Source organism: Shewanella benthica KT99 (assembly GCF_000172075.1).
Classification (GTDB): Bacteria; Pseudomonadota; Gammaproteobacteria; order Enterobacterales; family Shewanellaceae; genus Shewanella; species Shewanella benthica_A.
In genome coordinates this window covers 115,343-158,715 of sequence record NZ_ABIC01000004.1, presented here as the reverse complement: position 1 = coordinate 158,715, position 43,373 = coordinate 115,343, and the positions used below count along the sequence as shown (strand labels likewise).

38 protein-coding genes, 3 tRNA genes and 5 pseudogenes (1 of these 46 cut by a window edge) are annotated in these 43,373 nt (G+C 45.3%); 25 read left to right on the top strand and 21 right to left on the bottom strand.

Features of this window, described 5'->3' with window-relative positions; genetic code table 11:
• The coding region (locus tag KT99_RS02910; RefSeq protein ID WP_005496834.1) for an META domain-containing protein at positions 1–430 on the top strand (430 nt) is incomplete at its 5' end.
• Positions 431–531: 101 nt separating this feature from the next.
• Here KT99_RS02910 and KT99_RS02905 read toward each other — a convergent pair.
• Positions 532–3,753 carry an efflux RND transporter permease subunit gene (locus tag KT99_RS02905; protein WP_005496833.1) on the bottom strand — a complete coding sequence of 1,074 codons (3,222 nt, stop codon included), beginning with the start codon at positions 3,751–3,753 and terminating at the stop codon, positions 532–534.
• 3 nt (positions 3,754–3,756) lie between these two features.
• The gene (locus tag KT99_RS02900; protein ID WP_005496832.1) at positions 3,757–4,950 is read right to left on the bottom strand and encodes an efflux RND transporter periplasmic adaptor subunit; all 1,194 of its coding nucleotides are present in this window, start codon (positions 4,948–4,950) and stop codon (positions 3,757–3,759) included.
• 436 nt (positions 4,951–5,386) lie between these two features.
• Between KT99_RS02900 and KT99_RS02895 the strand changes: the two genes are divergently transcribed.
• Both KT99_RS02895 and KT99_RS02890 read left to right on the top strand, forming a co-directional pair.
• Positions 5,387–5,761: a hypothetical protein gene (locus KT99_RS02895; RefSeq protein WP_005496831.1), complete on the top strand. Its 375-nt coding sequence runs from the start codon at positions 5,387–5,389 to the stop codon at positions 5,759–5,761.
• Positions 5,762–6,281: 520 nt separating this feature from the next.
• A complete protein-coding gene (locus tag KT99_RS02890; protein WP_005496829.1) occupies positions 6,282–6,581 on the top strand; it encodes an antibiotic biosynthesis monooxygenase family protein in 300 nt (99 codons plus the stop codon).
• 161 nt (positions 6,582–6,742) lie between these two features.
• On the opposite strand, the gene KT99_RS23480 is transcribed toward KT99_RS02890, so the two are convergent.
• The 3 genes and pseudogenes from KT99_RS23480 to KT99_RS02875 form a co-directional block, all read right to left on the bottom strand.
• On the bottom strand, positions 6,743–7,027 hold the full coding sequence (locus KT99_RS23480) for a DUF4113 domain-containing protein (protein WP_005496827.1): 285 nt from the start codon (positions 7,025–7,027) through the stop codon (positions 6,743–6,745).
• Positions 7,028–7,041: 14 nt separating this feature from the next.
• A pseudogene (locus KT99_RS23475) lies at positions 7,042–7,302 on the bottom strand (Y-family DNA polymerase); the annotation flags it as partial.
• A 66-nt stretch (positions 7,303–7,368) separates the two neighbouring features.
• Complete coding sequence (locus KT99_RS02875) at positions 7,369–7,803, bottom strand: LexA family protein (protein ID WP_198401987.1); 435 nt, start codon at positions 7,801–7,803, stop codon at positions 7,369–7,371.
• A gap of 172 nt (positions 7,804–7,975) precedes the next feature.
• On the opposite strand from KT99_RS02875, the gene KT99_RS02870 reads away from it, so the two are divergent.
• Positions 7,976–8,896 carry a manganese-dependent inorganic pyrophosphatase gene (locus KT99_RS02870; protein WP_005496813.1) on the top strand — a complete coding sequence of 307 codons (921 nt, stop codon included), beginning with the start codon at positions 7,976–7,978 and terminating at the stop codon, positions 8,894–8,896.
• A gap of 265 nt (positions 8,897–9,161) precedes the next feature.
• Here the strand turns inward: KT99_RS02870 and KT99_RS02865 are convergent, their stop codons facing one another.
• The 4 genes and pseudogenes from KT99_RS02865 to KT99_RS23465 form a co-directional block, all read right to left on the bottom strand.
• Positions 9,162–11,576, bottom strand: coding sequence for a Lon protease family protein (locus KT99_RS02865; RefSeq protein WP_005496812.1), 2,415 nt, complete (start codon positions 11,574–11,576; stop codon positions 9,162–9,164).
• Between the two features lie 158 nt (positions 11,577–11,734).
• Positions 11,735–13,413: pseudogene (locus KT99_RS02860) on the bottom strand (efflux RND transporter permease subunit); the annotation flags it as partial.
• A 4-nt stretch (positions 13,414–13,417) separates the two neighbouring features.
• Entirely contained in the window at positions 13,418–13,828 is a 411-nt protein-coding gene (locus KT99_RS23470; protein ID WP_005496800.1) for an ISAs1 family transposase, read from the bottom strand.
• Between the two features lie 128 nt (positions 13,829–13,956).
• Positions 13,957–14,187, bottom strand: a pseudogene (locus tag KT99_RS23465) (transposase family protein); the annotation flags it as partial.
• Positions 14,188–14,274: 87 nt separating this feature from the next.
• Between KT99_RS23465 and KT99_RS02845 the strand changes: the two are divergent.
• Positions 14,275–14,628: a GGDEF domain-containing protein gene (locus KT99_RS02845; protein ID WP_005496798.1), complete on the top strand. Its 354-nt coding sequence runs from the start codon at positions 14,275–14,277 to the stop codon at positions 14,626–14,628.
• Between the two features lie 535 nt (positions 14,629–15,163).
• Here KT99_RS02845 and KT99_RS02840 read toward each other — a convergent pair.
• Genes KT99_RS02840 through parS form a run of 3 tightly spaced genes read right to left on the bottom strand, consistent with a single transcriptional unit; the run spans position 15,164 to position 17,141 of the window.
• Positions 15,164–16,189, bottom strand: a complete 1,026-nt coding sequence (locus tag KT99_RS02840) for a substrate-binding domain-containing protein (protein WP_040571523.1) — start codon at positions 16,187–16,189, stop codon at positions 15,164–15,166.
• Between the two features lie 50 nt (positions 16,190–16,239).
• Positions 16,240–16,692 carry an RES family NAD+ phosphorylase gene (locus KT99_RS02835; RefSeq protein ID WP_005496794.1) on the bottom strand — a complete coding sequence of 151 codons (453 nt, stop codon included), beginning with the start codon at positions 16,690–16,692 and terminating at the stop codon, positions 16,240–16,242.
• Positions 16,689–17,141, bottom strand: coding sequence for a type II RES/Xre toxin-antitoxin system antitoxin (gene parS, locus KT99_RS02830; RefSeq protein WP_005496792.1), 453 nt, complete (start codon positions 17,139–17,141; stop codon positions 16,689–16,691). The genes KT99_RS02835 and parS overlap by 4 nt, the downstream gene beginning before the upstream one ends.
• Positions 17,142–17,351: 210 nt before the next feature.
• Here parS and KT99_RS02825 point away from each other — a divergent pair, with 210 nt between their 5' ends.
• The 4 genes from KT99_RS02825 to KT99_RS02810 all read left to right on the top strand — a co-directional run bounded on the left by KT99_RS02825 (position 17,352) and on the right by KT99_RS02810 (position 21,066).
• The gene (locus KT99_RS02825; RefSeq protein WP_005496790.1) at positions 17,352–18,023 is read left to right on the top strand and encodes a hypothetical protein; all 672 of its coding nucleotides are present in this window, start codon (positions 17,352–17,354) and stop codon (positions 18,021–18,023) included.
• Between the two features lie 457 nt (positions 18,024–18,480).
• A complete protein-coding gene (gene rho, locus KT99_RS02820; protein WP_005496786.1) occupies positions 18,481–19,434 on the top strand; it encodes a transcription termination factor Rho in 954 nt (317 codons plus the stop codon).
• A 33-nt stretch (positions 19,435–19,467) separates the two neighbouring features.
• Complete coding sequence (locus tag KT99_RS02815) at positions 19,468–19,887, top strand: VOC family protein (RefSeq protein ID WP_005496784.1); 420 nt, start codon at positions 19,468–19,470, stop codon at positions 19,885–19,887.
• A gap of 468 nt (positions 19,888–20,355) precedes the next feature.
• Positions 20,356–21,066, top strand: a complete 711-nt coding sequence (locus KT99_RS02810; protein ID WP_005496781.1) for a LysE family translocator — start codon at positions 20,356–20,358, stop codon at positions 21,064–21,066.
• A gap of 1,320 nt (positions 21,067–22,386) precedes the next feature.
• On the opposite strand, the gene KT99_RS02805 is transcribed toward KT99_RS02810, so the two are convergent.
• Positions 22,387–23,679, bottom strand: a complete 1,293-nt coding sequence (locus KT99_RS02805; RefSeq protein WP_005496779.1) for a tyrosine-type recombinase/integrase — start codon at positions 23,677–23,679, stop codon at positions 22,387–22,389.
• Between the two features lie 260 nt (positions 23,680–23,939).
• On the opposite strand from KT99_RS02805, the gene KT99_RS21900 reads away from it, so the two are divergent.
• Together KT99_RS21900 and KT99_RS02800 are read left to right on the top strand one after the other, a co-directional pair.
• Positions 23,940–24,101, top strand: coding sequence for a hypothetical protein (locus KT99_RS21900; RefSeq protein ID WP_157752175.1), 162 nt, complete (start codon positions 23,940–23,942; stop codon positions 24,099–24,101).
• Positions 24,102–24,383: 282 nt separating this feature from the next.
• Positions 24,384–25,318, top strand: a pseudogene (locus tag KT99_RS02800) (DUF3369 domain-containing protein); the annotation flags it as partial.
• Positions 25,319–25,329: 11 nt separating this feature from the next.
• Here KT99_RS02800 and KT99_RS02795 read toward each other — a convergent pair.
• The gene (locus KT99_RS02795) at positions 25,330–25,806 is read right to left on the bottom strand and encodes a hypothetical protein (protein WP_005496770.1); all 477 of its coding nucleotides are present in this window, start codon (positions 25,804–25,806) and stop codon (positions 25,330–25,332) included.
• A gap of 261 nt (positions 25,807–26,067) precedes the next feature.
• Here KT99_RS02795 and ccoN point away from each other — a divergent pair, with 261 nt between their 5' ends.
• The 11 genes from ccoN to ttcA all read left to right on the top strand — a co-directional run bounded on the left by ccoN (position 26,068) and on the right by ttcA (position 36,240).
• The gene (gene ccoN / locus KT99_RS02790; RefSeq protein ID WP_005496769.1) at positions 26,068–27,492 is read left to right on the top strand and encodes a cytochrome-c oxidase, cbb3-type subunit I; all 1,425 of its coding nucleotides are present in this window, start codon (positions 26,068–26,070) and stop codon (positions 27,490–27,492) included.
• 12 nt (positions 27,493–27,504) lie between these two features.
• Positions 27,505–28,131 (top strand): cytochrome-c oxidase, cbb3-type subunit II, encoded by a 627-nt coding sequence (gene ccoO / locus KT99_RS02785; RefSeq protein WP_005496768.1) that lies wholly within the window; start codon positions 27,505–27,507, stop codon positions 28,129–28,131.
• Between the two features lie 13 nt (positions 28,132–28,144).
• On the top strand, positions 28,145–28,309 hold the full coding sequence (locus KT99_RS02780) for a cbb3-type cytochrome oxidase subunit 3 (RefSeq protein ID WP_005496767.1): 165 nt from the start codon (positions 28,145–28,147) through the stop codon (positions 28,307–28,309).
• A complete protein-coding gene (gene ccoP, locus KT99_RS02775) occupies positions 28,309–29,277 on the top strand; it encodes a cytochrome-c oxidase, cbb3-type subunit III (protein WP_005496766.1) in 969 nt (322 codons plus the stop codon). Before KT99_RS02780 ends, ccoP begins: the two co-directional genes overlap by 1 nt.
• A 110-nt stretch (positions 29,278–29,387) precedes the next feature.
• Complete coding sequence (locus KT99_RS02770; protein ID WP_005496765.1) at positions 29,388–29,867, top strand: FixH family protein; 480 nt, start codon at positions 29,388–29,390, stop codon at positions 29,865–29,867.
• A gap of 145 nt (positions 29,868–30,012) precedes the next feature.
• The gene (locus tag KT99_RS02765) at positions 30,013–32,400 is read left to right on the top strand and encodes a heavy metal translocating P-type ATPase (protein WP_040571534.1); all 2,388 of its coding nucleotides are present in this window, start codon (positions 30,013–30,015) and stop codon (positions 32,398–32,400) included.
• Positions 32,397–32,591, top strand: coding sequence for a cbb3-type cytochrome oxidase assembly protein CcoS (gene ccoS, locus KT99_RS02760; RefSeq protein ID WP_005496763.1), 195 nt, complete (start codon positions 32,397–32,399; stop codon positions 32,589–32,591). Before KT99_RS02765 ends, ccoS begins: the two co-directional genes overlap by 4 nt.
• Positions 32,588–33,280 carry a sulfite exporter TauE/SafE family protein gene (locus tag KT99_RS02755; RefSeq protein ID WP_005496762.1) on the top strand — a complete coding sequence of 231 codons (693 nt, stop codon included), beginning with the start codon at positions 32,588–32,590 and terminating at the stop codon, positions 33,278–33,280. Before ccoS ends, KT99_RS02755 begins: the two co-directional genes overlap by 4 nt.
• 55 nt (positions 33,281–33,335) lie before the next feature.
• Complete coding sequence (gene etrA / locus KT99_RS02750; RefSeq protein ID WP_040571522.1) at positions 33,336–34,085, top strand: electron transport transcriptional regulator EtrA; 750 nt, start codon at positions 33,336–33,338, stop codon at positions 34,083–34,085.
• A gap of 162 nt (positions 34,086–34,247) precedes the next feature.
• Positions 34,248–35,183, top strand: a complete 936-nt coding sequence (gene uspE / locus KT99_RS02745) for a universal stress protein UspE (protein ID WP_005496760.1) — start codon at positions 34,248–34,250, stop codon at positions 35,181–35,183.
• 106 nt (positions 35,184–35,289) lie between these two features.
• Entirely contained in the window at positions 35,290–36,240 is a 951-nt protein-coding gene (ttcA, locus tag KT99_RS02740) for a tRNA 2-thiocytidine(32) synthetase TtcA (protein WP_005496759.1), read from the top strand.
• Between the two features lie 63 nt (positions 36,241–36,303).
• Here the strand turns inward: ttcA and KT99_RS02735 are convergent, their stop codons facing one another.
• Positions 36,304–36,930: a DUF2987 domain-containing protein gene (locus KT99_RS02735; RefSeq protein WP_005496758.1), complete on the bottom strand. Its 627-nt coding sequence runs from the start codon at positions 36,928–36,930 to the stop codon at positions 36,304–36,306.
• Positions 36,908–37,735: a glucosaminidase domain-containing protein gene (locus KT99_RS02730; RefSeq protein ID WP_005496755.1), complete on the bottom strand. Its 828-nt coding sequence runs from the start codon at positions 37,733–37,735 to the stop codon at positions 36,908–36,910. Before KT99_RS02730 ends, KT99_RS02735 begins: the two co-directional genes overlap by 23 nt.
• Positions 37,736–37,873: 138 nt before the next feature.
• Between KT99_RS02730 and KT99_RS20365 the strand changes: the two are divergent.
• A pseudogene (locus KT99_RS20365) lies at positions 37,874–38,029 on the top strand (2-phospho-L-lactate transferase CofD family protein); the annotation flags it as partial.
• Between the two features lie 258 nt (positions 38,030–38,287).
• Here KT99_RS20365 and KT99_RS02725 read toward each other — a convergent pair.
• From KT99_RS02725 to KT99_RS02705, 5 genes are all read right to left on the bottom strand, one after another.
• A complete protein-coding gene (locus KT99_RS02725) occupies positions 38,288–39,481 on the bottom strand; it encodes an amino acid aminotransferase (protein ID WP_005496746.1) in 1,194 nt (397 codons plus the stop codon).
• 454 nt (positions 39,482–39,935) lie between these two features.
• Positions 39,936–40,021, bottom strand: a tRNA-Leu gene (locus KT99_RS02720).
• Positions 40,022–40,125: 104 nt separating this feature from the next.
• Positions 40,126–40,199 (bottom strand) — tRNA-Cys (locus tag KT99_RS02715).
• Positions 40,200–40,266: 67 nt separating this feature from the next.
• A tRNA-Gly gene (locus KT99_RS02710) sits at positions 40,267–40,342 on the bottom strand.
• Positions 40,343–40,616: 274 nt separating this feature from the next.
• The gene (locus tag KT99_RS02705; protein WP_005496744.1) at positions 40,617–42,053 is read right to left on the bottom strand and encodes a glyceraldehyde-3-phosphate dehydrogenase; all 1,437 of its coding nucleotides are present in this window, start codon (positions 42,051–42,053) and stop codon (positions 40,617–40,619) included.
• Positions 42,054–42,256: 203 nt separating this feature from the next.
• Here KT99_RS02705 and KT99_RS02700 point away from each other — a divergent pair, with 203 nt between their 5' ends.
• Both KT99_RS02700 and gap read left to right on the top strand, forming a co-directional pair.
• Positions 42,257–43,102: a DUF2989 domain-containing protein gene (locus KT99_RS02700; RefSeq protein ID WP_005496743.1), complete on the top strand. Its 846-nt coding sequence runs from the start codon at positions 42,257–42,259 to the stop codon at positions 43,100–43,102.
• 243 nt (positions 43,103–43,345) lie between these two features.
• A protein-coding gene (gene gap / locus KT99_RS02695) for a type I glyceraldehyde-3-phosphate dehydrogenase (protein WP_005496741.1) crosses the window boundary here: on the top strand, positions 43,346–43,373 show its start. 983 nt of this gene lie beyond the right edge of the window; 28 of the gene's 1,011 nt are visible here — the first part of the coding sequence; the start codon lies at positions 43,346–43,348; its stop codon lies off the right edge, out of view.

Below are 43,373 nucleotides of genomic sequence, written 5' to 3'. Positions count from 1 at the left end.
AGGCCAAACTAAGCCTATCGAGATTAAGGTGGACCGAGTCGCTCGTGCGAAGACCGCCGAGTCTGATAAAAAAGCCAATGCCGAGTTTACCAATACTTATTGGAAACTGATGAGCCTGGGTGAGAAGCCTGCAAAATTAGGCGCTGGCGAGAAAGAACTCTTTATCCAATTCATCGCTGAGAAAAATGTTATCAAAGGTTTCTCTGGTTGTAATCACTTCACCGGCGCTTTCGAGGCGAACCAAGGTAAGTTAACCATGGGGGCGGTAGCGGGTACACGTAAGATGTGTATGCAAGGTATGGATCAGGAACAAGCATTCCTTATATCTATCGGCGAGTTTGCCTGCTACAGCATTAATGGTGAAGCACTGACAGTGAAGAGCGATAAGGGCGTTCTAATCGCGACTTTCGAGTCTCGTTACATGAACTAGTCTTTACTGACAAATAATAGGTCTGTGAAACCAGCAATATAAACATAAAAATACCGCTCGAAATGTCGAGCGGCATTTTATTTAGCGAATCAATCTAAGACCTATTTGATAAGCTCAGGCTCCATGGCGTGGTCATCGTCATGATGGGCACGTGACTTGCTGCCGACTAGCTTTTTGATATCTTCGATAGCGAGATACAAGCATGGGATCAGCATCAGAGTGACCACAGTGGCAAACAGGACACCGAAGGCGAGGGAGGTCGCCATAGGGATCACCATCTTAGCTTGCATGCTGGTTTCTGTCATGATGGGCATCAAGCCGATGAAGGTGGTCAGCGAGGTCAGCATGATGGCCCTGAAACGTCTGCAACCCGCCTCAAGTACCGCAGTCTTCATCGCAATTCCCGCCTCACGGGATTTATTGATGTAATCAACCATCACCAAGGAGTCATTCACTACGACACCCGCAGCGGCTATGATGCCGAATAGGGAAAGGGCGCTTAAGTCGATTCCCATGATCATATGACCGAGCACTGAGCCTATGACGCCGAAGGGGATGACGGCCATGATCATGATAGGCTGCGAATATGACTTCAGGGGGATGGCCAACAGGCTATAGATGATCAACATGGAGATGATGAAGTCTCTTAGCTGAGTCTTAGCGCTGTCCATCTGCTCCTGGATATTTCCCGACACTTCACTCTGTACTCGCGGATATTTCTTTAGCAACTGGGGCATAAAGTTATCACGAATGTCCTGAGCCAGCTTGAATGGCTCGGCTTGATCGGCATCCACAGAGGCCCAGACATTGATGGTACGGTTACCGTTCTCACGACGTATACCATTGACCCCTTGAGTCACTGTGATACTGACCACTTCCGATAGTGGCACTTCGGCGCCTTGTGGGGTGACAATCAATACTTCGCTGACCTGAGCAATAGAATTACGCTCCCTCTCGGGATAGCGCAGCATCACTTTTATCTCAGAGCCATGTCTCAATATACGCTGGGCTTCCAAGCCATAGAAGCTGTTACTCACCTGAGAGGCTATATCGGCTAAGGTGAGACCCAGACCATAGGCTTGAGGCTTGAGTTTAAACTGCACCTCTTTAGCGCTGGATTGACGACTATCGTTGACATCTCCGACACCTTTGAGGGAGTTAAGCTTAGCCTTGAGTTCATTCGAAGCGGCAATCAATTGTTGCTCATCTTTTCCTTTCAGGCGGAAACTGATGTCACCATCGTCACGACCACCACCGAACAAGTTATCCTGAATTTCGAATGACTTCATTCCCGGTATGAGGGGCATGGCTTGACGCCATAGCTCAGCAAGCTCGAAGGTATCTAAGGGCCTAAGCTCGGGATCCACCAGCTTGGTCATGACTTCTGCCGAAGTCCGTCCCTTAAGATCGACCTGCATATCTGAGATCATGCCTTGACCATATTGCTCTTCCAGTTGCTTATCTACGTCATAGATGGCTTTTTCGATGGCCAGTGCTGCAGATAAGGTCGCTTTCTCAGAGGAGGCCACGTTCATCTCGAAGGTGATCCGAGGAAAGTCATGGGGGATCTTGGGCTGTCCGATGTAGCGGATCATGCCACCGGCGTATAGCCCTGCACAGATCAGTATGAAACTGATAAACAGCATGATAACCGTATAGCGATACTTAACTGCACTGGTGAGCGCCGGGCGGTATATATTCTGAATAAAATACTGCAGACCCTTATCGACCTTGCCTTGAATAAAGTTCACCCCATTACGTAACCAATCCAAAGGATTTTTAGAGCCTGGTTTAACCTTAGTTCTAGGTTTCATTCTGGCCAAATGCGATGGCAAGATGAGCTTAGACTCGACCAGTGAAAATATCAGACACAAGATCACGATATAGCCTATGGCTTTACCGAAAGCAGAGGAGGGACCGTCACCAAGAGTCAGAGGTAAAAATGCCGCTATGGTGGTCAGTACACCGAATGTTGCTGGCATAGCGACACGCTTTACACCACGGATGACATTTTCCAGACTCTGGCCATTTTGCTCACACTCATCATGGGCGCTCTCACCCATGACGATGGCATCATCCACCACGATACCCAGAACCAGGATGAAGGCGAACAGGCTGATCACGTTTACCGTGACATCGAGCATCGGCATTGGCATGAAGAGTAGGGTGCCGAGGAAACAAACCGGCAGACCCATCATGACCCAAAATGCCAGACGCACTCGCAGGAACAAGGCTAACATAAGGAAAACCAGCACAGCACCGGTTTTCATGCTATCTAACATGAGGTCTAATCGGCCTTCCAGATAATAGGTCATGTCTACCCAGGTCTCTAGCTTAAGCCCGTCCGGTAGCACTTGCTGTTTCTTAGCCACATAGGCTTTAACCACATCGGCCACATCTGTTATGCTTTGATCGTTTGCGGCCCCAATGAAGAAGGTGACCGAGTTCTTACCGTTAAACTTCGAATATTGAATGCCTTCTTCGAAACCGTCAATGACGGTGGCGATATCACCCAAGAGCACATTGGTACCGTCTGGCAAGGTAATTAAGGGCAGGTTCTCGAACTCGTAACCTACGTAGGCCTGGTTTTGGATCCTAAGGTTGATGTAACCGTTCTCGGCGCGGATCTGACCCGCCGACATGTTACGGGAGAAGCCGCGAACGGCTGCGGCTACATCATTGAACGTGAGCCCAAATTCCCGCAATCTGTCTCTACTCACTTCGATGGCTATTTCATAATCCAGACCGCCGTAGAAGTCGGTGATGTTTACCAAGGGAAGTTGCATCAACTCATCATGAATTTTTTCACCTAGTACCTTGAGTTGTCTCGGCGTCATATCACCGTACAGGCTCATATAGAGCACTTCCTGACGCAATTTAATGCGCTCGACCTTAGGCCTTTCCATGCCATCGGGGAAACTGGATATGGAATCGATGGCAGATTTTATCTCGTCGAGTACGATTTGTGGATTGTAAGAATCTTCTATTCGAAAATAACCTGTGGCCGAGTTTCGGTTAGAATAGGTGATCACACGTTTGAGCCCCTGAACACTCTCCAGCGCCTCTTCAACTTTCATGGTGATGCCTTCCTCTACTTCTTGAGGCGCAGCGCCGGGATAGAAGGCATTAAACTCGACCCAGTTGATCTCAATCTGAGGGAAAAACTGCTTACGTATGGTGTCGGCGGTCAAGAGACCCCCTAAGATGATAATGAGCATCAAAAGGTTAGCCGCGACACTGTTGTGGGCAAACCAGGCTATGATGCCAGTTTGTATTTCTTGCTTGCCAGGTGAAGGCGCAGATGTTTGATTAGTATCTGACATGGATTATTCCTTCTCTTCCATGGCGAGTTGCGTCTCAGACCCTTCGGAGTCATCGTCTTGTTGCTGCAGTTTTTCTTGAGGCAGAGCAAGCTGCATGCCTTCGACCGGGTAATCGAGCGCGGAGGTGATCACATTCATCCCTTGTTCGAGACCTGCGGATATCACTACTTCCGCACCGAATTGACGGATGATGTTGACGGTTTTATAGGTGAGCTTATTATCATCATCGAGTACGGCAATTTGTCCGTTGACGACTAAGTGTCTCGGCAGTACGGTGACATTTCCGGCATGAGTGCCTGCAATGTTGGCGGTAACATAGCTACCAAACCTGAGCTGGCTATTGTTCGACTCGATACCATAAGGGTCTATGACTTCGGCGACAAGATAGGTCATGCGGCTAAGCTTATCGACCACCCCTTCGCTACGCACTATGGTGCCGCTCCACTCTTGCTGCTTGCCACCCAGATCGGCAACGAGAGTCACTTGTGCATGTTTACCTTTATTGATTAGGTATTGGATGTCTTTATCTGCCAAAGGCAAACGAATCTCGGCCTTATGGGTACTTAACACTTTGCCAAGGGGAGTGCCTATGCTGACATAGGAACCTAATCCTATGGTTCGACTCTCTATGAGGGCATCATAGGGCGCCTTGATCACAGTACGTTCGACGTTGCGTAGAGCACGTTTAAGGCCTGCTTCGGTGGATTTAAGCTTGGCTATTTCTTGGGCGAGTTGCGGCTTACGTAAGCTTAACTCCGAGGGGACCCCATCCTTAATGCGTTTCCATTCTTCTTCGGCAACCTTACTGAAGGCTTTTTCCTGCACTAAACTTGCTCTTGCCGAGGCAAGGTTGGCTTCTGCATCAATGAGATCGGCATCGTAATCACTGGGATCTATTTTCGCGAGAATGTCGCCTTTCTTCACGAATCCTCCACGAACGAAGCTTTCTGACAGGTAAATGATCTCGCCGTTAACTTGAGAAACCAATTCAGTTTCATACTTGGCGTTGACCACGCCGTAGGAGCTGACGGTAAAGATCATAGGGTTGAATTCAACCTGTTTAACGGTAACTAAAGGCGTATTGTCTACCGCTTCCTTCTCTGCCGGAGGCTGCTTCAGTGCCGACATAGCAAGGAAACCACCGATACCGAGGGATAATACGATAATAGGCAAAATAATCTGTTTTTTTGTAGCCACGAACACTTCCTCTTGTTGAAACTTAGATTTTTATATTCTTTGTAAAACAGCCTTATATGGCTAGTTCAAATTAATACATAGGCGAAAGACTTTTTTTAGCTTATATATGTTAAATCATCCGCGTTGATGTTACATGGCTATTGTGTAAATTTGTATGTCGTAATGAGAGGCGGTTACACAGCCCATTAAGCACCTGCTTAACCCATGTAAATACAGACGTTTCTCTATTTTCGCGCTTTATTTTTATTCACATAAAGTGTGCAAATGGTTAACTTGTCGACGAATGGCCCATTTATCGACCATAATTTGATCGACATCACTATCTCTTCATACCTGAGTGTTAATCTGAACGGGTGAACTGCACACAGCTATCTAGTGAATACACAGAGTTTTATTACAATATCAATGCTGTTTATATTGAAATCGAGGGAAGGTTATGACTGATTTAGACCATAGGTTTGGCGTAAAAGAAGCTAATTTAGTCGTCAGGTATTTAAAGCTTGAGGGGATCACAGCAGAGAACAGAGACAAGCTAGTCTCTAGCATAGATCAGATTATCGGTATCGACAGTGTTTCATATGATGAGTCAGCAGCGACATTAAAGATGGCCTACGATGCTAGTCATTGTGACCTAGACCTGTTTGAAAGGTTAATTCAAGCGCAGGGAGCCGATCTCTCGCCGGGGATATGGACTCGGGTTAAAGAGGGGTTTTATAAGTATGTCGATCAGAATGTGAAAGATAACGCAGAGCACGACCCATATTGTAATAACGCTTTACCTAAAGCCTTACCTGGAAGCAGGAAGAGATAAGGCAATATTTTTGATACAAGCTAAGCATCACGACAAAGACTATTATCTATATTTTTCCTTGTCAGCTTAAATACTTCTACGACATGGCAGAGAGCCTGATTTTAGAACCTCGACGAACTCGGTTTTACCCTAGGACGGTCAAGCGTAGACCTCAGAAATATGCCAGAAATAAAAAATGCCAGTAAGCTTAACTTACCGGCATTACAGGCAAGGGGCGGCTAATTGTCATAAATGGCTAGACAGCACCTAGTATATATTCGTTAAGATGCCTTAGTGAAAGAGTATAAACCCAGCCGAATCTCCGTTCGGTATTTTGCGTTTTCCTGATTTTATTATTCCATCTGATTCTAGTTCTTCTCGACAGTTTCTAATGAGTTATGCATTAAGAGAGTCTATTTATCATGTTTGCTAATTGATGATATAGATAAGTCGTGGCACACTGGGTTCTACGGTAGTTTCACATGTTTCTAGTGGTTGTTTTTTATTGAAATAATTTTGGATGTCTTTATTAGGAGGGGTTATGTATATTGTCGCGAACCGTATTCCGGTGGCTGTGGATTGGCAAGATGAGTTTGAGAACCGATTTCGTCAGCGTGTGGGGCAAATCGACCTGCAAGCTGGTTTCGTCTCGATGCAGATCTTGAAACCTGTGAGTGAAGGGGCGCCTTATGTCGTTTTCACCACCTGGCAAGATGAAGCGGCTTTTGAGGCGTGGATCCACAGTGAAGATTTTAAGTTATCTCATCAAAATCCCTTACCCAAGGAAGCCTTTACTGGCAGACCTATGATTGAAAAGCATCAGGTGGTGATATCGACTTAAGTTGTGAGTGCTAAATGAAGTCATTTGCTCTATTTGTCTAGTCAGTGCATTTTACAAGCGCTCTTATGGAGAGAATATTCCGCCAGGAAATAAGTGCTGTTTAGGGCGGAGATTCTCTCACCTCTTTGCCTATACATTTGCAGGTGATGTAAGGATATTGATTAGCAGTTGATCTTAGGGATATCTTGCCAGCTGGTGGTGTACTGAGGCGTGAGATATTCTCGTTTCATGTGCCATTTGGCGGTGAACCCTTGTGCCGCCATAAATATAGAGTCGGAGCCGTATTTGTGATTGAGTGCGTCATAGACCTTTATTAATGCCGGATTTTTCGGTGATGCAAACAGATCCAGCTGGTTATGTGACTCACTGATAAGATCGATGAGGCCGACTCCGACTTTGTAATAACGAACCCTTGCTCTAAATTGTTGCTTGGCTATCTGAGTCACTATTTGGGTTATTTCACCTTCATCATGTTGGCGGACAGTGAGCCATAGAGTTCATAGTTTGAACTTAAGGCGATAATACCTAAGCGATCACACAGGGCCTTAACTTTGAAGTAAGGCTCAAATTTGGGGACCCCTGCATCGATAGCCTGACGGTTAGCGGCGACGATACAGCCGTCGTTATTTGACAGGACCACAATAGGGCGGCCACGCCATTCGGGGCGAAATACCTGTTCGGCGCTACAATAAAATGAATTAGCATCGACGAGAGCGAACATTGTACTCCCTGTGAGTTGTTCTAGCCGACTCGTTAACTTGAATATCAACATTGGAATCAATAAAATTCATCGGTTAAAAACTGATTCGACGGCAGCGTTATTCATCAGCAGAGGACTCGGCCGATGACAGCGTATTGAACGCACCACAATACCTTCGACACTGAACTGATCGTACTCGTGTATGGCCACTGGTTGATGTTCATCGTTAGCCGAGAGTAGCATTCTTCTTTTGGTATCAATAATTTTGCAGACAAAGTTGCCGTTGTAATTTGCCACTATCACGTCTTGATCTTGTACCTTGACGTGCCTGTCGACGATGAGAATATCGCCATCGAATATCCCGACATTTTGCATCGGACATCCGCTCGCTTGGCCGATGAAGGTGGCACTGGGGTGCTCAACGAGCAGTTCATCTAAGCTTAGGGGCAATTGTTTGTAATCGGCTGCTGGGCTTTCGAAGCCGGTTATTCCCGCACTGGCTGAGATTGGGATCACTTTCATCATGGTCATTCTACCCTGCACTGTATATTTATACAGTTGTAAGTCTAGCAGTAATCTAACTACTGGCAATCTTTTTCGATGTTCAGGTTCACATCTTGAGGTTATTGTCAGTTAATGTTTTTCAAACGGAATGAATTTGGTAGAATAAACGGTAATTAAAGGAGAGTTATCAATGTCAGTTTATGTAGTGGGCCATAAGATCCCAGATTCAGATTCAATTTGTGGTGCAATTGCACTCGCTAACCTGAAAAATGCAATCGACGAGCCAGCTATTGCTGCTCGTTTAGGTGAGCTATCACCTGAAACCGCATTCATCTTAGAAAAGTTTGGTTTCCAGGCCCCTGAATTCAAGACGAGCTATGCCGGTGAAGAGGTGTTTATCGTCGATCATTCTGAGCTGACTCAGGCTCCGGATGATATCGCCGAGGCGACAATTGTCGGTATCGTCGATCACCATAAGCTGGGTGACTTGACCACATCGACACCACTCGAGTGTTGGATCCGCCCAGTAGGCTGTAGCAACACCATCATCAAGATGATGTATGATTTCCATGGTGTGGCGATTCCAAAGGACATCGCCGGCATCATGATGTGTGCGATTCTCAGCGACACGGTTATTTTCAAGTCTCCTACCTGTACCACGGCCGATATCAAGTGTGTCGAAGCCCTGGCTAAAATCGCCGGTATTGAAGATTTCAAAGAACTGGGCATGGACATGTTCAAGGTAAAATCCGCTGTTCAAGGCACACCAGTACGTGACCTTGTTATGCGTGATTTTAAAGACTTCAACATGAATGGTCATCTGGTGGGTATCGGTCAACTCGAGGTCATCGACCTGTCTGTGTTTGACGACATTAAGGCCGAACTGGCAACCGATATCGCCGCTCTTAAAGCCGAAGGTGGACGTCACAGCATGCTGCTGCTACTGACCGATATCATGAAAGAAGGCTCAGAGCTATTGATCGTCAGTGATGATGCGACCCTGACTGAACGTGCCTACGGTAAGACGACCGAGAATGGCCGCGTTTGGCTCGATGGCGTGTTGAGCCGTAAGAAGCAGATTGTGCCTCAGCTACAGAAAGCACTGGCTTAAACTGATCTTTATAGACAGTTAACCGCCGTTAAGTAGACTGAATTTAATAGGTCGAAACAGCAATGTTTCGGCCTTTTATTTTGTCCGTAGAATATCAGGTTTGAATGATCATCCTTAAGCCGTTATCCCAGGATTGAGGCACGAGATGCCCGGGATCCAGCTCTGCTTCGGAGGCGTGGATCCGGTACACATTAGTTGCTCATTTTACGGAATGATCCGTTTAAAAATGGTCATCTCACTTTATGACATGACCAAGTACTCACTCTTAAGCCGAGGCTGTAGATGTCTCCCTAAGCTCATTCAAGCGTGCCTGGGCCAGACCGAGTACTGAATCTGCTGGATGCTCATCGAGCTGCTTCGACTGTCTGTCTAGATTAATCCCTGACTCGATACCTGTCAGCAACTCGATGGCCTGACTAACATGGTCAATGGCCCAGATATTAAATTTGCCTTTCTTGACCGCCTCGACAATGTCGCTACGCAACATCAGGTTCTGCACGTTCGTCTTAGGAATGATCACCCCTTGAGTGTTAGTGCGTCCCTTGATAGTGCAGACATCGAAGAAGCCTTCAATCTTCTCGTTAACACCGCCGATAGGCTGGGCTTCCCCGAACTGATTCATCGAGCCTGTGATGGCGATATCTTGTCTGATCGCCTGATTAGAAAACGAAGAGACTATGGCACAGAGTTCGGCCATGGTGGCGCTATCACCATCGACACCACCGTAAGATTGCTCGAAGGTGATATGGGTGGTGAGGGGGATCTTGGCGGTCTTACCCAGCAAGGACGCCAGGTAGGCCGATAGGATCATCACGCCCTTGGAGTGTAGGCTACCGCCTAAGTCCACTTTTCTCTCTATGTCGAACACCTTACCTTCACCGAAGGCTGTGGTTGCCGTGATTCGGTTCGGCGCGCCGAACTGATGATCCGAGGTCGCGATAACCGACAGTGCATTGACCTGTCCGACGGCATGATCTTGGGTGCTGATAAGAGTGGTGCCGGTGATGAAACTCTCCATCACATTGTCTTTGACTCGACATACGCGCATCTCATGATTGTGCAGGGCCTGCTCGACATGGCTGGCGCGGATCATGTTGGCATTGACGGCGCGGGCGCAGTAATTAGACTCTCGTAGCAGGTTGGCAATGTCGGCCGAGTGCAGGGAGAGTTTGTTCTGATCGTCAGCCTGACGAGAACTGAATTCTATGATGCGTTTTATGGCATTGCGATCACAATGCAGCATCTTGTTGCCATGCACGATACTGGAGATAAACTTGGCGTATAGGGCCTCAGATTTCTCGGTACGTGGCATCACATCTTCAAAATCTGCAGTCACCCTAAACAGTTCACTGAATTCGGGGTCATAGTGCTGCAGTAACTGATAAGTCTGATAGTCACCGAATAAGATGATTTTTACATCCAGAGGAATCGCCTCGGGATCCAATGAGATAGTGCCAGACAGGGTGACTTCGCGTTCGAGGGAGCTAAAGCTGAGCTTGCGCGAGCGAAGGGCACGCTTAAGACCGTCCCACACATAGGGCTGTTCCAATACCTTGGCCGCATCTATCATCAGCACACCGCCGTTGGCCTTGTGCAGACTGCCGGAGCGGATCAGTGAGAAATCGGAAAAGATGGTGCCTTTGAAGGTCGCATTCTCGATATAACCGAAGATGGAGTGATAGTTGGGCGACTCCTCGACTATGATAGGCATCTTGTCATCATCTTGATTAACCAGCACATTGACCTGATAGCGGCGGGGCATCTTCTTGTCTAAAGAAGCATAAGAAAGCGCCAGTTGCTCCTCATTGTCTTCGAGAAACAGATCTAAATTGTCGAGAATGTCTTTATGCATAGCACCAAGATAGCTCTTAACGGCGGGTATACCGCTGTATTTCTCCTTGAGCTTAGTCATCAGGTGGGTGAGAACATCTTGAGCCACCTGCTCATCTTGCTTCTGTTGCTTGTCAGAGTATTCCTCTTCCCACACAGTAAATTGACGGATGATGACTCTGAGCTTAGATTCGAGCTCGACGATAGAAGTTTCTAACACATCTTGCTGTTTCTTGCTCAGAGCCTTAAATGTCTCGTCGGTATGGGCTTCCTCACCTTTCATGGCCAAAAGCTCATAGCTGCCTTCGGCCGTGATGGTCAGGCTGATACTCGCGTCTTTGGCTTCCTTGGTGAGGCCTTTAAGTGCAGATTCCTGCCTGTTCGACAGTTGACTCTTGAGCTTCTCGGCGCTGGAATAATACATTTCATTGTCGAACGCCAAAGGCAACGCCTTGGTCAGCTTGATGATGAACTTCTCGACATCTTTCTTGAACTCGATACCCGAGCCTGACGACAGCTTCAGCACCTTAGGCACACGGGATTCATCGAAGTTAATCACATAACACCAGTCATGAAGAGTATGACCGCGGCCGTTGGGCTCGTAACGATTGAGGTAACGCATCACCATGGTGTGCTTACCCAGGCCGTTACGGCCGAGGGCGTAAATGTTATAACCCTTGTCAGGCATGGACATGGCAAACTCGACGGCTTGTTGGGCGCGTTCCTGTCCGACAATTTCATCCAGGGGAGTTAAGTGTTTAGTAGACTTACAATCGGCCTCCAGGCCTGATAGCTCAGAACTGCGGTAAAGCTGGTCACTGCTTAGAGGGGATAACGGAGATATTGGCATAGGCAACCTCGTATATGACTCTCGATGATTTCAGTGTAGGCATGAAGATTTAAAAATTCAGTAGTTAATTTCGGCCGTTAGCGTTTTTTTGCCAATAAAGCGTTCAAGCGCTCAAATTATAGTCAGACTTCTGCTTTGAATGTCAAAATTTTGCTCAGTTAAAGGGGCAAGATGACCAGAGTCAGCAGGGTCGATGACACTATGCCGCCTATCACGACGGTTGCCAGTGGGCGCTGCACCTCGGCGCCAGTACCGACATTAAGGGCCATGGGCACAAATCCCAGACTCGCGACTAAGGCTGTCATCAATACCGGTCGCAGTCGCTGACTCGCACCTTGCTTAATGGCCGCAAAAAGCTCCAGTCCCTGTACTCTAAGCTCCTTGATGAAGCTCAACATCACCATGCCATTGAGCACGGCTATGCCCGACAGGGCGATAAAGCCCACCGCCGCCGAGATAGACAGAGGCATGTCTCTGAGCACCAGGGCCAGTACGCCCCCGGTCAATGCCAGCGGCACGCCGCTGAAGATGATCATCGAGTCTCTGATTGAGCCAAAGGCGCTGTATAATAGGCCGAAGATGAGCAGCAAGGTCAGTGGCACGATTATCATCAAGCGATTGGATGCCGATTCGAGCTGCTCGAAGGTGCCGCCATACTCGCTCCAGTAACCGCTGGGCAGATTAAGCTCATCACCCATGAGACGCTTAGTGTCCTTAATGAAAGAGCCCAAATCTCGTCCCTCGACATTGGCTGTCACCACCACATGACGCTTGCCACTCTGACGGTTGATCTGATTGGGGCCGACCTTGAACTTAATCTCGGCCACTTCACCCAGAGGCACATAGCTAAGATCCGGATTGAGATCCACGGGCAGCGCGATAGGCAGATTTTCCAGAAGCCTGAGATCTTGGCTGATATTTTCATCCATACGCACTATGAGTTTAAACCGTCTGTCCCCCTCATAGATAAGGCCAACTTGCACGCCGGACACCGCGACCTGCAGCGCTTGCTGCACATCGACTATGGTGAGACCCAGCAAGGCTAAGTGATCCCGGTTTGGCTCGATAGAGAGGGTTGGCAGGCCGGACATCTGCTCCACACGGACATCCTTGGCGCCTTCGAGTTGCTGAAATAAACTCAGGGCGCGATCGCCGGCCTGTTTGAGGATATCGAGATCGTCAGGGCCACATCGGCGCGCACGCCGGCAATCAACTCGTTGAAACGCATCTCGATAGGCTGGGTAAATTCATAGTTATTCCTCGGCACCTGCTCGATATGATGACGCAGCTCATCGATGAACTCCTCCTTGGTTTTACTCGGGTTGGCCCATTCGGATCTGGGTTTGATGATCAAGATGGTATCGGCAACACTTGGCGGCATAGGATCTGTGGCCACCTCAGGTGTGCCAATTTTCGAAAACACCCGCTCCACCTCATCGAGCTCGCCGATGATCAGCTCAAGCTGCTTCTGCATCTCGATAGACTGCTCGAGACCTGTGCCGGTAATGCGCATGGCATGGAGAGCAATGTCCCCTTCATCGAGCTTAGGCAAAAACTCAGAGCCTAAACGGGTCAGCTGATAAGAGGTGACGGCCATTAAGCCTATTGCAACAAGGACTATGATGGCCGGACGCTTGAGGGAGAAGAACAACACGGGCTCATAGACACTACGGGCCTTAGACATGAGCCAGTTCTCTTTCTCATTGACCTTGCCCTTGACGAATATCGCGATGGCGGCCGGTACGAAGGTAATCGAGAAGATAAGCGCACCTATGAGTGCAGCCACAACAGTGAAGGCCATGGGGTGGAACATCTTACCTTCGACGCCACTGAGGGCACGGCTAGCGCATTTTAATCCCTGACTCTAACAGGGTTGAGCGATACTCGTCGTCCAACCCTGCCATCTTCTTTTTAGCCACTATACTCGCGCGTTTTGTCTGCTCTTGCTTGAACAAGGTCATTGCTATTTTTCTCATCACATTAAAAGCAAGCGGACCTCGGCCTTTACGGATCCGTGATTCATCTTCTCTGAATGTCATCTCTAACACCCAATGCATACTTTCTACTTGCCAGTGATTTCGCACAGAAGATAACGCCTGCTCTGCATTTAAATCTAATGAGCTAATGTACCAACGTGTTTCAGTGGTCTCTTTACCTGTCGTTTTTTCATGTACGTCTGATGTTACTTTGATAATGCTTTTTAAGCCAACCCACTGATATTTATTATTTAACCAACTTTTATTAACCAGCACTTGCTGACAACGTCTTGTTTCAATTCACCCTGTAGACCAGAATGATGACCTTTAAGCGCTAGAATATAATCAGCCTTTTGCTTAACGATTAGCTTTGCTATCTCTATTTCATCCGCTTTTAATCGGCAGATAACACGGGCAATAGTGTCATGCCGAGGAATACCTGCTTTAAAAGGACGATACTGACGAAGCCAATCAAGCTTTAGATGTCCAAAGTTTTCAATGTCTTCCCATCCTTCAGAGCCTGACATAACCGCACTTATAGCGAGTAAAATAATCTCTAATAAGTTATGTTTTTTACAACGCTCAATACGGGGATCCGCAATCGAATCAAAATGTTTTAAAAAAGTAGCAGTCATTAACATCACCAAAAAAGAGTATTTGGTGATCTGATCGCTACTTGAGCATAAAGTTCAATTTATAATGATCTTGCCGGCCTTATCGGGGTGATTTTTGACATCACAGAGCAAAAAAGACTCGAAGCCGTGCTGACTCAGCAGGCCAGCGTCGATGATCTCACCGGGCTGTTTAATCGCCGAGAAGGATTGAAGCGGGGCGAAGTGATGCATAAGATTGCTTCTCGCGGAGAGGGTCATTTGGCCGTGCTGATGTTAGATCTCGATCATTTTAAGCAAGTGAACGATAAATATGGTCACCTGGTTGGCGACCGCGCACTGGAGTTTGTTGCCAAAATCCTCACCGATAAAAGTCGAATGTCCGATGTACTCATTCGCTATGGCGGCGAAGAGTTTATGGTCATCGTGTCGGGAAGCAGTGAAAATGGTGCTGTTTGTTCATGACCGACTCTGAATTTGTGTGTGAGAACTAAAATTCTGCCTTCAGCTCTCTCACTTTTCAACCTTAATCTGTTGCACTTATTGTATTACCTCAGCTCGGCATGTCTTATTTCCGCCATCAATCTTTAGCTCAGCTGATCCATGAAGCGGATACCGCCCTATACGAAGCGAAACGCAGAAACAGAAATACCGTATGTAGCTTCTAGTTTGTTTGTCACCGTCCGGGCAAGTACATCTTCAACTGCTTTCATGGATCCCTTATTTTAACACCTGACTGAACATCAGGAGTTAGTATGGCTAAACGTTCCCATGAAGATTGAACTGCTTTGATAAAACAGCAGTCCGCTAGCGGCCTAACGATCACGGCTTTCTGTCGTCAGTATCAGTACCTTTTATGCCGTCAAGCCAACAAGGCAAAATAGAAACGGGTTGTTCAATCATAATCATCGTGGGGCTGAGGCCAGTACCATTTTGCACAGCCTTTTACCCTGGTACGTTAATCTAGGCATAGTCGATAGGAAGGGCTCAAAGTACTTTGCTAATTTTTCATCGGGCCCATTGGTGAGTTTTTAGTACAAGTATCATAGTTTTCTGGTGTACAAAAATTCAAAGGAGTATAGATGATTTCCTCATATTTTTGTTTTTTCACAATTTTAAGCAGTGTCAAAATGACTTGTCTGCCCATTTCATAGGGGCTTTGGCCAACATTTGCATGAGCAAGATGATCTCGCAACATCGCTAGCTGAGGGGGAGATGCGTCAGCAATGACAATGACCATCTCCTTCCTATCAAGTTTCCCTTTGTACGAAGCAATCATTTTTCGATAAAGGGCTTCATCATTTTGAGACCAACCACCAACGGCAATAAAGGAATCTGCTTGTATTGGCCTTCCTTTCATCACTGACTCCATTTGTTTAACTGCCCGAGTAAGCTGGTCAAAATTGAAAAAAGGCTCTCGAACTTCAGTCCATCCATGATCGTTCATGAGTAATTGTCCTGGAGGCGTTGCATATCTTTTTCCTGAAAGCGCGGTACGTACGCCCATTATCCTCAGATTCAAATTTGGAGAATCTGGTCGTCCAGTTTGAATAATAAGTGTTCCTCCATTGGGCCGTAATTTTTTTAACTGTTCGCCTAACGCCATACCAAGCTCAAAATTGTTTGTCCCAATATAAGCTAAACGCAAATTCTTATACTTTTTCAGGGTAAAATCGTTAAAATCGGAGTCATATGTAATAATAGGAATTCCTGCTTGTTTAGCTTTTTTTAGGCTATTTTCTGCGAGAAATTTAGATTGTGTGACGGCTACAGCGATACCATCTATACCTTCATCGATTAGTTGTTCTATAATCTGATTTTGTATTCTTACACTTGCTTTTTCAGGCCCTCGATATACGCACTTTACTCCTTTTATTTGAGTGGCCACGTCTTTACAACCATGTCCACTTTGATCAAAAAAAACACCATAAAATTTCGGAACAACAGCAAACCTAAGGTCTTTTGCATTGGCTGAAAATAATGGAAATAGGCTAAATACGATAAACATTATGAGTAATCTCGCCACACTCCCTCCTATAAATATTGTTATTCTGTAGTCTAGTTTACTGACAGGAGTCACCTATCCATGGAAAACTCGATCTCGACCTTGGTATCCATCATGTTATCAAAAGCGGGATGGTCGACATTAAGCAAAAAAATACGTTCACGAGTCACTATGCTCGAAGGGACGCACAGAGCCAGACTGCTCTGACTGTTTAACCATTCATCCCCCAGATCGGCTGTATCCGCCGGAGCGGGATCTTCCTGCCAGTTATGGGGTAGGGAGTCATGGTCGAGTAACATGATATCTTTTTCATCCAGCTCGACGGTAAATAGCGCGTAATGAGTGATCTGCTGGGCATTATCTAAGTGAACCAATATCTCTAAGATTGCCAAAGACTCGGAGCCCGCCAGATAAAGACAAGACTGGCCGCGGCTATTCCAGCGTCCGCCATAGATCCGGGCACCCTCACCGTCGAAGGCATTGCCAGTCCATTTCTTCTTCACGATGCGGTAGGCCGTGATCATGCAAACACGCCGTGCTCTAAGCGGCCTATCAAATTCAGTACCGCCTCAGTTTCTGCTGAAGTCGACAGCATGTCGATAGGGCGTTTGTTGCCCAGACCACGAACCGGGTTTCTGAGCCATCGGGTTGCATCGACGCCTTCGCCCTCAAACAGATCCAGCGCCGACTTATAGACTTCGGCGAAACGATACAACCTGTCACTCTCGTCGCGGTTGAATTTCCCCGCCTTGGCCCTACGCTGCAGCGTTGCACTGGCAATCACAGTGGCACAGGCTAGCTCTGACTTTTCTATGCCGGAAACCTTAGCCAGTTTACCATAAACTTCAAAGGGCAAGCCGGTATGCAACGCCTCATACAAGCTGGCACCGCGCGCCGGAACTCCCACAGATTGCCAGAAGCCGATCACTTTATTTGCAGCGCTCGCCGGTGTGAATACATTGGTAATTGCCATCACTAGATCCTATTAACACAGGCCTAAACCTATCAGTTGATATTAACACTATATATCATTTGATAACTATCGTGTACTAAGCTGGTGCACAAACAAAGGACTCGAGTGACTCGCGCTAAGATTTGGGTAAACTTCTCAAGACAAAGATTGAATGTTGAAGGCAAACTAATTAGGATCACAGGTATCTGATTTTGACCAAGACTCAAGCGAATGACCCAAGAACTGTTTACCGAGCTGCCTATCTCCGATCCTGAGACTCCTATTTCTGAGAACTCCAGCAAGGATCTGTATTTTATCTTCGATTCTCACTGCCCGTGGAGCTACGGGGCCACACCTTTGGTCAACGCACTTCATGAAGCTTACCCTGAGATGAATATCCACCTGCTGCATAGCGCACATTACAATGGCACAGACAGCGCGGGCGAAGAGCAGATGGAAGAAGTGGCGAAACTGACCGGACTTAAGTTTGGCAGAGATCACATTCGTTACGTTAACAGCCCTAAGAGCTCGCTCAAAACGGCAAACTTGATGGGATGGATGCAGAGCAAGCAGCCGAAGAAAGTATTGGCAGTGCTCAATACCTTACAAAGGGCACACTTCATCGAAGGTAACCCACTAGGTACTAAGCATGACTTCAATGACGTGGTTGAAAAGTTCAAGTTATCACCCTCAAATAAAGTCTTCAAAGATGAATTGAGCAGCGAAGCCGAATACGTATTATCGGATATCGCCGAGATCCAGGAGATGATAGGCACGAACTCATTTCCGGCACTGGTCATCACCATCGGTGATCATGCCATCTTTGTCGATCACTCTAAGTACCTAAGCAATCCACAAGGCGTGGTTGCTGCGGTTGAGAAAGAGATCGCCGCGTTGAAATAGCCGCTTGTGATGACCATGCTCTCGAGTCTGGAATCAATCACCTTCTAAGAGATAACCACGGTAAATACCGTGGTTTTTTATGGACTGATCTTGTACTTTATTATTCTTTTGGATGTAATTTAACACGTTCAGCTACTTTGGCTATCGGTCTGGGAGTCGCGCTTGCTTCATCAATGGGAGCCTCATTTAGGGCAGTATCTGGTAATGTATCAATAGGTATCATTATCGGAATATCTATTGGTGTAGTCATTACCGCAGCTTATTAAAATAAGCCCAAAATATTTTGATAAATAAGTTTAAAATTCATCAATACTTTTTCTAATACGTTATTATCTATCTGTTACTAACACCTAGTAACATGTAACTTTGCTCAGTCAATATAATAAGCGCTTAGCTAGGTTAGACTACAGTAAAGACATCAAAAACACTTAATTCTCTAGAGCTATAAACCGATATTATGACCAGAAAAATATTAACTTTGAATGTGAAAAGAAAAAAAGTCGCCAAACAAGTCGAGCAAGTGGCCAAGGTTGTACCTCACGTTGACCCACTAGAGCGTTTTATAAATGGTGTCGCCATCAATCCTCATCAGTGTATTCGCCTAGAATTAGGCTCTGAGCAACTTTCCACCCGAGCTATGGACCTGTTCACGCCAATAGGAATGGGGCAGCGAGGTTTAATTGTTGCTCCACCAGGTTCCGGAAAAACTACCCTGTTAAAACATATTTGCCAGTCGGTGGGCAAGGCTTATCCAGAGATAAAGCTTTATGCGTTACTCATTGATGAGCGTCCCGAAGAGGTGACGGATTTTAAGCGCAGCGTACCGGCACAAGTATATGCTTCATCTACGGATGAAAACTATGACCAACACGTTCGTGTAGCTAATGACCTTCTTAAAATCGCTCGCCGGCAAGCAGGTGAAGGCTTTGATGTAATGATTGTCATTGATTCTCTGACAAGACTGACACGAGTACATAATGCCAATCAAAGGAGCAGCGGTCGAACCCTATCGGGCGGGCTTGACGCTAGAGCGATGGAAATACCACGAAAATTGTTTGGCGCAGCGAGAAAAATTGAGCATGGTGGCTCGCTTACCATTCTAGCGACCATACTGGTTGATACTGGTAGCAGAATGGATCAGGTGATATTTGAGGAGTTTAAAGGTACGGGTAATATGGAAGTCGTTTTATCGCGTGAGGCTGCAAATCAACGAATTTTTCCCGCGCTGGATATTGCTAAAAGCAGCACGCGTCGTGAGGAACTGCTGCTCAATTCGAAAGAACTCGAGAAGGTAATCTTGTTGCGCAGGGCGCTTACCTGTCTTAAACCTGTAGAGGGTGCTAGGAAACTTGTTGAGTTACTTGAGAAATACCCAACAAATGCTGAACTGTTGAATTTATTCAATCCATAATTCATGCGTTTAAAATAAAACAAGGGAGGATTTATGAGCAACTGTTTTCATCTTGCCATTCCTGCGGGCGATTTAAATTTGGCTAAAAAGTTTTATTGCGATGTACTTGGCTGTAAGAGTGGCAATAGCGAGGAGGGTCATTGGGTAGATATTGATTTTTGGGGCAACGAATTGACCTTACACCAAAGCGAAGAACGTTTGCCAAAAGTACGCCATGAAGTAGAAATGGGTAGCGTCCTCGTTCCCCATTTTGGTATACATTTATCTGATGGGGCGTTTCAAGCCTTAAAAGAGCGTATTGAAACGGCTGGCATTGCCTATTTAGACAAGCCTTATCGTCGCTTTACAGACAGTAAATATGAACAGGAAACCTTTTTTATTGAAGACCCGAACGGCAATATTCTTGAAATGAAAACCCTGGTTAATCCTAAAATATTGTTCAAAGTCGATTGAATAAACAGAGACGTATATGGACGCTCCCGTAGTGTCAAGACATAGTTCCCCTCCTACTAAGCTTTGGTTATTGCTTACTGTAGGAGCTTGATATGCCCAGACCACTAGGCCTGACTCAAGCCATCGTGGTTTCGAGCTGGTTCTTGGTGGTGATAATGATGGCAGAGAAGTTTAAGTCTTTCATTGTGGGGTAAAGCGAAGACATATTTATCAATAAAGCTGACAAAGTTAGCAATGTGATGCTGAATAGTGAAACTGTTAGTAACGGTAAGGAACAACCAGTTTCTTTTGATAAGAGACCAAGATTACTACATACAGTCAATACTGAAATTATATGCTGGTTTACAGGCAAGGGGGCTGTTAAAAGACATTAGTTTGTCTATATGACTCTTTTAGCTGTAGTACAATTTTTTAAACATCTGAGCGTGTCTCGGGTGGAATTGTTGCACATTTAAAAATGGAATTATCATGAGTATCGATACTATTATCTTGTTCGCAGGAATTGTCTTCCTGATCGCTATTATCCCCGGACCCAATGCCTTACTGGTACTGTTTACCGCACTGACCAAAAGTCGATTACTGGCTTTTAGCAACATTGCCGGTGTCAGCTTGGGCTTCATCGTCCACGCGTTTATCTCGGCTCAAGGGATCAGTCTGTTATTGAGCCAGTCTGTATGGGCATTTATGCTTTTAAAATGGTTGGGCGTAGCCTACTTAATCTGGTTAGGCATCAGTAATATTCGCGCAGGCATCAACTTAAGCACATTGACGCTAGCAGCTGAGCCCATCACAGAGCAAGTAGCCAAACCTCAAGCCGATCTTGACGGCGAAAAAGTAGCGAAAAGTGTCGCCGCAAGCACTAGATTAAGCAAAGACAGTCGGGCTATGGCCAATGATTTTATGAAAGGCTTCCTGACTAACATGCTAAACCCTAAGATTGTCATGTTTTACCTGTCTATATTTCCGCAGTTTATCTCGCAGCAAAGCGTACTGGCCGACAGCATGATCTTAGGCCTGACCCAAGCCATCGTGGTTTCGAGCTGGTTCTTGGTGGTGATAATGATGGCTGAGAAGTTTAAATCTCTGCTGACGAATGTCAGAAATGCCCGCTGGATGAATTATGTCTCCGGCAGTATCTTTTTGGGCTTCGGCGCCAAGCTGGCAGTCACTAAGCTGTGACTGACCGTTAGGACCGCTGTTTAGGCGCAGGATTCTGTTTTATTCTGCTATCAGACTCACTATCTCCGCTAACTCTTTACCTTTAACGGTTAAACCATAATTGACTGTCACTAGGCTGATATTAGCGGCTGATAAAAAGAGTAGGGCGCTTACGAACCTAAGTCTTTCATTGTGGGTCGGTAATCATTAAACCTTGGCCGTAACACTGATAAGTCCTAAGTTCGAACTATGTATTGGGTAGTGAACGCAAGATCCTCGTTAGATGCTGGTGCTGGATGTTATGAATTGCAGACACTGATAATGGTGTGGACTCAGGTTTATTGTCAAAGCCGTCATGGTGCAGTCAATGCTTATAAACAATAGGAAGAAGCATTATTGATTTGAAACTATCGACACTCATATAGTCTATTTAACATAATATACATTGTGCGCACTCATGGATAAGAATGCCAGGATGGATATATGGGACCTTAGGGACTGACATCTTTACTTTGTGTGATGGCCCGTAATTGTATTCAGCGCTGTTTATTCAGAGCAAGTATCAGAGCTATTGATTGAGTGTCTATTCTGTATTGACTGCTTCAAAACTAAGATCAACACTCAGTTCAAAACCAAAACTTGTATCCGGGCCTTATTAAAATTGAAACATACTCTATTAGAATCCTGTTAGACCCGATAAGCGACTTAACTCTGGTTGGGTATTCATGATGGCAAAATATGAGTTCTGCCATTAAGCCTGACGTTCGTTAAAGTTTACTTTCCACTAGTGAGTTCAAGTATTTTATTTCTAGCGTTTGGACTTGAGCTAAATGACCTAAACAAAATGAACTGAATTAAAAGTTTGGTTTTGAACTGTATGCACACAGCGACGCTTGATTTTTCGAGTGTTCCGTGTTTTAACTCTTTAAATCCAGCCATATCTGCTGCATGACTTGTTGACCAGAGATCTAGCCACTCATTCTAAGAAATCTGCACCAATGCGATCTGTTATCCGAGCCAAGCTCTAGTTTATATACTTCGAGTCTATTGAGCGTAACTAGGCACAGATTGGTATAACTTGGTCTTAAAATCCAGTTCTGAGAACGCCATTAACAGATATGAATAGTCGCCAATCAGGCTCTTATACGCAGGGAATCACGAACGCTTTATTGCAAGATCAGAGATATGAGACGTTATTCGAGTGGCTCGATATAGGCCCTATTTCGATTTTTTGCTCAATTGCCGATAATGATACTTATCGGCATTAACCGAGCTGAATTTCTGATGGGTTGAAGTTTCAGACTTATCACTTATAGCTTACTACTTTCTTAGAAACTGGATTTATCCTATGCCTTGCAGGTGATCTAATGGCTTGTTTTGCGCACTCTGGTGCCTCTCTATCTGTGACGTATGCAGATATTGAGATGTGGTATCGATACTCTCGTGCCCTGCATCGGCTTGAACATGAGATAACGGCCTACCGTTGATATTGATGTCATGGGTGATCCCTGTGTGACGTATGTTGTGCACACTTAGGTTCCTCATCTGCTTGGCATCTTCTTTAAAACCATCATTTTCGGCGGCGTTAGCCGCATGTTCGATGATCTTACCCACTTCGTCTCTGATTTGGCGTATTCCCAGGTTGGCATTGAGTGTGCCGGCTTCCCTTCCCCGTCCTGCGGCTTTACGCCGTATTAATAAGGGATGCTGCTCCCCTGAACTCGGGTAATCGGGTAACTTTAAGAACTGACGGTACTCGACTAACCCGGCAAGTAAGGCTTTCGATATCGCCACGCTACGTCGTTTCCCCCCTTTACTAAGAGGAATATGAAAACTCCAAATTCCTGTTTGTTGGTCCTGTCTGAATTGACTCATCACAGGTGAGTAACCTGCCCTGGCCCCGACTTCGGAGACTCGCAGGTAGCAAGAGTAGAGCAGCTTTATCATAAACAGGCTTCTTTGGTGTATGTCTGGAGCCTCGATGGCGAGTTTTTCCACCGTGGCAATCACGTAAGACCACTGTAGTTCGGTGAAAGCCAACATATTGCTGTCATCCGGATTTACCCGGTACTTCTTCTTAGAGGAGAAACGGCTGTGATTCATCCAAGCCTGGGCCGGATTGCGTTCACAGTAGTCTTCACTCATCAAATAACTATAGAAGGAAGAGAGAATGGCTATCTTGGTCTTCAAGGCGTTTTCGCTGAGCAGATAAGGTAATGCTTTACCCATGGCCTTCTTACCCACGAATGGTCGCCATGCAAAATTGGGGACTCTCTGCCCTTCTGCCTTATCGAGTTTAAATTGGGCGACATTAAAGTAGCCTATCAGCTCTTGGGGAGGATGTTGGCAATAGGCGAGATAGCGGGCAATCTCTCTGCGTGTCAGCGCTGCCGGTGACTGTTTTACCACGTCGAAACACCAATGAAAAAACGTGGTTAGTTCACTGCGGTAGGCCTTATAACTGTTTTCATTATGCTGCTGTTCATAGAGTAGCTCTGATGCATGTTCGTAGATTAAGCCTGCATCACTTACTTGGTGGAGACTGATCTGAGTGATGTATTGATTGACGACACTATTACCTTCCTCAATAAATTTGGCCGATTCAAACAGGGGTAATACTGGGGGCATGTGCATATTTAACTCTCATTGCAAGTCCTGATGCTTTTCCAGCAGAGGATCTAAATATCGCTAAGATATTGATCTTAACAGTGTACTTGCCATAGGAACAATATTTTTAAGTTGAAATATCCGTAACTCGGTAAAAGATTTCATCTGAGTAGTGAACAGTTTACAGCAACCACTCATACCCAGTGCTTATTTTTGTCCTTGATTGACTTGTTATTTGTTGCTGGTATCAAGTAATAAGTTCAATACTTGTATTGGATTGATATTGCGTGGCTGAAGCACATCTGGGAGAGCAACTCAGGGCGCACTCTTTAGTGCAACTGATCTTCTTGCTACAGCACCAAAGGCACATCTGCCACACTTTCTGCTTAGACACTTGGTCTAAGCAACGAAAGTCAGCGGCGCACAAGACACCGTCTTGGATCAACTGAGTTAGCTTTTCTGTTGATATAGACAGGTTTACCCTTTGGTTATTCATCAGCGTGTTCCTATTCTTGTCTTAATTGTGAGTCTACACTCAAATGAGAACTATTATCAACTGGTAATGTGCTAAATGAGACAAGTAATGGCAGATTTATTTCTAACGAACGATATAAATAAGCAATGAAGAAAGTGAGTTTCTTGTCGTCAGGTGTCCACTGTTCTACACATTGATCTACACTCAAGGTATAGGGGAAACAGTTTTTTTAACATTATTGAGGTTGTCTAATGCTGATCGATATGGCAAAGAAGAGCTCGATTCCCGTAAACTGGTCACCAGTGTCTATTCTGCCCTACGCTCCTATCGTGACATCATAGAAATTGAAGCAGCAAGAGCTAATCAAGTTAAACATCGCCAAGGGTTAGAGCGTGTCCTTCAGGCGACATCTGGCCTATTTGAGCTGCGCACCCTACACAATTTTGCCGATGGCTTGTTGACTCAAGTCGCTAATTTACTCAATTTAGACACCCAAACCTTGCTGCTATCTTGTAATGCCATGGATGCGATGAGTGAAGACGTTAATATCGACAGGATGCATATTCTGGCTGGCACGGGTCAATTTTCCAATCATCACGACAAACCTGTTCCTGAACATATCAAGTCTTTACTCGAAGAAGCGTTAAAAAAGAAACGCTGTCTATATAAGGAAGATTGTTTCGTCGGTTATTTTCCGGCTAAGAGTGGTTGGATAAATCTGCTCTATATGGACGGGATCAATAAGATAGACGACATGGATAAGAAGCTGGTCGACATTTTTGCGATTAATGTCGGCGTAGCATTCGAGAATCTGTTGTTGAATAAAGAGCTGGAAGACACCCAGTCAGAGCTTATCTTACGCTTGGGAGATGTGGTCGAGAGTCGCTCGAAAGAAGCGGCTTACCATGTGAAAAGAATGGCTCGGGATACCCTTCGGGTTTGAAGGGCACAGAAATTCATGTGTTTGCACGTATTGTGGCTATTGCCGATGTGTTCGATGCCCTCTCTCACGCCCGCTGTTATAAGCCTGCCTGGCCGGTAGAAGAGGTGATGAAGGTGATGAGAGAAGGCGCCGGCAAGCATTTTGATCCTGATTTACTCAAAGTCTTTCTCGACAACATAGATGTATTCACCCAAGTTAAAGAGGAATTTAGCGATCAAAATGCGGAATTAGAGAGCACGACGAGCTAAGGTTTTACCTGCTACTCACCGCTATCGGCAAGAAAGTCAAAAATGGCGACCTGAGGTTCGCCGTTTTTGGTGAAATTCACAAAGGCACGCCAAACCATATAGTTACTGCTACAAGAGCCGAATATCAGCTGACCATTATATTGCTTTTCATTAAGTTTAGACAGTTTCACTGGGATAACCCCCATAAACATGTCTCTTCCTTCGATTCTCATGGTGACGTGATTAATAGCCTCAGAGCTAGCTAGCTCAAGGGTTAGCGGCTTTTCACTGGGGGTGTTAAAGGGGGTGATTAAAAGTGATAAATCGATTCCTGCAACTTGTTTATAACAAGCAGCCTGACTAAAGTTACATAAGCTGGTGTCTTTGACGAATTCAGGGGCGTTTAACCCTGTTTCGGCTTGCTGTTGAGGCGAGCAGGCCGAGCATAAGAATGCCAAGATCAGTGGTGTGTAGAAGCCTAATTTAACAGAGAAGTTAACACGTAGCACAAAAAATAACCTTACATAAAAAGTAGTTACATTCTATTGCCAAGGTTGATCTAGATCAATATTTCACCACGCACAATTCCTATCTTTTTTGATATGGCTCAAGTATCATTGCTTTACCTTGTTAATAATACAATTATCGCAAGGATACACGTTGACACATCTACCGTAATTCCGTAGGGAAGCGGCTTTTTTGTCTTTTTAACGGGTAAAGTCATAATTTACTCAAACTAATAAGTATAAGTAATAAGCAGTGGAAGCAAAATGATGAACCATTCCCAGCCTCAAGGCGCTGATTACAATTACACCGTAGTCCGCCAATTTGCCCTCACGACCGTGTTGTGGGGAATAGTTGGTATGTCTGTCGGTGTATTGATCGCGGCACAGCTAATCTGGCCACAACTAAACTTCGATACTCCATGGTTAACATACAGTCGTCTTCGACCTCTGCATACTAATGCCGTGATATTCGCGTTTGGTACTTCAGCACTTTTCGCAACATCCTACTATATCGTCCAACGAACCTGTCAAACCAAACTATTTGCGCCTAGGTTAGCCGCATTTACGTTCTGGGGATGGCAAGCCGTCATTCTATCAGCTGTGATCACACTCCCTCTGGGTATCACCAGTGGTAAAGAGTATGCTGAGCTGGAATGGCCTATTGATATCCTTATCACCATAGTCTGGTTGTCATATGGTGCAGTTTTCTTTGGCACGATTGTCAAACGAACCACCTCACATATTTATGTGGCCAACTGGTTCTTTGGCGCATTTATTATCACGGTAGCCGTATTACACATAGTTAACTCTATGGCTGTCCCGGTTAGCATGTGGAAGTCATACTCCATCTATTCTGGTGCTGTCGATGCCATGGTCCAGTGGTGGTATGGTCATAACGCCGTTGGTTTCTTACTGACAGCGGGATTCTTAGGTATGATGTACTATTTCGTACCTAAGCAAGCGGGTCGTCCTGTCTACTCATACCGTCTGTCTATTGTTCACTTTTGGGCACTGATTGCACTGTATATCTGGGCTGGTCCTCACCACCTACATTACACGGCACTGCCTGATTGGACGCAATCTCTGGGTATGGCGATGTCATTGATCCTATTCGCACCTTCATGGGGCGGTATGATTAACGGTATCATGACTCTATCCGGTGCTTGGCATAAATTGAGAACCGATCCTGTTTTACGTTTCCTTGTTGTTTCATTGTCTTTCTATGGTATGTCTACCTTCGAAGGTCCAATGATGGCAATCAAAACCGTTAACGCACTCTCTCATTATACCGACTGGACCATTGGTCACGTTCATTCTGGTGCGCTAGGTTGGGTTGCTATGGTTTCAATTGGTTCGCTTTACCATCTGATCCCAGTCCTATTCGGACACGGTCGCATGTATAGCATTAAGCTAATCAACGTTCATTTCTGGTTAGCGACAATTGGTACTGTGTTGTATATCGTATCTATGTGGATATCTGGTGTGATGCAAGGTTTGATGTGGCGTGCAGTTAATGCTGACGGTACTCTGACTTATAGCTTCGTTGAGAGTGTTGAAGCCTCGTACCCATTCTACTTTGTCCGCTTCATCGGTGGCTGTTTCTTCTTGACTGGTATGTTTATCATGGCATTTAACGTGATTAAGACGGTGAGAGCGAAAGAATCCATGCCTGCATTAGCAGAAGCATAAGGGGTAGATTTGATGAAATTTAATCATGAGTTAGTCGAGAAAAACATCGGTCTGTTAGCTATCTTAACCGTTCTCGCCATTAGTTTTGGTGGCTTGGTTCAGATTGTCCCCTTGCTATTTCAGAAAGACACTACCGAGCCTGTTGATGGTTTAATACCTTACACAGCCTTACAGATCGAAGGTCGGGATATCTATGTCCGTGAAGGTTGCTATAACTGCCACAGCCAGATGATCCGTCCACTGCGCGCCGAGACCGAACGTTATGGACACTACTCTGTTGCCGGTGAATCTGTATGGGATCATCCTTTCCAGTGGGGCTCTAAGCGTACTGGACCGGATCTTGCCCGTGTGGGTGGTCGTTACAGTGACAGATGGCACGAAGTTCATTTATTGGATCCTCGCGCCGTGGTGCCTCAGTCGAATATGCCTGGTTATCCTTGGTTAGCCGAGAACAAACTAGATGGCGAATTAACCAGAGATAAAATGCAAATTCTACTTAACTTTCATAAGGGTGGCTATAAGGGTAATGACCTTTATACCGATGAGGAGTTAGCTGGAGCAAAAGCGGCCGTCGAAGGTAAGACGGAGATGCAAGCACTGATCGCCTATCTGCAGTCCCTTGGACATGCACTGAAATAATAGGAGGTATGATATGGATTACGGAATTATACAAGGCATAATCACGATCGTGGTGATGTTTACCTTCCTGTGTATATTTGCATGGGCTTATAGCTCGCGTCGTAAGGATCAATTCGACGAAGCGGCTAATCTTGTGTTTGAAGATGAGACGAGCACCAAGTCAGGAGATCATAAGTGATGAGTACTTTCTGGAGTATTTGGATCACGGTAATTACCTTATTTGTGATTGCAGCTTGTTTCTTTTTATTGAGAGCCGTCTCTAAAAACTATACAGGTGTTGAAGAAGGCAAGTCAATGGGCCACAGCTTCGACGGTATTGAAGAGCTGAATAACCCACTGCCAAAATGGTGGAGTTATATGTTCTATATCTCTATCGTCTTTGCCCTTATTTACTTGGCTCTTTATCCGGGTCTGGGTAACTATAAAGGCTTGCTTGGCTGGACAAGTTCTAACCAAAGCATAGGCAGAGAGAACGGCATCAAGGCCGACTCCGAAGCCGCTATTGCCTTGGCTAAAGTTGAAGGTCGTTGGGTTCAGTATGATCAAGAAGTGATGCGTGCCGATGAAAAATATGGCCCTATCTTCAAGGCATACGCCGATACGCCTCTGGATGAGCTAGTTAACAACGAAGAAGCACTGAAAGTCGGTGGTCGTCTGTTCTTGCACAACTGTTCACAGTGTCACGGTAGTGATGCTCGCGGCGGTAAAGGCTTTCCTAACCTGACTGACGGTGATTGGTTATATGGTGGTGAGTTAGCCACCATTAAGACCACCATCATGAATGGTCGTCACGGCATGATGCCACCAAAAGGTGGTTTACCTATCGAAGATAGCGAAATTGAAGGTTTAGCTGAATACGTAGTTAAGTTATCGGGTCGTGATCACGATGAAGCGCTTGCGGCTCAGGGCCAAGGTTCATTCATGAAGGGCTGTTTCGCCTGTCATGGAATGGATGGTACTGGTAACAAGATGATGGGTGCCCCTGATCTTACTAACAACATGTGGCTCTACGGCGGAAGCCGTGGCGTGATCCAAGAGACCATCAAAAATGGTCGAAGTGGTGTGATGCCAGCTTGGAAAAATGTCTTGGGTGAAGAAAAAGTTCACGTGATCACAGCTTATGTTTATAGCTTATCAAACCAATAGTTACATCTAAGCAACATAAAGGCCTCGATCTCATCGAGGCCTTTTTTTTAGAGTGCTATATCACATTTTTCACGGTAAAATGTTCTTAATTATTTTAATAGGTATGACAGATGAACAAGCAACAACCCTGGTATAAGCAGTTCTGGCCTTGGTTCTTAATTATTTTACCCCTCTGCGCTGTCGTGGCGAGCATCAACTTGCTCTACCTTGCCGTCGTCAACAAGGATCCCTTGGTGTCTGAAGATTATTATAAAGATGGTAAACGCATCAATAGAGATCTGAAGAAAATCAAGTATGCTAAGCAACTCGGACTGCAGTTCGAGATGATAGTGGATAACAACACCTTAACCATTACCCAGCATGGTGGTGAGCCTTATCTGGCCGCGATGAATGTCGAGTTTTTTCATCCTACCATCGAAGCCCGTGATTTTACCCAAGTCGTGACCGCCGATGGCAATCAGGTTTATCGGATTTCACTCGACAAGCCTATCATTGGCAGTTGGGAAGTGAGATTGGATGGCTATGACCGTAAATGGCGTATTCAGAAGCGCCTCGAAATAACGGATAATGGTCAGTACTGGTTAAACTAACACTGATTCTGGCGTGAGCAAATGAAGCGGCAAGCGTCGGTTCATTTGCAAGAGTAAGTATTAATTTTTAAGGTCCAAGTCGATTTTGTACCAGCTTGTATACGACTCGATAATTTTACATTGAAGCAGGTTAATGACACCGATGATGAAGCCCCTCGATTGTTTCCATTGTGGAGAGCCGGTATTAACGGATACACAGTTCACTACCTGCATTAATGATAAACAACAAGCCATGTGTTGCCCCGGATGCCAGGCTGTCTCTAAGGCGATCATAGATGCGGGATTAACCAATTATTATAAATTCCGTACCGAACCCGGTAGCAGACAAAATGCCATAGTGCCTGAAGAACTCAGCACCTTCTGTGCATTCGACCTCGCCGAAGTACAGCAAGATTTTGTCCATAAGGACAGCGATACCTCGACGGTGTCATTGTCGATAGACGGCATCACCTGCGCCGCCTGTGCCTGGCTTATTGAGCATAAGCTGAAGCATGTGGAGGGGATCATCAAGATCCAGGTGAACAGCACGACCGAACGAGCCTTGATTACCTGGCTACCAGAGCAGATAAAGCTCAGTGCCATTCTCAATCAAATCAGCGCAATCGGCTATCAAGCCGCACCCTATCAGGTGGACGAGCAAGAATTACTCAGCAAGAAGAATAGCCAACAATACCTGCTAAGACTCGGCCTGGCCGGTTTTGCCACCATGCAGGTGATGATGTTCGCCCTCGCCCTCTATGCCGGTTACTTCACCGATATTGAAATTGAATTTCGTGATTATTTCCGTTGGGTCAGCCTAATCTTTGCCGCTCCAGTGGTCTTTTACTCGGCACAGCCCTTCTATTTCAGCGCCATACGATCCATGTTTAGTGGCCGACTTAACATGGATGTCTCGGTTTCCATCGCCATCTTAGGGGCTTATATTGCCAGCTGCATAGCGACCATTAACGCTAATGGTGAGGTGTATTTCGAGTCCGTGAGCATGTTTACTTTCTTCTTGCTTCTGGGACGATATTTTGAACAAAATGCGCGCCAAAAAGCCTCGGTAAGCTCGAGTAATTTACATAAGCTAGTGCCATTAACCGCGCACTTGATCATAGATAGCGGTGCTAAGGATATCCCGGCCAAGGGGCTCAAGGTCGGCGATATTATCTTAGTCAAACCCGGTGAAGTGGTCGCTGCCGATGGTGTTATTGTCGATGGCAGCTCGAGTCTCAATGAGGCCATGCTCACCGGTGAGCAGATGCCAGTAAGCAAAACGTTAAGCTGCGAAGTTTATGCTGGCACCATCAACGTCGAGCAACCGATCAGAGTCGAAGTGACTGCCGTTGGCCAGGACCAACTGGTGGCCGAAATCATTCGCTTACAGGAGTCTGCATCCAACAATAAGCCCAAAGTCGCCCGTTATGTGGACAGCATCGCAAACTATTTTACCTGGACCATCTTAGTGGTTGCCGCTCTGACCTATGTGGTGTGGAAAATCTATTGGCCAGAAGATGCTTTTTGGGTCACCTTGTCGGTGCTGGTTGCCACTTGCCCTTGCGCCTTGGCTCTCGCGACTCCCACAGCCGTCACCTGTGCGACGGGGATCTTTACCCGCATCGGCGTGATCGCAAGAACCCCTGGGGTTTTTGAGAAACTGACTCAGATCCAGCATGTGGTATTCGATAAAACCGGTACCCTCACCTGCGGCAATCTAAAGATAGAATCAACCGTGCTGATTACCGCTACAGATGAGGAGCAGGTCCTCGCCATCGCCGCATGCCTGGAAGCGAGCTCACTGCATCCCATAGCAAAAGCATTCGAGTCGTACCGTGATGCGAGCTTGAGTGTTAAGCAGAGTACCAACTATATCGGACAAGGACTCAGTGGCGAAATTAATGGGCAGAAATATCGAATTGGCAGCGCCGCATTCGTTGGTGCTACTAAGATCACAGATAGCACCAAGCAAGCCATCTATCTGGTCGATGAGTCACAAGTATTGGCGAAGTTTTTGTTAGTCGATGCCATTCGAGGCGATGCCGCCGAAACCGTTAAGTTGCTAAAAGAGAGTGGCTGTCGTGTCTCTATCGCCAGTGGAGATTCGTCGAATCATGTCGAAGATGTGGCGAATAAGGTAGGCATTGACGATGTCAATAAGGGCCTGAGCCCGGAAGGCAAGCTGCAACTGGTTCGTCAGTATCAGACCCGGTCGAATGTGGCCATGTTCGGCGATGGTATCAATGATGCTCCCGTGCTCGCCGGGGCTAATCTCTCCATTGCCATGGGCAGTGGCGCTGCGGTAACCAAAAGCTCGGCCGATCTTATCTTATTAGGTGATAAACTCTCCCGTTACACGGATGCCGTCAAGGTTGCTAAATTAGCTGATAGGATCATCAAACAAAATTTATTCTGGGCGCTGGGTTATAACCTGTTTATAATTCCCCTCGCCGTAACAGGACATGTCTTACCTTATGTTGCCGCCCTTGGTATGTCCGCCAGCTCTCTTATTGTGGTGGGCAACAGTCTCAGATTATTGAAGGTTCGTTTATGAGTATTATCTATGTATTAATCCCAATCGCTATGTTGTTTGTCTTGATCGCCATCGGCATTTTTTTCTGGGCGGTTAAATCTGACCAATTTGACGATCTCGATAGACAGGGCATATCGATACTGTTCGATGATGATCAGCCTGTAAATCCCGAGACTAAAAACAGTGAGTCTACAGATTCGACTCCCTCTTGATCGATTACAATGTTAGCGGTGCCTTCCTCGTCGGTTTGATGGGAGCCGGTCATTGTATTGGTATGTGCGGCGGTTTAATCGGCGCTTTTTCATCTCAGTTACCTAAGTCGAGGCAGAAAAATCAGTTTGTTGCCCAGCTACGCTTCCTGCTCAGTTATAATTTTGGGCGTATATTAAGCTATGCTTTGGCTGGTGCCTTGGTCGGTGGCTCTGCCAGCGCATTAGCCCTACTGTTCGATGTTGATCTGTACCTGATCACCCTCAGAGTGATAGCAGGCTTGATGATGATCGCCACGGGCCTCTACATCGCGAAAATTTGGTCCGGTGTGGTGCAAATAGAGCGTGTAGGCAAGTATCTTTGGCGCTTCCTATCTCCCTTAGCTAAGCGTATCTTGCCCATTCAAACGATGCCCCAGGCGTTTGTCGGTGGTATGTTGTGGGGCTGGCTTCCTTGTGGCCTGGTCTACAGCACATTAACTTGGGCTGTTGCGGCTAATTCTGCTCAGCAAGGCGCGATGATTATGGCGGCGTTTGGGCTTGGTACCTTGCCCGCACTCATGAGCGCGGGCATGGCGGCGAATCTGTTTGGCCGCTGGGTACAGAACCGAGCCGTCAGATTGATCAGTGGCCTGATCTTAGTGTCGTTTGGTTTACAAACTTTATACATCGCAATTGCCCAGCTTCGCTAGCTGAGTTTATTAAATTAGTTTAATATAGAGCTAATTGTGACATTTGAGAAACACTATGACAGATAATAGCAATAGTCGTCGTTCGTCAGTGCCTGGAGGTTCCATCCATTGCCATGACTGTAGTATGGCAGACTTGTGTATTCCTTTTACTCTCAATAGCAACGAACTCGATCAGCTCGATGAAGTTATCGAAAGAAAAAAGCCTATTCAAAAAGGTGAACAAATTTTCAAGTCAGGTGACCCTTTAAAGTCGCTATACGCTATTCGCTCCGGTACGGTAAAAAGCTTTACTATCACAGAGCAAGGTGATGAACAGATCACCGGCTTCCATCTTGCTGGTGATGTCATAGGTTTTGACGGCATCTACTCCAAAAAGCATCAAAGTTTCGCTCAAGCCTTAGAAACCTCAATGGTTTGTGAGATCCCCTATGGCACCTTGGATGAACTCACAGGTACCATGCCTAAGCTGAGGCAACAAGTGATGCGTTTGATGAGCCATGAGATCCAGAGTGATCAGGAGATGATACTCTTACTGAGTAAGAAAAATGCCGAAGAGCGTCTCGCCGCCTTTATCAGCAATCTAGCCAATCGTTACGGCAGTCGTGGCTTCTCACCTAAAGAGTTTAGATTAACCATGACTCGTGGTGATATCGGTAACTACTTAGGCCTTACCGTTGAGACCATCAGTCGTTTACTGGGTCGCTTTCAGAAAGCTGAGCTGATAGAAGTCAAAGGTAAGTACATCACCATCATCAATTTCGACGCGCTAGCTCAGCTAGCCGGCAATCACGCTATCGCAAGATAAACGATATCGGGTAACCCAGTTCCACTTTTCAGGTTACCCGTTTCCTCGCCTTAATTAGCTATTTCTTTTAACACCAATAATTTAGTTAAATTGTGATTAAAATCATTGCATTTTGTTCTCTTTAGCTCATTATTAATTCATTGTCTGAATTAAGGAGTGACTATGAAGGATTTAAAGAAACTCTTAGTTGTTATCGATCCAACCAGTGATGTACAACCGGCTCTCGCCAGAGCCATCGAGCTAGCCTCTCCTCATGGTGCCGATATTACGGTGTTTCTCTCTATCTTTGATTTTTCCTATGAGATGACCTCGATTCTTTCGGGTCACGAGCGAGAAGCGATGCGCGAGGGAGTCATATCTCAACGTCAGGCTTGGTTAGAAGAGCTGCTAATGGGTTATACTAACGAAAAGGTGCAGATCGACAGTGAAGTGATTTGGCATAATCGTCCCTTCGAGAGTATTATTCAATATGCTATCTCGGGCAATTTCGACATCATAGTGAAAGGAACACATCTTCACGACAAGCTTAAATCTGTCATCTTCACGCCTACCGACTGGCATCTGATGCGAAAAGCGCCAGTACCGGTATTATTAGTTAAAGATCATGCTTGGCCTGTTGCAGGTAAAATACTCTGTGCCGTCAATGTGGGCACTGAAGAAGATGATGATCATCAGACACTCAACGGCAAGATCATCGAGTATGCCAAAGATCTGGCAAAGCAATTTAATGCGCAAGTACATCTGATTAACAGTTATCCGGGAACGCCGGTTAATCTTGCCATAGAACTCCCCGATTTCGATGCCCATACCTATGGAGAAACGATTCGGATGCAGCATGAGCAAAGAATCAGCTACTTGGCAAACAGCTTCGATATCTCCAGCGATTTTTGTCATGTAAAAGAAGGACTTCCTGAAGATGTCATTCCTGATGTCGCCCGGCAGATAGATGCCGAATTGGTCATTTTAGGCACTGTAGGCCGTACCGGTTTTTCAGCGGCTCTCATCGGCAATACGGCCGAGCACGTTATCGACAGCATTAACTGTGATCTGTTGGCCATTAAACCCGATGGTTACCGCTCCCCCTTAGAGAAAGACTAATTCGAGCCGTTATGTCGGAGTAAGAAGTCAGTCCGGCTGGTTCTAAATTTTCTCATTTTATTATATAATACGCGCCCAGAATTCAAGTGTAATTAGGCGCGTTTTTATGTCCGACATACTCTCAAAAACACAGCTCACTCGTATGAATAAGCTACAAAGGAAGTTACGTAGTGAAGTGGGTAAGGCGATAGCTGACTACCAGATGATTGAAGAAGGTGATCGTGTGATGTGTTGTCTCTCCGGGGGAAAAGACAGCTACGCTATGCTGGATATCTTACTTAATCTTCAGCAGAGAGCCCCAATCAAGTTCGACATCGTGGTGGTTAACTTAGATCAGAAACAACCAGGTTTTCCTGAAGAGGTGCTGCCGAATTACCTTGATACGCTCAATGTCCCTTACCATATCCTTGAGAAAGACACCTACTCTATCGTCAGATCTAAGATCCCTGAGGGGCAAAAGACCTGCTCTTTGTGTTCACGACTCCGTCGGGGCACCCTCTATGGCTTCGCTCAGAAAATCGGCGCGACTAAAATAGCCTTAGGGCACCACAGAGATGACATCATAGAAACCATGTTCCTCAACATGTTTTATGCCGGTAAACAGAAAGCCATGCCGCCTAAGCTGCTGTCTGATGATGGTGCTAACATGGTGATAAGGCCATTGGCTTATTCGCGCGAGAAAGATATCGCCGAATATGCACAACTTAAATCATTTCCCATCATTCCGTGCAATCTTTGCGGCTCTCAGGAAAACCTCAAACGTGCGTCGGTTAAAGCCATGCTCGAGCAATGGGATGTTGAGCATCCTGGCCGAATAGAATCAATCTTTACCGCGATGCAAAATACTTCGCCTTCCCAGGGGGTCGACCGTGAGCAGTTCGACTTCCTGGCACTGCAAAGAGATGCCGATGCCCCCTTGAAAGGAGAGGTGGCCGAGTCTGACTTGCCTGCTTTCGATTTTATCGACGTCGCCAATAATGGTCATATCGATCTCGATGCGGCGAGCAGAGTGACTAAAGAGCAGAAAATCGACGTCGTGAGTACCTATACTCCTTAATTCGATTGATAATACCATTCCATATAAGTATCTGGTCAGCTCAGATACTTACTCGGAATGGTATTAACCCTTTGTCCATGGGCTGATGACCAGAGGCTTAGTGTCGAACTCTATAACGGATAACTCTTCTATCTGCTTACTTGATAGTCTAAGTTTATCGCTGACTATTTGCTCTTTGCCATCGATATAAACCGATATCTTGCTACCGGGCTTAAACTCAAAGTTAACCCCTGCAATATCTTGGCTAAAATAACGCATAGGGAAACCCTGCATATCGCTAAGCATAGTGTTCATCTCCGTCTGAAGTTCCTGCACTTCTTTCTGGCTATAGCTCTGCTTGGTGTTCTTAGCCCTAACTTGCATTGAGATACTGCAATTATCCGCTGAGCCTTCAATATCTAAATTCACTAATGCCCTGTCTGACTTGAGCCTGGCATCATAAGGTAAGAATATTCTCTGATCCTCGGTGATGGTCAGCGGGAAAGATTCATTTTCCGTGGTGAGGGTGCCACTTTTAATCAGGCATCGAGACTTATTCGGCACCGAAAAAGCGATCTCAATTAATGGATAGTTTCCTTTATTAACTTGTTTAAGCCTTTGATAAAAACCTTGGTACGGTAATGATATTGGTGCTGCTTGTACCGAAGTAACAGCAACGAGTAAACAGCTAAATATAAGGCCTTTCTTCATGATTCTCCACCAAATACTGCTTGTTTTGACGTAACATCTCCAGGAGTTCATCTATATATGCCTCCTGTCGCTCGGAATAATTAACTAGGCCGTATACTAACTGATCTGCAACGGGAAGTTTGTCTTGTGCGCGTAAATCTGCACGAATAGATCTCAATAATGAATATGCGGCATTGGAGTTGAGATTTTTCATATAAGATGCCACCGAGTCTGCTACAGAATCGAATACCGCAACTTCATGGCTTTTACCGGCTGTTCGTGATTGAGGCACGAGTCCACAGCCTTTCCTGAAACACCACTGGCCGAAGAAGTTGAGCCCTTGTTTGGCAAATCGAGAGCTGCCCCAACCGGTTTCATTAGCGGCTTGTATGAGTACCAGAGACTCAGGAATGATGTCGGCTCTGATCAGCAGCTCACCTAGGGTCTTTTTATTGATACTTCTGAGCGAATACTGGTATTTATTGGCGATCTCCTCGATTCTGTAATGCTCGGCTGCGGTCAGGGTCAGTCCATCTTCAAGGTGCTGTGAGCTGCGTAAAAGAAAATGTCGCTCGTCTGAAATGATGGCGTTTTGATGTCGAATCGCCGGGCGTAGATAATCGAAGAAAGCTTGCTTCTTTTGAGCCACATTAGCAAAAGATTCGAAGTCTGGGATCAGGCTCATGGCCTGTTCATTTTCAATTAACTTCCCAAGTGTATTCTCATCAGCATTGTCAATTTTAACAAAGATAAGCCTTAAAATAATCAAGATGACAATCACTAGACTCAGGGATACGGTAAATTTAGCCACTCTACCTGTTTTCATTTTTCTCTCTTATTTTCAAAAACTGACGGCAATTATATGCCATATATCTTAATTGACAAAACCCCACACAAAACTCAAGTTATAATCCGCAGCCTATGATGCGTATATTCGTTGGGTATTCAGGAAGGAAAAACCCGGATGCAAAATAACAAATTAAATCAATTTGAAAACATAGTCGCCGTTGGCGGAGGCCATGGACTGGGACGTGTGTTATCGTCTCTGTCATTTTTAGGTGCTAAGCTCACTGGCGTTGTCGCCACGACGGACAACGGTGGATCGACAGGTCGATTACGTTAGCAACAGGATTGTATCGCCTGGGGAGATCTCAGAAACTGCTTGTCTCAACTCTTACCGGCCGCTGATGAGTAAACATCATGCGGGTCTGCATGATAAAAGGGCTCTGGCCGATGCTTTGGCGAGTATGGTCGAGCTGGACATAGAGAAGAGTTCACTCGTAGTTTAAAAAACTCAGAGACTGAATTAGCGACAGAAAAGGACAGCATTCGCTGTCCTTTTTGATTAGATATCACTTAATGACAGCTGTTGCGCTAGTTATAGTACGGCTGCAATGGCTTTACAGATCACCGGCATATTTTCGATGGTCATGCCCGCTACACTGATGCGGCCGGAACCCACTATGTACACCGCGTGATCATCTTTAAGCTTAGCCACCTGCTCCTTGGTTAAGCCAGAGAAACTGAACATACCATTCTGTGTAGAGATAAAGCTAAAGTCCTGTTTAACCCCTGCAGATTTAAGCGTCTCGACGAATAAGCTGCGCATTTTTGCGATACGCTCACGCATCTCTTTAAGCTCGCTTTGCCAAAGAGTCGTTAATTCACTATCACCGAGTATGGTGCTAACGATCAATGCGCCGTGGGCCGGAGGATTAGAGTAGTTACCACGGATAGTGCTCTTTACCTGGCTAAAAGCTTTAATGACATCGGCTTGGTTCTCGGCGACTAACGTCACCGCCCCAATTCTTTCGTTATACAGGCCAAAGTTCTTCGAGAAAGAGTTAGCTATGATAAGTTCAGGTACCTTGTTGGCAACAATTCTTAAGCCCTGTGCATCTTCTTCAACGCCAGTACCGAAACCTTGGTAGGCAAAATCGAATAATGGCACTAAACTTTGCTCAAGGCAGAGTTCGGCTATGATGTGCCATTCAGCTTGGGTGAGATCGATGCCGGTTGGGTTATGACAGCAGCCATGTAATAACACCAGATCACCCTCTTTCGCCGTTTTGAGGTCGGCAATCATGGCATCAAAATCTTTACCGTGTGTTTCAGCCTTATAATAACGATACTGCTTAATCTTGAGTGCTGCAGATGTAAAAATATTCTGATGGTTTGCCCAAGTCGGGTTACTCACCCAGATGGTTTTAGATTCTGTGTTACGCACTAAAAACTCAGCGGCCACTCTTAACGATCCTGTGCCGCCTGGTGCTTGAGCCGTTAATGCTCGCTTATTTTTAACCACTTCATGACCTTCACCAAACAGTAACTCTTGTACTACACGGTTATATGCCTCTACGCCTTCGATGCCCAGATAGCTTTTGCTCTTCTGTGTGGCAAGTATTCTCTCTTCGGCAAGTTTGACCGACTTAAGTATTGGAGTCGAACCAGACTCGTCCTTATAAATGCCTACCCCAAGATTTACTTTTTCTGTTCTTGTATCTGCTTTAAAAGCATCGGTGAGGCCTAAAATGGGATCGGCAGGAGCAAGTTCAATCTGAGTAAATATCATGATGTCTTTCCTAAAAAGATGATGTTGAGGGGGGATGGGCTCTCTTTATACCATTGTGAGTCAGGCATCGAAAGCGAGTTTTGATATTAGTAGAAAAAATAGTTATAGTTTGGGATAACGAGCAATAAAGGAACAATAATATGAATAAAATTGATTATTTAAGTCATTTTTTTAAGGAACGTCATATCTATGTATTTGGGCTAAGTCATAGTTCAAATATGCTTTTGGAATTGTATCGTCGAAAAGTCCCCGGCTCATTGCAGTTCTCAAAGATAAATGATGTTACGTCGAGCCCTGATTTTGAAACCAAGAGTTGAACCGGCACGTGCCCAGTTCTGCTCCTTATAAAGGAAGGCAAGAGTCGCGAGGGATTTTAAATCTGTTTCTGGATATCTAGATACAAAAAAGCCCCAACTTCCGTTGAGGCTCATTGCCAATTCTCAAAGAGAAATGATGGTACCCGAGGCCGGACTTGAACCGGCACGCCTATTAAGCGAGGGATTTTAAATCCCTTGTGTCTACCGATTCCACCACTCGGGCAAACTCGTTGACTTTGATAATACGTATTATCGGTAGTTAATACTGTGTTTCTCGATTGCGAGTTTAATCGCTTTCAAAAGCTAACACTCATCACAATCTAAATATGGAGGCGCGACCCGGAGTCGAACCGAGATCGACGGATTTGCAATCCGTAGCATAGCCATTCTGCCATCGCGCCAAATTTTATTATCATCTTCAGTTGATTTAAATAAAGAGTCAACTGAGCTAATGTCACAATCTTTGATTGGAGCGACATATCGGGTTCGAACCGATGACCTATACCTTGGCAAGGTATCGCTCTACCAACTGAGCTAATGTCGCTTACATCAATTTATTAATCATACTTGCAGCAAGTTTTGCTTAAGAAGCTTTCCCTTGACTGCGGAATGGCATTCTACCGATTTACTGTCGATAGTCAATCATCAACATAGCGATAAATGCCCTTTTTCATCTGATTGTTGCTTAAACGGGCATTGTGGTTAAAAATACACAAACTTCTGTTTAATCAATGTTCAAAATAGCTTAAAATTAAAAAAGCCTAGTATCAAGGAGGCTTTTTTATCATTAAGCGTTAATCAATTGCTAGGTGATTTTATTAACAGTTTGGCAATGATTGATAGTTAAGCTCAAGCATCTTCTGCATCACACCAACAACCTGACAACTGTAGCCAAACTCATTGTCATACCACACATAAAGAATGGCACGGTTACCCTCAGCGATGGTGGCATGCGAATCGATCACTCCGGCATAACGTGAACCGACAAGATCAGATGAAACTATCTCTGTTGATTCAGTAAAATCGATTTGATTTTGCAGTTCTGAATACAGTGACATGTCACGTAAGTATTCATTTACTTGCTCTTTATTTGTCTCACTTTCAAGATTCAAAGAGATGATGGCCATAGACACGTTTGGTGTAGGAACGCGTATAGCGTTACCCGTTAGCTTACCTGCAAGTTCTGGTAAGGCTTTAGCAACCGCTTTAGCAGCACCCGTTTCTGTGATAACCATGTTTAATGGTGCACTACGTCCACGACGATCGGCGCTATGATAGTTATCAATTAAGTTCTGGTCATTAGTATAAGAGTGAATGGTTTCTACATGGCCATTGATGATGCCATACTTATCATTCATCGCCTTCAATATCGGCGTGATCGCATTAGTGGTACAGCTAGCCGCCGACACTATCTTATCTTCACTGAGGATATCTGACTCATTCACACCAAAAACGATATTTTTGATCTTACCTTTAGCCGGCGCGGTAAGCAGAACTTTCGCTACGCCTTTGGACTTAAGGTGCAAACTGAGTCCATCTTCATCTTTCCAGATACCTGTGTTGTCTACCACTAACGCATTCTTGATGCCGTACTTGGTATAATCTACTTCATCTGGAGAGTTGGCATATATCACCTGGATATAAGTACCGTTAGCAATAATGGCATTGTTCTCTTCATCGACTTCAACAGAACCATTAAATGGACCATGAACTGAATCGCGTCTGAGCAAACTTGCACGTTTCTCTAAATCACCCTGACGATCACCACGCAACACGATGGCGCGAAGCCGAAGTTTATTACTGACACCCGTTCTTTCTATTAACAGGCGAGCGAGTAAACGACCGATGCGACCAAAGCCGTAAAGCACCACGTCTCTGGCTTCTTGAGTATCTTCATGATCGATAGCAGGTGCCAGTTCGCGGCTCATATAGGCTTCAATATCACTTGCATCGTTATGGTCACGCCAATAGTTGATAGCCAGTTTACCTATATCAACTTTACACTGTTTAACGGCGAGTTTGCTTAATGCTTCTACGAAAGGAAAGCTTTCACGCAATCTTAACTTATAGCCCACAAAACGACGTACCAGACGGTGTGACTTGATGATGTCAATGGTAGAAGCATTGAGTAGCGGCTTACCGTATAAAACGACTTCGACACCTTGATTACGATATAACTTACCCAGCAAGGGCTGCATAGCCTCTGCCATTTCGAAACGTTCCTGCCAGCTTTGTAGGTGTTTATCAGCGTTCATTTACAGATCCTTTATCTCACTTTTCCGATTTATTTTCAGAAATGATTGAGTAACAAAAAGAAAAGACCAATACTCTCATTAATAAAAGGGTAATCCCCTGTTGGTCGGCGCTAGTGTAATAAAAACCAGCCTTTCAGGCTAGCAAGATATTATTTGTAACGCTGTAATTTTATTAGCAAAAACTTGGCTCGGAGCCTATTTTGATGAGAAATTTTGTAATAATTACATCATTTATTAGCTTTATTGCATTTTCAGGCGTATCTGGCTGTGAAAAACAACCAGATACGAGTACCATTTGTAAAAATAATCCTGAACTTTGTAGCGATCTTCATGCCGATAGTTGGTGCAGATATGAAAAAAGCGAGTTAATTCGTAAAAGATATAAGCTAAAGTTCATCGAATCGCCTTCGGGTAAACAGATATACCAGCAACTGCTCAACTTAGAAAAGTACAATCAATGCATCGAACTGGCCGCTGGAGTACAACATATTTTGCATCCAGAGAGAACGAACGATCGAATTCGCGCTTTCGGTTTGAGTGCACAAAGCCTTTCTCAGCTGCAAGACACCACTAAGAATAGTCAAGACCTCTACTTAGCCTTTTATCACTGGACGCGCTTCAATGATATGGAAGCTGAGAAAGTCGTGTTAGCAGCCCATAAGGCTCAGCAGATAGATGACATTTTATTGCTGTCTCAAATAGCCTCCTATTTTCAGAAATTTGATGCCTATCAATCTAATTTAATCTATCTCGAAGTGCTCGATATCAGTGACGAGGATAACTTTAATCCTGACTGGCTATTAGGGCTGTCCAATAATTACCAGAAACTCAATGATCTCGAACTAACCTACTTACTGTCCAGAGCAAATGTATTGATGACCAAGCAGAATGTATCGGAAGAGAAGATGCTCGCATTAATCTATGGTGATGAAACCCTGCAGAGTTTTTTAGATCGACAGGCCGAAGAACTTGTTGATGTGATAGAGGATGGTGAATTCTCAACCAGTGCGATTAAGAAGAGACTGCTTCGCTCCCCTCCTACTCGATAAGCAAGAATGACTTAGCTTTGACCCATTTTTTTATGGGCGCTTTGCTGTCGAAAAATGTATGCCATATTGGAAAATATTTACAGAGAATAAGCGAGTTTTTGTTAGAAACATGACCAATGTAAAAATTAAAGTGAAATTGTTATGTATAAATGGCTTTTATAGGGGATATTACTTGACGGTAGCTGTCAGTTTGGTAATTTTACAACCAGAAGATAATTTTACAAATCACCAGAGGGATATCGAATGACTATCCGCGTAGCAATTAACGGTT

Coding starts and splice junctions, on each gene's coding strand:
- KT99_RS02905 (WP_005496833.1), bottom strand. CDS start 3,753: ATGTCAGATACTAATCAAACATCTGCGCCTTCACCTGGCAAGCAAGAA.
- KT99_RS02895 (WP_005496831.1), top strand. CDS start 5,387: ATGACTGATTTAGACCATAGGTTTGGCGTAAAAGAAGCTAATTTAGTC.
- KT99_RS02890 (WP_005496829.1), top strand. CDS start 6,282: ATGTATATTGTCGCGAACCGTATTCCGGTGGCTGTGGATTGGCAAGAT.
- KT99_RS02875 (WP_198401987.1), bottom strand. CDS start 7,803: ATGAAAGTGATCCCAATCTCAGCCAGTGCGGGAATAACCGGCTTCGAA.
- KT99_RS02870 (WP_005496813.1), top strand. CDS start 7,976: ATGTCAGTTTATGTAGTGGGCCATAAGATCCCAGATTCAGATTCAATT.
- KT99_RS02865 (WP_005496812.1), bottom strand. CDS start 11,576: ATGCCAATATCTCCGTTATCCCCTCTAAGCAGTGACCAGCTTTACCGC.
- KT99_RS02835 (WP_005496794.1), bottom strand. CDS start 16,692: ATGATCACGGCCTACCGCATCGTGAAGAAGAAATGGACTGGCAATGCC.
- parS (WP_005496792.1), bottom strand. CDS start 17,141: ATGGCAATTACCAATGTATTCACACCGGCGAGCGCTGCAAATAAAGTG.
- KT99_RS02825 (WP_005496790.1), top strand. CDS start 17,352: ATGACCCAAGAACTGTTTACCGAGCTGCCTATCTCCGATCCTGAGACT.
- rho (WP_005496786.1), top strand. CDS start 18,481: ATGACCAGAAAAATATTAACTTTGAATGTGAAAAGAAAAAAAGTCGCC.
- KT99_RS02815 (WP_005496784.1), top strand. CDS start 19,468: ATGAGCAACTGTTTTCATCTTGCCATTCCTGCGGGCGATTTAAATTTG.
- KT99_RS02810 (WP_005496781.1), top strand. CDS start 20,356: ATGAGTATCGATACTATTATCTTGTTCGCAGGAATTGTCTTCCTGATC.
- KT99_RS02805 (WP_005496779.1), bottom strand. CDS start 23,679: ATGCACATGCCCCCAGTATTACCCCTGTTTGAATCGGCCAAATTTATT.
- ccoN (WP_005496769.1), top strand. CDS start 26,068: ATGATGAACCATTCCCAGCCTCAAGGCGCTGATTACAATTACACCGTA.
- ccoO (WP_005496768.1), top strand. CDS start 27,505: ATGAAATTTAATCATGAGTTAGTCGAGAAAAACATCGGTCTGTTAGCT.
- KT99_RS02780 (WP_005496767.1), top strand. CDS start 28,145: ATGGATTACGGAATTATACAAGGCATAATCACGATCGTGGTGATGTTT.
- ccoP (WP_005496766.1), top strand. CDS start 28,309: ATGAGTACTTTCTGGAGTATTTGGATCACGGTAATTACCTTATTTGTG.
- KT99_RS02770 (WP_005496765.1), top strand. CDS start 29,388: ATGAACAAGCAACAACCCTGGTATAAGCAGTTCTGGCCTTGGTTCTTA.
- KT99_RS02765 (WP_040571534.1), top strand. CDS start 30,013: ATGAAGCCCCTCGATTGTTTCCATTGTGGAGAGCCGGTATTAACGGAT.
- ccoS (WP_005496763.1), top strand. CDS start 32,397: ATGAGTATTATCTATGTATTAATCCCAATCGCTATGTTGTTTGTCTTG.
- etrA (WP_040571522.1), top strand. CDS start 33,336: ATGACAGATAATAGCAATAGTCGTCGTTCGTCAGTGCCTGGAGGTTCC.
- uspE (WP_005496760.1), top strand. CDS start 34,248: ATGAAGGATTTAAAGAAACTCTTAGTTGTTATCGATCCAACCAGTGAT.
- ttcA (WP_005496759.1), top strand. CDS start 35,290: ATGTCCGACATACTCTCAAAAACACAGCTCACTCGTATGAATAAGCTA.
- KT99_RS02735 (WP_005496758.1), bottom strand. CDS start 36,930: ATGAAGAAAGGCCTTATATTTAGCTGTTTACTCGTTGCTGTTACTTCG.
- KT99_RS02730 (WP_005496755.1), bottom strand. CDS start 37,735: ATGAAAACAGGTAGAGTGGCTAAATTTACCGTATCCCTGAGTCTAGTG.
- KT99_RS02725 (WP_005496746.1), bottom strand. CDS start 39,481: ATGATATTTACTCAGATTGAACTTGCTCCTGCCGATCCCATTTTAGGC.
- KT99_RS02705 (WP_005496744.1), bottom strand. CDS start 42,053: ATGAACGCTGATAAACACCTACAAAGCTGGCAGGAACGTTTCGAAATG.
- KT99_RS02700 (WP_005496743.1), top strand. CDS start 42,257: ATGAGAAATTTTGTAATAATTACATCATTTATTAGCTTTATTGCATTT.